At 43.2% G+C, this 40,440-nt stretch carries 31 protein-coding genes and 2 pseudogenes; 12 read left to right on the top strand and 21 right to left on the bottom strand.

Translation table 11 applies throughout. From position 1 onward, the window contains the following. A pseudogene (locus P5674_RS10290) lies at nt 1-767 on the bottom strand (RNA polymerase sigma factor); the annotation flags it as partial. A 729-nt stretch (nt 768-1,496) separates the two neighbouring features. Here P5674_RS10290 and P5674_RS10285 point away from each other — a divergent pair. The 3 genes from P5674_RS10285 to P5674_RS10275 are packed head-to-tail and all read left to right on the top strand — an operon-like array spanning nt 1,497 to nt 2,385. Further along, on the top strand, nt 1,497-1,646 hold the full coding sequence (locus tag P5674_RS10285) for a hypothetical protein (protein WP_231852123.1): 150 nt from the start codon (nt 1,497-1,499) through the stop codon (nt 1,644-1,646). A gap of 35 nt (nt 1,647-1,681) precedes the next feature. Further along, entirely contained in the window at nt 1,682-1,942 is a 261-nt protein-coding gene (locus P5674_RS10280; protein ID WP_006616127.1) for a hypothetical protein, read from the top strand. Continuing rightward, nucleotides 1,942-2,385, top strand: a complete 444-nt coding sequence (locus P5674_RS10275) for a type II toxin-antitoxin system VapC family toxin (protein WP_006616128.1) — start codon at nt 1,942-1,944, stop codon at nt 2,383-2,385. Before P5674_RS10280 ends, P5674_RS10275 begins: the two co-directional genes overlap by 1 nt. Nucleotides 2,386-2,580: 195 nt before the next feature. Here the strand turns inward: P5674_RS10275 and P5674_RS10270 are convergent, their stop codons facing one another. Next, nucleotides 2,581-5,499: a calcium-translocating P-type ATPase, PMCA-type gene (locus P5674_RS10270; RefSeq protein WP_006620054.1), complete on the bottom strand. Its 2,919-nt coding sequence runs from the start codon at nt 5,497-5,499 to the stop codon at nt 2,581-2,583. A 463-nt stretch (nt 5,500-5,962) separates the two neighbouring features. On the opposite strand from P5674_RS10270, the gene P5674_RS10265 reads away from it, so the two are divergent. Then, nucleotides 5,963-6,367, top strand: coding sequence for a YidH family protein (locus tag P5674_RS10265; RefSeq protein WP_315669977.1), 405 nt, complete (start codon nt 5,963-5,965; stop codon nt 6,365-6,367). Nucleotides 6,368-6,505: 138 nt separating this feature from the next. Here P5674_RS10265 and P5674_RS10260 read toward each other — a convergent pair whose 3' ends face one another. From P5674_RS10260 to upp, 3 genes are all read right to left on the bottom strand, one after another. Then, nucleotides 6,506-6,784 (bottom strand): YggT family protein, encoded by a 279-nt coding sequence (locus P5674_RS10260; RefSeq protein WP_315669976.1) that lies wholly within the window; start codon nt 6,782-6,784, stop codon nt 6,506-6,508. 189 nt (nt 6,785-6,973) lie between these two features. Beyond that, complete coding sequence (locus P5674_RS10255; RefSeq protein WP_014274831.1) at nt 6,974-7,297, bottom strand: hypothetical protein; 324 nt, start codon at nt 7,295-7,297, stop codon at nt 6,974-6,976. A 29-nt stretch (nt 7,298-7,326) separates the two neighbouring features. Further along, the gene (upp, locus tag P5674_RS10250) at nt 7,327-7,977 is read right to left on the bottom strand and encodes a uracil phosphoribosyltransferase (RefSeq protein ID WP_014274830.1); all 651 of its coding nucleotides are present in this window, start codon (nt 7,975-7,977) and stop codon (nt 7,327-7,329) included. A gap of 336 nt (nt 7,978-8,313) precedes the next feature. Between upp and crtH the strand changes: the two genes are divergently transcribed. The 3 genes from crtH to P5674_RS10235 all read left to right on the top strand — a co-directional run bounded on the left by crtH (nt 8,314) and on the right by P5674_RS10235 (nt 12,852). Next, the gene (gene crtH, locus P5674_RS10245; protein ID WP_006620059.1) at nt 8,314-9,855 is read left to right on the top strand and encodes a carotenoid isomerase; all 1,542 of its coding nucleotides are present in this window, start codon (nt 8,314-8,316) and stop codon (nt 9,853-9,855) included. An 89-nt stretch (nt 9,856-9,944) separates the two neighbouring features. Beyond that, entirely contained in the window at nt 9,945-11,522 is a 1,578-nt protein-coding gene (locus P5674_RS10240) for an SDR family NAD(P)-dependent oxidoreductase (protein WP_014274829.1), read from the top strand. 109 nt (nt 11,523-11,631) lie between these two features. Then, nucleotides 11,632-12,852 carry a glycosyltransferase gene (locus tag P5674_RS10235; protein ID WP_315669975.1) on the top strand — a complete coding sequence of 407 codons (1,221 nt, stop codon included), beginning with the start codon at nt 11,632-11,634 and terminating at the stop codon, nt 12,850-12,852. A gap of 41 nt (nt 12,853-12,893) precedes the next feature. On the opposite strand, the gene P5674_RS10230 is transcribed toward P5674_RS10235, so the two are convergent. From P5674_RS10230 to P5674_RS10185, 10 genes are all read right to left on the bottom strand, one after another. Then, entirely contained in the window at nt 12,894-14,099 is a 1,206-nt protein-coding gene (locus tag P5674_RS10230) for a glycosyltransferase family 4 protein (protein WP_315669974.1), read from the bottom strand. 112 nt (nt 14,100-14,211) lie between these two features. Further along, nucleotides 14,212-15,045 (bottom strand): glycosyltransferase family 25 protein, encoded by an 834-nt coding sequence (locus P5674_RS10225; protein ID WP_231852122.1) that lies wholly within the window; start codon nt 15,043-15,045, stop codon nt 14,212-14,214. 180 nt (nt 15,046-15,225) lie between these two features. Then, nucleotides 15,226-16,548, bottom strand: coding sequence for a flippase (locus P5674_RS10220; RefSeq protein WP_231852121.1), 1,323 nt, complete (start codon nt 16,546-16,548; stop codon nt 15,226-15,228). Nucleotides 16,549-16,561: 13 nt separating this feature from the next. Next, entirely contained in the window at nt 16,562-17,587 is a 1,026-nt protein-coding gene (locus tag P5674_RS10215; RefSeq protein WP_006620065.1) for an NAD-dependent epimerase/dehydratase family protein, read from the bottom strand. Next, on the bottom strand, nt 17,584-18,654 hold the full coding sequence (locus tag P5674_RS10210; protein WP_006620066.1) for a Gfo/Idh/MocA family protein: 1,071 nt from the start codon (nt 18,652-18,654) through the stop codon (nt 17,584-17,586). Before P5674_RS10210 ends, P5674_RS10215 begins: the two co-directional genes overlap by 4 nt. A gap of 44 nt (nt 18,655-18,698) precedes the next feature. Further along, nucleotides 18,699-19,589, bottom strand: coding sequence for a DUF6492 family protein (locus P5674_RS10205; protein WP_043468131.1), 891 nt, complete (start codon nt 19,587-19,589; stop codon nt 18,699-18,701). A gap of 20 nt (nt 19,590-19,609) precedes the next feature. After that, complete coding sequence (locus P5674_RS10200; RefSeq protein ID WP_014274823.1) at nt 19,610-20,911, bottom strand: O-antigen ligase family protein; 1,302 nt, start codon at nt 20,909-20,911, stop codon at nt 19,610-19,612. Nucleotides 20,912-21,094: 183 nt separating this feature from the next. Next, nucleotides 21,095-23,317: a GumC family protein gene (locus P5674_RS10195; protein ID WP_014274822.1), complete on the bottom strand. Its 2,223-nt coding sequence runs from the start codon at nt 23,315-23,317 to the stop codon at nt 21,095-21,097. Nucleotides 23,318-23,361: 44 nt separating this feature from the next. Beyond that, on the bottom strand, nt 23,362-24,843 hold the full coding sequence (locus tag P5674_RS10190; RefSeq protein ID WP_043468124.1) for an SLBB domain-containing protein: 1,482 nt from the start codon (nt 24,841-24,843) through the stop codon (nt 23,362-23,364). A gap of 90 nt (nt 24,844-24,933) precedes the next feature. Beyond that, a complete protein-coding gene (locus P5674_RS10185) occupies nt 24,934-26,280 on the bottom strand; it encodes a cytosine deaminase (protein ID WP_043468942.1) in 1,347 nt (448 codons plus the stop codon). Between the two features lie 374 nt (nt 26,281-26,654). Between P5674_RS10185 and P5674_RS10180 the strand changes: the two genes are divergently transcribed. The 3 genes from P5674_RS10180 to P5674_RS10170 all read left to right on the top strand — a co-directional run bounded on the left by P5674_RS10180 (nt 26,655) and on the right by P5674_RS10170 (nt 31,256). Beyond that, nucleotides 26,655-27,176, top strand: a complete 522-nt coding sequence (locus P5674_RS10180; RefSeq protein ID WP_014274819.1) for a hypothetical protein — start codon at nt 26,655-26,657, stop codon at nt 27,174-27,176. A 110-nt stretch (nt 27,177-27,286) separates the two neighbouring features. Further along, complete coding sequence (locus tag P5674_RS10175; protein ID WP_014274818.1) at nt 27,287-28,789, top strand: MFS transporter; 1,503 nt, start codon at nt 27,287-27,289, stop codon at nt 28,787-28,789. Nucleotides 28,790-29,045: 256 nt separating this feature from the next. Then, nucleotides 29,046-31,256, top strand: a complete 2,211-nt coding sequence (locus P5674_RS10170; RefSeq protein WP_315669973.1) for a nitrate reductase — start codon at nt 29,046-29,048, stop codon at nt 31,254-31,256. 87 nt (nt 31,257-31,343) lie between these two features. Here the strand turns inward: P5674_RS10170 and P5674_RS10165 are convergent, their stop codons facing one another. The 6 genes from P5674_RS10165 to grpE all read right to left on the bottom strand — a co-directional run bounded on the left by P5674_RS10165 (nt 31,344) and on the right by grpE (nt 37,486). Then, nucleotides 31,344-31,709 (bottom strand): hypothetical protein, encoded by a 366-nt coding sequence (locus P5674_RS10165; RefSeq protein ID WP_006620596.1) that lies wholly within the window; start codon nt 31,707-31,709, stop codon nt 31,344-31,346. Between the two features lie 33 nt (nt 31,710-31,742). Further along, a complete protein-coding gene (gene rsgA / locus P5674_RS10160) occupies nt 31,743-32,963 on the bottom strand; it encodes a ribosome small subunit-dependent GTPase A (RefSeq protein WP_315669972.1) in 1,221 nt (406 codons plus the stop codon). Beyond that, nucleotides 32,960-33,220, bottom strand: coding sequence for a sulfurtransferase TusA family protein (locus P5674_RS10155; protein WP_006620077.1), 261 nt, complete (start codon nt 33,218-33,220; stop codon nt 32,960-32,962). Before P5674_RS10155 ends, rsgA begins: the two co-directional genes overlap by 4 nt. Nucleotides 33,221-33,270: 50 nt before the next feature. After that, nucleotides 33,271-34,401 carry a molecular chaperone DnaJ gene (gene dnaJ, locus P5674_RS10150; RefSeq protein ID WP_006620594.1) on the bottom strand — a complete coding sequence of 377 codons (1,131 nt, stop codon included), beginning with the start codon at nt 34,399-34,401 and terminating at the stop codon, nt 33,271-33,273. 184 nt (nt 34,402-34,585) lie between these two features. Continuing rightward, entirely contained in the window at nt 34,586-36,562 is a 1,977-nt protein-coding gene (gene dnaK / locus P5674_RS10145; protein ID WP_006620593.1) for a molecular chaperone DnaK, read from the bottom strand. Between the two features lie 162 nt (nt 36,563-36,724). Further along, nucleotides 36,725-37,486, bottom strand: coding sequence for a nucleotide exchange factor GrpE (gene grpE / locus P5674_RS10140; protein ID WP_006620592.1), 762 nt, complete (start codon nt 37,484-37,486; stop codon nt 36,725-36,727). 588 nt (nt 37,487-38,074) lie between these two features. Between grpE and P5674_RS10135 the strand changes: the two genes are divergently transcribed. Continuing rightward, nucleotides 38,075-40,087, top strand: coding sequence for a GspE/PulE family protein (locus tag P5674_RS10135; protein ID WP_187758012.1), 2,013 nt, complete (start codon nt 38,075-38,077; stop codon nt 40,085-40,087). A gap of 261 nt (nt 40,088-40,348) precedes the next feature. Then, nucleotides 40,349-40,440: pseudogene (locus P5674_RS10130) on the top strand (zinc ribbon domain-containing protein); the annotation flags it as partial.

Below are 40,440 nucleotides of genomic sequence, written 5' to 3'. Positions count from 1 at the left end.
GAAGTGCAACGGAACCCAACAATGGGTATATGATGGAAGTGAATTTTTTTTCCCCCCAGGTAAATGCGATCGCTTTCCAGTTTTGTAGGTTGGGTGAAGTGCAACGGAACCCAACAATGGGTATATGATGGAAGTGAATTTTTTTTCCCCTTTTTTTTGGGCTTGAGGGGGACGATGGTTTCCGGTTCTAACTGGACCGATCGCCGTTTGCTCCCGCTGCTGCTGTAGTAGTCTACCAGGCGAGCCGCCAAAATCCCCCTGGCTTGGGAAATGCGCTTACGGACGTTGATCGGGGACACGAGAAGTTGCTGGGCGATTTCTAGGTAAGACTGCTGTTCTTTCACATGGAGAATCAAGGTTTCCCGCAACTTCGGCGGTAATTCCTCCATGGCGTGATCGAGAAATTCTTGCATTTCCCAGCCTATACAAATCTGTTCCGGCGTGGGTTCGGGACTTCCCCATTCGGACAAGGAAGCGATCGCATCGACATTCTCAACTTTTAATCGTTGGCGATGTCGCTGTCTGAGGATATCTGTACAATGATTCCAGGTGACTTTAACTAACCAATGCCTCCAATTCCGAATCGGTCGGGTGCATTTTGTCAGTTTTTCTTGGGCTTTCAACAAGGCTTCACTGAGGGCATCTTCGGCTTCAATGGGGTTCCCCATTTGTCTCAGACAACAACGCCAGAGATAGTCTTGATGCTCTAGCCATTGTTGCCAAAACTCTACAGGTAGTTGAGCGCTACTATGATTTTGTCTATTCATTTTCTGATGGTTGATGATGTTTGTTTCCAAAGAAATAAATCCATATCAACACCCTGGTATGGCAATCCTCAATAAATCCATAAATCAGCCATAAGCGCTTTCAGTGCATTGCATCTCCCCATAACGGAGATGGCGGATCAACAGTTGATAAATCATTGAAGATACCTCTATATTTGTCTGTCCACCAAAATCCGCACCCTTTTGTATCAATTTTTCCCATAGAAAACCCCCCCCACATCCGCAAAATATTACCTACTTTGCGATGGGGTTGATCACCATAATTCTTGGGAAAAATATAAATATTAGAGCATATATATTGAACTGGTGGGGGTGATAATTTCACCCTGATGGTTCTGGCTCTGAAACTATCATAACCGACTTTCCTGGAAATTTATATCCGATTTGTGCAACTTTTTTAAATTACTACCCAAAATTTCACCCAAATACCCCAGGACAGAATTTACTCCGTAAAAATACGGAAGTCCCTGGCCAAATGGTGGCCAGCCTTGGGGAGCGATTTTTGGGCTAAAGAAACCCGGTTTGGGCGATCGCTTAGGACGCAACGGTGGCGGCAATTGCTAAATTAGAGGTAGCGAGTTAGGAAAATCTCAGGAGGTTATGGTTATGAGTCGGTTATTAGGGCAAGTGTGACGGGAAATTGAGCAACTGAACCCAGGGGAACAATTGCAGGTGATTAGCCATGCAACGAAGCTGGTAAAACGCGAGACTGTGACTCACAAAAAGCCTCAGCGACAGTGGCTAGATATTGCTGGAAATGCTCCTTATCCAATGCTGGGAGAAAATGCTCAGGAGTGGGTGACGCGCACTAGGGGCGAATCACAACAACATCGCGATCGCTTGGAGACTTTAGCTAACTAGATAAAAAACGGGGTTTCTCAGGGATAGGAGAGTTTATGAATATTAAATTAGTGGAATCTTTAGCCCTAGTGGTTCAATCGCTTTCCCCAGAAGAGCGATCGCTTTTAGCGGAGAAGCTGAAAGCACACCAGGAGGAAACCTCAGCGGCGGGGAAAGATCGTCCTTTTTATGAAACCGCCACTCCAGAAGAAAGGGCGAAAGCGTTTCGGGAATGGGCAGCAAGTCACCCGCGCAACCAGCCCTCTTTATCCGATGAAGCGATTAGCCGAGAAAGCATTTATGGAGAAAGGGGTTAATGTCATTTTTGATTGATACTAATATTCTGTTGCGGAGTGCAGACGCTAACCATTCCATGCACGCCGATGCAGTAACAGCGACAAATATTCTGCTTGCACAAGGGGGAGATGTTTGTATCATTCCCCAAAATTTAATCGAGTTTTGGAATGTTTACACCCGCCCTGTAGATAAGAATGGTTTAGGACATACCCCAAGGGAAGCGGCTGCTGAAGTCAATCGATTAAAAGGGCTTTTTTTGCTATTACCGGATAGGTTAGCCATTTATTCGGAGTGGGAAAGGTTGGTGCTGACTTATGGGGTGAGGGGAGTTAATGTCCATGATGCGCGGTTGGTGGCAGCAATGCTGGTACATGGATTGACTCATATTCTGACTTTTAATATCAGGGATTTTGCCCGCTATGGGGAAGTGACGGCAATGCATCCGATGGATGTGCGATCGTAAATTTTGGGCAGCAAAAGAAAGGGGGTTTGGGCGATCGCTTTGGTCTCTTACAGCCTGTTCAGAAATCATCTGATCACCTCTCAAAGTCCCTCTCCCTCTCTGGGATCCAGATTTAGGGTGAGGGCAATGTATTAAGCGACTGGTGAACAAGCTGTACCTAAGATTGAGATACGAAACGGGGTTTCTCAGAGTTGATTAACTTTTTCTCCACCGGACGATCGCCCGATTTGATTCACCAATCCACAGGACGAGGGAGGTTCCGCCTATAATCCATAACCAGTCTGTCAGACACAGGGGAACAGTTCGGAAAATGCTGCCGCCAAATTGAACAATCAGAATTTGTCCGATGAAAATTACCCCGGCGATCGCCAAAAAACTAGGATTTTGCCAGAGTTGGGATAAGACGGAATCCTTGGAACCGAAGCATTTGGCATTAAATAAATTCCAGAATTGCAGCATCACAAAACTGGTGAAAAATAGTGACAGTTCATAGGCTGTTACCTGATCATCAGATTGGATATACAGTAGAAACCCGACCAGAATAACTAAAAAAGCTGCCCCGACAGTGAAAATTGAGGATGACATGGCTTTGGAGATAATAAAGTCTTGGGGGTTTCTCGGTGGTACTTCCATTACCCTTTCTGTGGGGGGTTCTGTGGCTAAGGCGAGGGCGGCGAAGGTATCCATAATCAGATTAACCCACAAAAGCTGAATTACGGTAAAGGGTAGGTTAATGCCGATAAAAGGTCCTAACAAGGCAATAATGCAGGCGACGACATTAATTGTGAGTTGAAACAAGATGAATTTCTGGATGTTTTGATAGAGCGATCGCCCCCATAAAACTGCCTGTTTGACACTGCGAAAAGAGTCATCTAACAGGATAATATCGCTGGCTTCTTTGGCGACAAAAGTGCCGCTACCCATGGCTAAACCCACTTGGGCTTGATTCAGAGCCGCCGCATCATTGGTTCCGTCTCCGGTAACGGCTACTACCTCCCCTTGAGCCTGTAATAGCTGGACGATGCGCTGTTTATCTTGAGGACGAGCGCGACCTATTACCCGCACTTTTTTCAGGGTTTTACTGGCGAGTTCATCATCCATGTCTCTGAGTTGGCTTCCGGTAATATAAGCCTCGCTGGTGTCGTTTTCATCGATAATCCCAATTTGACTACCAATTTGGGCGGCGGTTAGCAGACTATCCCCGGTAATCATTTTAATATCAATTCCGGCTTGGCGACATTGGCGGACGGCTTCGGGAACTTCTGGACGTACCGGATCGGCGATCGCCACGAATCCTAACCATACCACATCTTGGCGATCTTCTACATTCAAATCATCCCCTTCGAGTTGGGGTTGAGGGATATAAGCAAATCCCAAGGTTCGCATTCCCCCCGCATCACAGTTTTTTAACTCCTGAGAAATCAATCTTCTGGTTTCTTTGGTGAGGGAAATTACCCCATTTTCTGACAAATACGAATAGCAATGACCTAGGACAATATCGGGGGCTCCTTTAATGTGCATGATCTCCTGGTTATCGATAGGGGATCTTCCTAGGGTCGCCATATATTTGCGATCGGGGGTAAAAGCTAGTTGTTGTTTAATCTCAAACCTATTGCGTTCGGAGAGATAATCAATCTGATTTTGTTCTAACCATAACAACAGCGCCGCCTCCGTGGGATTCCCGATCGCCTTAGATTTTTGGTTCTCATGTTGTTCTAAGTTCGCGGTACTGTTGGCGGCTATGGCTTCGGTTAATAAATCACTGGGAATATTGTTGCTGAAACTGGGAAAATTTATCTCTTGTACCTGCATTTTATTCATGGTTAAAGTTCCGGTTTTATCAGAACAAATAACCGTAGCCGCCCCAATGGTTTCGCAGGCGTGCATCCTTCGCACCAGGTTATTTTGTTTGGTCATTTTCCTCATGCTATAGGCGAGGCTGAGGGTGACACTTAGCGCCAGACCTTCGGGGACAGCGACGACAATCACCGCCACCGCAATCATAAAGTAGGTGACAAACTCAGTGGCGGCTGATGCGGGAATCCAATCACTAAGATTTCGGGGAATAAAATTGCCTCCATAACCGATCGCAATTCCCACTCCAAAAATTAACAAACCTATTAAACTTGATTTCACCCAGCCTATGGCGTGATCATCTTCTAACCATTCTGGCACGGTCGCCTGAGAACCTGAGATTTCTAAGCCATCATAAACAATGGGTAACCATACCCTAACTAGGATAATGATTAAACTGCTAACAGCTAGGGCGACTATATACCACTGTCCTAGGCTCAGGTTAAGGTTTCCGGTGACGATACCCCGCACTACTAAGGCTATATCAATTAAAACGGCAATGGCTAACCCTAGGACTCCAATTAAGCGACTGAGGCGATCTAATTGCTGTTTTAGGGGGGTGTCTATATTGGTGATTTCGCACACTAATTTCGCGGTTTGACCGATTTCTGTGCGATCGCCAACAGCGGTTACTTGAAAGGTTCCATGACCGTCTGTAACTACTGTTCCTCGTAATAGGCGATCACGAGGATAGGCGCTATCGGGAAGTTCCGCACTGGCTACTAATTCTGATGATGCTAACTTTTTGACGGCTTCCGATTCTCCGGTTAAGCTGGCTTCATTTACCCGCAGCGAAACCGCTTCAATTAATTGACCATCGGCGGGGATTTCGTCCCCCAATTCGATGATGACCAGATCACCGACTACTATATCTTTTTTGGGAATGGTGGTAAAACTATGATCTCGGATGACTTTGATGGGGACTTCATCATTCATCCGGTTGAGAATATCAAATTCTTGATTGGCTTTATACTCGTTGAGGAAGGCTAGGGTAGTAGCTAAAGCGATCGCCACAATAATACCAATTCCCTCTACATAATTGCCATTAACTATTCCTAAACTAATGGCGATCGCCGCCGCAATAATTAAAATCCGAATCACCGGATCATCAAACTTTCCCAAAAATTGTCGCCAAGCTGGTTCCCTTGGGGGGGGAGTCATGACATTACTACCGTGAGTTTGGCGACTTGTTTCTACCTCTGGGGGAGTTAATCCTTGTAAGTGATGGATGTCTTGGCGGGGGTCATGGGTCATGGTCATCGGCGAGGCTCCTATATTAGCATCTATATTGAGAACAATCAGATTGTGTTATGTTAAAATCACCGTGTTATATTGGCATTAGCCTCGTCAAATATCGGCTTCTGTATTCCGATTTTCACACAGGGAAACTCGGTTAAATTGCGATCGTCTATAAACTTAATCAGCTAAAATACTCAACTGATTACATATATTGACTCAGGCTTAGATTTAACTATAGCACTTTCCCCTGAGATCAGGGAACCATCTCAAGGTTTTTTAGTCGTAACTAGCCTGACCCACGGCGACAAAATCCACTCATTTTAACATAAATTAGTGAGACTTCGCAACTGGTAGCCCCCCATGATTAAATGTTTTAAAAATAGGGCTGATGACTGGCTAAATCTCTCCTGAGCCATTACCCTGGTTAAACACTAGCGGTTAACATAATTAACCGGATATTATCTACCTTGATGTTCTCGGAAGTATGACCTCAATTGACCCTGACCCGCCGCCTAAAAATCTGAATAATGAGTTGGCGAAAGAACGCAACCGCGCCGCTTCTGAAAGGACTTTAATGGCGTGGATTCGTACCTGTTTATCACTGATAGGCTTTGGCTTTGGTATTGACCAAATTGTGACGGTTATCTACGAAGAAACAGGGGATGCTTACCTTAATCCTCTGCGTCTCTCTCGCTTCCTTGGACTCTCATTTATTGCCTTGGGAACTTTAGCACTAATTACAGCTTCTATTGACCACCGCCAAGAACTTAAACGCATCTGTAGAGATGACTATTTATACACTCCTAGAATATCTCAAGCCCTGGCTGTGGCTGTGATTCTGGCGATTTTAGGGGTGGTGGCATTCTTGGGAATTATGCTGAGTTCGTAACCACAATAAACCCATAATTTGAGCAGATATGACCCTGGGTTCAATGATTGATATTGATGACAGAAAACCCTGGGCATTTGTAGTTAATTGGTTAACCACAATACTACAAATGCACCCAGATTGAAGATGTGTGAAACTTTAGGCTAGGCTGTAAAGTAAATTCGGCACAATTTGAGCCACAAACTGAAGCAGGAAAATGGCAATGATGGGGGAAAAGTCAATGCCACCCAAGGGGGGAATAAAGGAACGGAAAAGATTAAGATAAGGGTCAGTTAGTTGGGTAATAATGGATAAAGGACCATCGTATAAATTCACATTGGGGAACCAACTAAGCAGGATTCTAATAAAAATTAGAACCATGTAAATGTTCAGGAATTGTGCAACTGTATTGGCAAGTAGAAATAATGGTGAACTCATGCGATATCTCCGAATAACTGGGAAATGGCTTATGGTGTGACCTCAAGGGTCTGGGAATAGTCAACTAGCTAAAATCTGGGCTGGTTCGACCGTCTCCCTGAGTGATTAGTATGATTGACTTTTAACTGGGGTTTATGAAAATGTAAACTGTAGCAGCTAATTATATCATACTTTGGGCGGTAGTTGATGCTAGATATCTTCGGCTGATGGTGATTCGTGAACCTCAGCAGAGATAGTCCCATTAACTCCCCCAAGTTGATGGCGTACATCATCGATCGCCTGATTGAGTTGAGAAATTTTGTCTTCTAAGTTCAAACGGGCTGTTTCCACATTTTCGGGGGTCAAGCGATCGCCTTTATTGCGGTTGCGCTTATTGTCTCCTAGGGAATTAGCGCTGTCGGAGTTATCCCCAGATAGTCGTGAGGAGAGGACAACCCCCAATACACCACCAACGAGACCTCCTAAAGCAGCCCCTAATACCAGTCCGCTGGTAAAGCCTTCTCGATTAGCCATAGTTTTAGATTCACCTCATCATCAAAAATTTAAGTTCCAAAAGTGCGATCGCCCGCATCTCCCAATCCAGGAACAATAAAACCTCGTTCATCGAGACCTTGATCAATAATAGCCGTATAAACTTGCAGGCTAGGATATTCTTGGCTAAGGGACTGCAAGGCTTGGGGAGCTGCTACCACCGAGATAATTCGCATCAACCCCGGATCAATGCCCCGCTTGGTCAGTTCAGCCATAGTCGCCATAATCGTTCCCCCCGTAGCCAACATCGGTTCGCTAACGATTAACCGGGTTTGAGGGTCAAAACCATCAGGAAGTTTATTGAGATAGCAACTCACTTGTAGGGTTTCCTCGTCGCGGACCATTCCCAGGTGATACACCGACGTTAACGGCACGACGCTTTGGATACCTTCCATCAGAGCTAATCCCGCCCGCAGAATGGGTATAACCACCATAGGCGCTTCTGGGTTGATATAGGTAGCTGGACATTCACAGAGGGGAGTTTGTACCGTAGCTTCCACGGTGGTGAACCAATCGCGAGTCGCTTCGTAGGTTAGCCACCGTCCCAGTTCCGTCATGGCGCTGCGGAATAGGGCGGGCGGAGTTGAGACATCACGGGCGATCGCCAACCAATGCTTAATTAGGGGGTGGGGAGGGACGTAAACGCGCAGTTGCAGAGTCATTAGCGGGATAGTTAACCAAATTCGGCTTTTCCTTTCCATCATACTCCCCCGCCTACCCAGTCAGACTACCCCCGCATAGTTTTAAGAAATGTTACAAACTTATTGACAATTATTTTTAACAAGGTTAAAGTAGATTCTCAGTGTTCTCCTCTCAAATCAAAGGATCGGCAGACGGGGGCGGTTGATAAAAAAACCGTTCCCGCATTTCTTGTTAAAATGGCTGGGGCAGGGCTGATCTCATCATTGTGATCACAGAACTGTCGCTTGTGAACGTTATACAAGTATGGTGAAGCGTTACACTGTAGAGTCAGGAAATTCTGGAAGAGAGTTGATCCGATGCCTGTTATTACCCACCAGTCCTTTGCTGATGAACCCCTACCGACTCAAGACTTTGATGTAATTGTCATCGGTTCCGGTATTGGAGGCTTAGTCACAGCCACTCAACTGGCAGCCAAAGGCGCGAATGTACTTGTCCTAGAAAGTTACATCATCCCCGGTGGTAGTTCTGGTTACTTTGAGCGAGAGGGATATCGATTTGATGTCGGAGCATCAATGATTTTTGGATTTGGTGACCAAGGCACAACTAACCTGCTCACCCGCGCCCTAGAAGCTGTTAACGTCAAATTAGAAACTATCCCCGACCCAGTTCAAATTAACTACCACCTACCTGGGGAACTCCAAGTTAGAGTTCACCGAGATTATGAGAAATTTTTGCAAGAACTAGGGGAAAAGTTCCCCGATGAACGAGAAGGAATTCGTAAGTTTTATGACGAATGTTGGCAGGTCTTTAACTGCTTGAACGCCATGGAACTCCTTTCCCTGGAGGAACCCCGTTATCTGATGCGGGTTTTCTTCCAGAACCCAGGCGCTTGTCTGGGACTGGTTCAATACCTACCCAAAAATGTGGGCGAAGTCGCCAAACGACACATCAGCAACCCGGAATTACTCAAATTTATTGATATTGAGTGTTACTGCTGGTCTGTGGTTCCCGCTGACTTGACTCCCATGATTAACGCTGGGATGGTGTTTTCTGACCGCCACTACGGTGGGATAAACTACCCCAAGGGGGGAGTAGGTCAAATCGCCGAAAAACTGGCTGAAGGCTTACAGAAAGCCGGAGGAACCATTCAATACAAAGCCAGGGCTAAACAGATTTTAATAGAAAATGGGCAAGCTGTGGGGGTTGAACTCACTAACGGTAGGGTTTACCGCGCTCGGCGCATTGTTTCTAATGCTACCCGCTGGGATACCTTTGGTAAACTAATCCCTGAAAAAATGATGCCATCTTCTGAGAAAAAATGGCGCAAACGCTATCAGAAATCGCCCAGTTTTCTGAGCTTACATTTAGGGGTAGAAGCCTCCGTTTTAACACCAGAAACAGATTGTCACCACATCATAGTTGAAGATTGGCAAAAAATGGAGGAGCCAGAGGGGACAATTTTTGTCTCTATTCCTACCCTCCTTGACCCGGATTTAGCCCCGCCCGGCTATCATATCATCCATGCTTTTACCCCTAGTTGGATTGATAATTGGGAAGATTTACCACCGACAGAATATGAACAAAAAAAAGAGGAGGCAGCCTGGGGAATTGTAGACCGTCTGGAGAAGATTTTTCCCGGTTTAGATGCGGGTTTGGATTATATGGAAGTGGGAACAGCGCGATCGCACCGTCGCTTTCTTAACCGGGATGACGGAACCTATGGCCCTATTCCTAGCCGCCAACTGCGGGGACTCCTAGGAATGCCTTTTAATCGCACCGCTATTCCCGGTCTGTATTGCGTTGGAGATAGCACCTTTCCTGGTCAAGGATTAAATGCTGTCGCCTTTTCTGGGTTCGCCTGTGCCCACCGCATTGCCGTAGATTTAAAGTTAGGCTAACACCCCAATTTAATTCGATAATTTAGTGGGAGGAAATCGCTCCCCTCCCCTATTTTTATCTGCTCATCTTAACTAAAAATTATAAATTTATGCAAGTCTGTATTGTCACAGGTGGCAACTCCGGTGTCGGGTTAATGACATCGGTGGGTTTAGCTAAATTAGGCTATCATGTCTTTATTGCTTGTCGTTCCCACACCAAAGCTAGAAAAGCTATTGCTTATATCTCTAAAAAAACTGGCAACCCTAACATCGAATATTTGCCCTTAAATCTGGCTTCCCTGGAGTCTGTTCGTCAATGCGTTGAACTGTTTTTAGCCAAAAACTTACCCCTAAATATTTTAATCAATAACGCCGGAATATTCAGCGATCGCGGTGTCACCCCAGAAGGATTTGAGGTGATTTGGGGTACTAACTATTTGGGGCATTTTTTGCTGACTTATTTACTCTGGGAGAAATTACAAACATCTGCCCCTAGTCGAGTGGTTATGGTGTCTTCAGACCTCGCCTTAAAACCCACGACAATTAAATGGGATTTATTTGTGAAATCTACCCCCTTCAACTTTATCGAACTATATAATCAATCTAAACTCTGTTTATTACTGTTAACCCGACAACTTTCTCAACAATCAAGCCATGTCACTGTTAACGCGGTGCATCCCGGTTTTGTCCAATCTAATATTACCATCGGTCATCGTTTGAGTAAGTTTTTGGGTATCGGAATTAGCCCCCAAAAAGGCTGTTATAGTAGCTTATTCTGTGCTACTTTTCCCGAATGTGAATTAATCACTGGTAAGTTTTTTGACCCCAAAGGCAAGGAAATTCCTTTGCCTCCCTTAGCTTTAAATAATCAGTTATGTCAACAATTGTGGGAACAAAGTTTAGATTGGACTGGTGGCAATAAACCTGTGGGAACCCAGACCATTAATTATGATGGTAGTGATGAAGTTTGGGGGCCCTATAGCTTAAAATTAACCCCGGAAGAAATCGCTACAATTCGCCAACATATTTTTAAGGAAGTCTTACCTAAGCCACCGATTAAAGTTTTATTGGTTTCGGCATTAACTGCGTTATTAAAACTACAATTTGGCTCGATTATGTTGTTGTTCGTGCAATGTTATAAGCGACAGTTTTACATGGAAAGACATTTAGATTCGCCTGAATTATTAAAGTTGTGTAAGGACGAGAACTTATTGGCGATTCTCAGAAAACATCTGGGGGATAATTTGCGCCTATGGCGTTCGGAATTATGGGTTAATTATCCCTCCCGTCAATTAATCCCATTTTGGCATCGAGATATTTACCCTAAATTATTGGCTGGGGAAGGCAAAACTATTAATATCTATATTGCTTTAACTGAAGTTACTGACAGGAATGGCTTTGAATATATCCCCAAAACTGAAGCGGAAAATTGTCCCAAGCAAATTACGGACCCTTTCAGTGGTAATCATTTCTACAAGGTTCCTAATTCTGTGAAAAACCAAGTTATCCCGGTGGTTTTGAAGGCGGGGGAATTTGTTTTATTTACTGACCAAGTTATCCATCGTTCGGTTTACAATAGCAGTGGGAAGGTGCGTCTGTCTTTGACTTTAAGAGTGGCTCAAGATACGGTCAAAATTTTGCCGGGATATAGCCCGATTTATCATCAGCCACTATCTTTATCTAATTAATTAAGGCTATCTGATTCTATTTGATGTTGGGCGGGTCTTACAAACTAGAGGTTTCGGTTAGAATATGCTACAATTATTTGATGGGTTAATTATGGGTTGAGGAGACAAAATGAAAATTACTATTGTAGCGATGGAAATTCCCTATCCTCCTATTCATGGCGGCCGAGTTGATGTCTGGCGACGGCTGAAAATGTTGGCGGAATTGGGAACGGAAATACAGTTAATCTGTTGGTCTGGTACGCCTGTAGATGGCGATAGCTTGCAGGTTATTAATCAATATGTGAAAGACTTTCATCTGATTATTTATGAGCGTGGTATGGGTTCTTATCTCCGGCGGGCGATCGCTTTATTATCATACCCTTTAGAAGTGACATCGAGAATCGTTAGAGGTGAGAAATGGAAGCAGATTTTGGCATCTGTTGGGTCTTTTCAGCCTGATGTGATTCTCTGCGATCAGATTCACAGTGGTTGGGTGGCATCTAAATTGAGTGACTCTCTGGATATTCCCATGATTGTGCGATCGCATGATATTGAACATTTACATTATCGCTATTATTTTCAATGTGCAAAAGGCACTAAAAAACTGGTGAGATTATTATCTATTAATCACTTAGAAAAATTCGAGAAATCATTACTAAAAAAAAGTTTGGCATTTTATGATATTTCCCGAGATGATTTACAATTTTGGCAACAACAAGGATTTGATAATGGCTACTTTTTGCCTCCCTTAATCGAATTTAGTGACTACCATAATCAAGAGGATAACTTAACTGATTCTGAGTCAGAAAAACCTGCCTATGATGTGGTGTTTCTGGGGAATTTGAACTCGGAAAATAATGTGGCGGGTGTGACTTGGTTTGTGGAGGAAGTCTGGCCAATGTTAAAACAGCGATCGCCTAGTATTAAAGTTCTGATTTCCGGTTCCAACCCCGTGCAAAAAATCAAAGATATTTGTCAAAATAAACCCGGATTAGAATTAATAATTAACCCGCCATCTGCTGCCAAAATTTACCGTTCTGGTCGAGTATTAATCGACCCTGTAGCTACTGGAAGTGGTGTTAGTATCAAATCTATTGATATGTTGGCGATCGGTAAACCCATTGTTTCTCGACCCAAAGGATTGTCAGGTTTACCAGAAGCAGCGAAACCATATTTCCGGGTAGCATCTGATGCGTCATCATACACTAATGAAATTCTAAATTTTCTGGCTGAACAGCAACCCAACATCCCAGATCGCCTTTTACTAGAGTCAATGTTTGGATCTCCCGTCATTGAGAATTTCCTCTCTCAAATTGACTCTCTGCTTACCTCCAATCAAACCCCCAAATAGTAACCCATTGAAACTTGACCATTAAAAAAGACCCACAATCATTAATGTTGATCGTATTGATTAATCGTTCTCAATAAGACCATCTCCATCTGATCAATCATAACTTTAGGGCTAAAATTATCCAGTACATGATCACGACAACGCCGGCCCAGTTCCGGGTCATCATCTCGCCAATTAGTAACCTGGTTAAGAACTTCTGCTAATTGTTCAGGAGAACCAGGTTCAACCAAATAACGGGTTAATTCACCTGTCATCATTTCAGGTATTCCCCCGACTCTACTACCGACCACAGGCGTACCAGTTGATAAAGATTCTAAAACCACCCTCGGACAAGGATCAGGCCAAATACTAGGAACAATGGTAACATCACTAACCCGATAAAGATCCGGTGTATTGGGAACATGACCTATAAACTGGACTAATTCTTTAATCCCTAGGTCATCCACCATATCTTTTAAAAATTTAAGGTAGTGAATACGCGCTGCTGGTGAATCTTCTGTAGGTTCCAAAATCACATTTCCAGCAATTAATAAACAAATATCTGGTTGGTGATTTGCCAGTAACGCAAAGGCTTTAATTAGGACTTCTATTCCTTTATTAGGGTTGAGTCTCCCCAGAAACGAAAAAACTCGCCTGTTTCCTAAGATATTAAAATCACGACGGAGGGATAATTGCTGATACTCATCAACGGAGTAGGGACTAAATTTTTCCGGGTCAATGCAATTATAAACTATATCAATTTTATTAGCATCAATACCACACAAATTAACCCATGTGTCTTTATTAGCTTGAGAAACCGTCATAAATTGATTCACCCCTGACAACCCAGGTCGCCACTTGAACTTAAATGGAGTTCCGGGTAATTGTAAATAACAGACTAAAGGGACTTTGTGGATATTGGATAAAGCATAGCCCCAAAATATTGACCTAGACTCATTAGAAAAAATAATAGAGTCAGACGTTTTTTTTATAGGGGAAATATCATTAAAAAACTCTACAGCAAATTTGACCATATCGAGGGGATTTTTGCGGTTGGCTTGGTAGCGCTTAACCGGAATTAAATCTTGGCAAAATTTGCCATAGGTTTCTAGGAGGTCTCCTTCTTTGGTGTAAACCAAACTAACCTGATGTCCACAATTAGCAAGACCTTCACAAATGCCTAGTAGATTTAACTCCTGACCGCCAAGGGTTGATGAGGGTTCATTTTCTAAAGCAATTAAGTGCATAGATGATGATTTTAAAGTCATTTTTTGATATACAAAATATGTGGTAGTTAACTAATACAGTTTATTGGAAAAAATTGACTGAATATAAACGATTAATTTACTTTTAGTCTGAGTCACCATTATTTCGCACCAATTAAATATCCCACCAATCAAATAACTCGGGCTTTAGATAATCTAAAGTCTTCTTTAATTTTAATTTGATTAACTTTAGAAAACTTACCAATGGCTTGAGAAATACAACTTGATCTAAATAACTGCTGATCATCCTAGGACTAATATCACTGGGGCTACTCCGTTGCCACCCAAGAGACGGACATACAATTAAAGATACAATTTCAGGATTTTGCTTTCGGAATAGATAATATGCAGTATCAATATAGGCTCCATCCAGGTCATCAAAATTAGGATCTTTTTCAAAAAAACAAGTTTGAGAACGTTTTTTCAACAGTTCTTCTAAAAAGAATATCAAAGGATCATAAGCTGTATGATTAACAGCATAAAAATGTGTACCTAATGTTGGATAATTAGTTTTTTTTAAGTGAGTCCAAGTTGTTGATATCTCGGGGTCGTAAAAATTATAATAGTCTGATAGCTTTAATTTATGATAAGCAAAATATCCTAGAAATAATAGATCCCAATTTACTTGACTAAGTTCATCAAGTAATTGTGTTTGTACAGAACAAAATCTACTAGAAATAGCCAGATCATCTTCCATGACTAATATATTACTGAGTTGGTCTCTTTTGGCAATTTTAATAATCTCTAAATGACTCAGGTAACACCCTAACATACCAATGCTCGAAAAAGCTAATTTTTCCGTGGGTCTGATAGCGGGAAAAATGTTTACTTTTTCAGAATCAAAATTTAAGCCTATACTCTTTATTTCTTTCTCCATTTCACGTCTTCTATCAACCCTCTCAGGTAAGTTAATAACATAAATTTTATCAAAAAAATCTGAGATTTTCATATCAAAAATTACTCCCATGTAAGATTTTACTTTTGAGTAATATAGTACATCATTTTTATATTAATGTCAATCAAGTTTTGATTAATAAAAGTTAACTTAAAGTGTTGAAAAAATTAAGTAGCAAACACTATAAGGATTGCCAGTTTATGGTACTTATAAATATGCACCAGCTTAAATAAGTTAACTAGAATTTTTGAGATTTTGATAATTTAGTCGCCAGATTGCACCCCAGTAGCACAGGAGAATTAAAGAATCTGTAGTTAAGGTCGCCCAAGCTGCACCCCTCCATGAAAAGATGGGGATTAAAAAATAATTTAAACTAATATTAATTAAAGCTGCACTAATTTGAACCAACCCTCGTAACTTTTGATATCCAGATCCGGTAAGGGTATCTGCTGCCACTAATTGCATACCAATAATTAGTGGCATGGGAGCTAACCAGTATAATACTGGCACTGAATCTATATAGCTTTCTCCCAAAATATAAGGTATAAAAGGCGCAAAAAATATACAACCTATAAAAACAAAAATACCATATATAGAGATAAGCGGAATCAAACGTTTGGCAAATTTAAAAGCATTACTAATACCCAAAGCACCTTCTTCAAAAAATTTTGTGTATGTGGAACTAAATACTACTAAAATTGGTATATAGCCAACTTCTATCAATCTATAAGCAGCAGAATATATACCAGTTATACTTAGAGTTGAAAGACTGCTTAACATGGTTCTATCAATACTGGAATTGATATTGGCAGCTGATCGGTCTAGAGAGAAGTATATACCTTGAAAAATGTTGTGATTGATATGGGATAATTCTAATTCAGGAAAACCCAGAGAAAAACAAACAAAAAAGAATGAAAAAATTGCCGTTATTGTTGTACCAAAAACATATAAAATAGACCAATTGATAGCATTAGGATCATCAAAAAATATAACTAAAGCTATAGCAGATAAGACTTTCACAAAATTATAAAAAATCTGTAATTTAGCCGTGTTTTTATGCTGATTAAGTCCTAAAAAAGCGCCACAACATATATTCCAAATAGACAATCCTAAAATATCAGAAATAAGTATGGATAAAATCAAGACGTTAGGAATAAATTTTGGCAAAATAAATTTGCCTATTAAAAATGATAAACAAATTACAAAAAAACTACAAAAAAAAGTTGTTACAAGAGCATCACCCAAATATTTTTTAAATAAAATTTTATTTCTTGAAACATTTCTAATTAAAATATCTGTACTACCTAATGTTCCAAATGGAACAGCGATCGAGGCTAGTGCTGTTACTCCCATAAACATACCAAAATTTTCAGAACCCAGATGTCTAGCAATCAATATAAAGTATGTAGCTTGCATGAAAATACTGATGACTTTACCCAAAAACATCCATAAAGTATTTCGGACTAATGACTTTTGCGTGATTTTCTTAATTTGTTCTTGCAAATTAGTAAAATATGACATATATTTTTCGTGATTTACGTCTTGAATGGCTACCAAATTTAACTTTAGACTAACTTGATTTTGGTACAGAAACTGCTAATAAATATTCGGTGCTAGAGGAACGTTCAAAGGCTTGATCTAGGGAATAGGTGGGCTGCCAGTTTAGAATCTTTTTAGCCTTTTGATTGCTATATCGCAGTGGTTTAAAACGAGCTTGTAGTTTGGCGGGGACTAAAATACCTGGTAAACGAGCTTTACCCTCAAGAAATACGCGGTTAAATAGCCAAGCCATATTGGCAATTAATCCCATAAAAAACCAGTTTATAAAATATATTTTGGGGACTTTATCCATGGTTTCTATGAGTTTTTGGGCATAGACATTTTGAGCAGGTAAATTATCATCGATAATATTTAAGGTTTGTCCAAAGGCTGCCTCTTTATCGGCGGCGATGACAATGGCTTCGGCACAGTTTTCGACATAGGTTAAAGGCATAATTGCATTACCTCCGATTCTTAACCAGGCACTATCCCCTATTTCGGCACCTAAGCAAGCATTCCAAAGATAATCTCGACCGTAAATCATCCCCGGACGAATAATGGCAACTTGTCCACCATCTCGCTCAAAATCTCGATAAAGTTGTTCTTGAATTAGCTTGGTTTGAGCGTATTCGTCACGATTTAAGGGGTCAGCTTCAATGGGAGAATCTTCGTCTAAAATTTGATGCGATCGCATTTTTACATAATCATAAACTGAAAAGGTACTAATGGCTATGAGCTTAGAAATCCCGGCTTTTTGCATAGCAATTAAGACATTTTCTGTAGATATGACTGTACCAGCAAACTGGGTGTAAAAATCCCCGGACTTGGAGGCGGCTAAATGAATGACAGCATCCACAGATTGCAGACTTTCTACCAAGCCTGATGATTGCCTTAAATCTATGCGGACAATTTCTACATTAGGATGATTAAACCAAGAGAATTTGGTCTCATCAGTTTGGGGACGAAGTACGGCTTTTACTTGGTGTCCCCGTCGCAAGGCTTCCGTGACAATATACTGTCCTAAAAATCCAGATGCGCCAGTGATAAACAATTTCATAGATGATTCTCCTCGGCAATTAATGCGTTAACTAAACGGCTGGTTTTATCCATATCTTCAAAGCTAATTGGTAGCGGCTTATCTTCTTGTAAGGCTTGATAAGTCTGCTCTAATAAACTATGTAAACCTTCATAGGGAGTCTTTTGTAAAAGTTTCCGACGAAAGTTAGTAAAGCTGGCATTCATGAAAGTCCAACCGTTAGCAAACTGATTAGCCAAAGGGGAAAGCTGTTTACCAACGGCACGAGGGACTACACAGCGAATATAGGGTTGAAATAAATCAACTTCTGCATAACCCAAGGAACCGCGAACTGTCACGGAAAAACAATCGGGTTGAGTGTAAGCACTAAACCGTATGCGAGTATGTTGATGACCGGAAAAAATCAGTGCATCTAAATCGTCATACTTAAATAAATTGCCGCCACCATGATTATTCCATCCGGCTTTGACGTAATCAAAAGTTGGTATAAATAATAAGGCAAGATAACACAAGTGGGTAATAAAGTCATGAATTACACCCCCTGGCAGTTTATGGACTGGACTGGGTAGATTTTGGTCTGCGTATCGTCCACCACTGCGGATGTCTAATGCCATGCGGACTTCTACTTCGCCGATTGTTCCTAGGGTTCCATCTTCAACTAGCTTTTGCAATGCTAGAATGGGCTGATTGAAGCGATAATTTTGGTTTTCGATTAAATGGCGATCGCATTTTTTAGCAAAATCCCATAGTTCTTTAAACTCATCATAAGTGGGAGTTATCGGCTTTTCACAAATCACATGAGCCCCAGCACTCAGACAATCCATAGACATTTTTTTATGGATTTGAGGCGGTGTTAAAATATGCACAACATCCGGCTGGGCTTGCTCTAGCATTTGATGATAATCTGTATAAGCAGTTTCAGCACCGAATCTTTTAACCGCATAGTTAGCAGCAGCTTGGGAAATATCACAAACTCCTACTAAATCAGCCCTTTCCGAGGTAGACAAAAAACTGAGATGTTCCTTAGAAATCAACCCGGTACCAATAACGGCTGCTTTTAACTTAGGTTTTTGAGTGTCTGTATCCATTACAATTAATTTAATCCTAGAAAAATAGTTTACTTGATTTCACACTAATTAATGTTTTCCAGTAATTTTTGATAGCGTTTAATCGGAATACCAGCTTTGGCTGAAATCATAACTGTGACATAATCTGGCTCAATTTCAGACAAAAAATCCTTGATTTGTTGTTCTGATAAATTTTCTGTCCCAAAATAGCGTAAGCCGGGGTAGGTTTCATCAATATAATGATTTGCTTCATGGGCTAGAATATAATCACAAAACATTCCATAGAGGATATACTCAGATAAATTCCAAGTATTAGAGATGGTTTCCACCCAATAACGTCCAGACACTTTCTCTAGGTGTTCATATAATTTGAAAATATTATCTCTTTTCCAGGTAATCAAGTCACCAATATAGTTAGGAGCCGGAAAATCCATCATGGGAGTAATCAGTAATTGACTAGCAGTTTTATACCAACTATAATGAGACTCCCAAAGGCGAGGAATTGAGTTAGGCTCTCGATAAAAGCGAATTTTTCCATCCTTAACAAATCGTTCCTGTGGATTTAAAGGACGCACAAAGGCAACATCTGAGTCTACAAACATCAAAACATCTTCAGACACAAATTTAGCCGCTGACAGCTTAATAATTTGCTGAAGCAGCCAGTTACTAATGGGAGGACTTTTGAAGCTAAACCAACCATTTTTGACAAAAGGTATCCTTTTTATCCACCTAGGAATCACTTCTTCAACAACTAGAATTTCTGTGCGATTATTTTGGAGTGATTGAAACATTGATAAATCTTTTCGAGCAACAATAATATAATGCTTTGTTGATGAAGGTATGAATTTATCAACTGTATAACACAAAAATTGGCATCTCTCAAAGTCCGGTGCATAACTCGGTGTAATCAAACAAAAGCTGTATTCTGAGCCAGGAGGTTGAGACGTGATCTTCATAATTTTAATTGAGATTTAAATCAATTCAAGTCAGGGAGTAGTTTTGATGATCTTGATGCATCAAATTGAGGATGAGATGGTTTTGGTTTTTCAATGGGTGCCATAATTGAAATTGATAAAGCTGTATATAATACCCAGAATATACTGTTTTGAGAAATTATACCTCCTTCAGTTGCATTAGTTAATAGTAAATAAGTTAGAAATATTAAGGGCCAAAAGTATTCTATTCCGACACTAAATCGGGCCATAAAAACTGCCCTTAACAAGTTAATTGTAAACCCTAAAAAGTAAGTTATAACACCTAATAAGCCGATGTCTAACCACATATCGAGTATTCCATTATGGGAATAAGGAACCGGCCATCTTGCAGATCTAATAATATAGGCTGATGCACTATCTAATCCCTGCCAAAAAGCGGTATAACCGTATCCCAAATAGGGACGTTTTTCAATCATTTCTCTAGCCCAAACCCACAGTTCAGTACGACCGGTAAGGGTTGGGTCTTTACCAATTAATCCCAGTATTTCATCAATATTTTCAGTATAGATATAAAAAATAGTACCCCCTAAAGTGACAATGGCTAAAAATGAAGGAATCAGTAAAATATAGCGAAATCGCAGCACCCGATAGGCTATGATACTGGTAAATAAAACTGTAAAATTAATCAGGGAACTTGATGATTTTGCCATGACCAATAGCAAACAAGCAATGACGATCGCCCCATGAGCCATCCAGCGTTTTCCTTTCTCAAAAAGACCGGGTGATAAAATTAATACTATACCACCTAATGTCATGCCTCTTCCTAAAAGATTTTTATGGTTATATATGCCTCGCCAAGCCCCATAGTGAACGGCTTGTTCAATGCCATAACGCGGTAATGCGATCGCAAAAACCACACTGAGGACGGCAATAATTCCATAGGAAATAGCCAAAAGTTTCAGTTGTTCTCTGAGGGTATAACGACTACCTAAGTAAATACCAAATAGTGTAGTTCCAATTAAGCCAATACAACTTTTGAGGGTACGAGCCGGAAAATCTGACCAGAAATAGGAGGCGATCGCAATCAAAATCATCACCCAGATAACCGGCCCTCTTTTAGCAGCAATTAAAAACTTTTTCCACCGCAGCAGGAGTAAAGCGACAGAAACTAAATAAGTCAGCAGAAACAGCAGAACATTTAATCTAAAATCAAAGGAATTGATATCTGTACCATCACCCTCGCTTGCGCCGCCAGATAAAATCAGAGGCAACCAGTTGGCGCTATAGTGAATAATGGCAAAAACCGTAAAACTCGATTCCACATATTTTAAGTATTTTTCCATTAAAATATTGATGTTTTTTGTCTAAATCAACACCCTGTTACCTGCTGTGCATCATAGCATTTTGATTAGTGAAAGTCAGATAGAAATGTAAAAATTAATGTAGATTATGTAAAGTTTTGGTAAAGTTGTTGATTTGAGGGAGTCCCCAGACTTAATTAACCGGGTATCGGGGTGGTCTGATATCTAAGAAGAATTCTTAGAAGATATTTTCTGTGGGGACCCAGAGCGATCGCGCCGATGGGATTTTTGGAGAGGGAAATAGCGTTGAGCATGATAGAAATACTTAGTGGACTCATTCTTGCTAATCCCATTGATCACTGTCCCCAAGATCCGCTGACCCGATCGCCCTAATATTTCCTTAGCCGATTTAGCACTATCGCGGTCAAGAATTCGGGGTCTAGCAACCATTAACACCCCACTAGCCATATTAGCTAAAGTTAAAGCATCGGCGGCTAATACCAATGGTGGTGTATCAATAATTACAAAATCATACTCCTCCGAAAAATTCCGAATTAAGGAAGTCATGCGTCGAGAATCCAAAAGTGCTAACGGATTGGGTGGTGTCACCCCAGCGGTCAAAATATCGAGTTGGTCAATTCCCGGCTTCACGGCTTCGGAAAGAGTCGCCTCTTCCACGAGTACATCACTTAATCCCACCGCATTAGTTAAACCCCAGATATGATGTTGAATCGGTTGTCGCATATCCCCATCAATGAGTATCACCCGATGTCCAAGCTGGGCGATCGCCGCCGCCAAATTAGCGGAAACCGTTGATTTTCCCTCCTGTGGTACGGAACTGGTGACCACAATTACCCGCACCTTGCGATCGGAGCCCAAAAACTTCAAATTAGCCTGAATCATCCGATAAATTTCGCTAATTAAGGAACCGGGTGTATCCACTACTGGAACCTGTACAGAAGAGCGATCGCCTCCGGTAAAATAGCGGTAAAAAGGCGGATCTGCAAAAGAAGGAATAATACCCAACAAAGTATATCCCAATAAATCCCTAGTTTCCGCCACCGTCCTCAGAGATTTATCGCCCATTTCCATCAACAGCAATAAAGTAGTTGAGGCGACCAATCCCCCCATGACCCCCAAAGCCAACAACTGTATTTTTGCCGTTCTTCCCTCGTCTGGAACGTTAGCTGTTTCGATAATTCTGGCATTATTGGTAATCTTATTGGCTGCCACTTGCGCTTCCTCAAGATTTTGTAGTAAAGTCCGATAAGTCAGACGAGCCACCTCAGCCTTGCGCTCAAGTTCCTGCTGTTGTTGTTCTAATTGTGGCAAGATACTAGCTCTTCTTTCCAAACCATCACGCGCCTCATAGAGAGAGTCAAGCTGCTTAGTCAAATCCATTCGCCTAATTTCCGCATTAACAAACTCTTCAATCTTGTTATTTTTGACATCCATAACCCTGAGCAACCCGCGAGAAAAGGCTCTGCCACTACCCAAATAAACTTGAATTTCTCTCTGTAACAAACTCTCCAGATTATCTCGCTTTCCCTTTAAAGAAATAATCCGGGGATTTTCATCTCGAAAACGTCTTTGTTCCTGAGCCAACTCACCCTCCACGTTCTCCAATTCTTGTAAAGCAGATCGCACCACCGGAGACTGACTTAAAGTATTTACCGCTATAGCCTCTTCCAGATTCAAGCCCACTTGATTTCCCAAGGAATTAACCAAAGATTGCACCGCATTCAATTCAGCTTCTAAGGTAGTAATATTGCGATTTAACTGCGCCATTTCCTGTACTGATATAGCAAACTCCGTTCCCAGGTCTACTATCTCATTTCTTTCCTTAAAATTTTGAATAGATTTTTCCGCCAGAAACAACTCCTGTTGTACCCTAGGTAGTTGTTCCTGAATAAACTCTTTTGCCCCCGAGGCTTCTTGTCGAATACCAGACACATTCGCCTCAATATAAACCTCCATAATGGTATTAATCACATCAGCAACTTCTTGAGGATTTTTGCTTTGATAGGTTAACAGAACAATATCCGTCCCGCCGATAATTCTAATATCTAAATTGCGTCTAATATCCTCTGGATAAATTGGATCACCATCTTCATTAGTTAAATTCAAGCGCTCAATCACAGTTTCTAGCAAAGGATTAGAATGCATTAATTCTATCTGGGTACTCAAAGGAGTCTGATCCGCCAATAGTGCTTTCAATTCCCCCAACCCTTCACCAATACCAGCTAAAGAAGAAGTGCGGTCTACCTTAAATAAAATTTTGCCTGAGTTTTGATAAGTTGGGCTCAAGAATTGGGTAGCATATACAGCCCCAGATACAGTTAGCACAAAAACCCCCAGCAGCCAAAACCATCGGCGTTTCAATGTTTGTAAATATCTGCCCAAATCTAAATCAATAGATTCTCGGTGTTCAATATTACTAAAATCCATAACCATTACCTCTTATAGACAAGAACACAATCTGATCAATAAATTTAATTATTATTATCTCTATCCTCTGTTAAAATATGAATGATATTCAGTAAAGCCGAGACCCCAATTAGACCACCCACAGGTCTTAACACCTCTTCAAAAGTATCAGCCGCCTCAGTTAAAGCTGAACGATTCACCACCACCACATCATCTCGTTGTAAAACGGGATTATTGGGTGCATTTAGTCCGGCTTGAAAATCAATAGAAATTTGACGACGGGAAACCGTACCATCAGGACGCAAACGCAGAAGTTCCACGGAGCCAGTATTCGCCCGCCGCCGATTAAACCCCCCCGCCACCAAGATAGCTTGATTAAGGGTTGTATTAATTGGTACTTGAAGCGCCCCCGGTTGTGTCACTTCTCCCACCACATTAACCATCATAGTTCTCGGGGAGAAACTAGCACTTGCTAGGGAAATAATCTCATCGGGAGGCACTGCACTAGCGGTAGGAATTATAATAGAATCTCCCGGCTGTAAACTAATATCCTGAGTAGCATCACCTGTGGTCAGTAATTGCCACAAATCGACAGTTATAGTCTTTAATTCACCCGCCTGAGTAAGTCTTTGTAATTGAATGCGACGCAGGTTAGCTTGAGGCTTAATACCTCCCGCCCTTTGTATAGCTTGAGTAATGGTCGGTAATTCGGGTAAATTGGCCATTCCTTCCCCCATAATATAGGTTCCCGGATTAAATACTTCCCCGACGATAACTACCTGAAAAGGGGCGACCTCTTCCGGCGCAAAATTAGCAGAATTAATCTGTCGAATAGCGACAGGATCAAGATTTTCGGCGGTAGGTACTACAATTGTATCGCGATCGCGCAAAACCAGATCTTGGCTTAAATCTCCATTTTCCAGCAATTCCTTGAGGTTGACGACAATATTTAACCTAATGGGGTCTTGTCGCTGCACCTTAACCTGAGTAATATCTGCTGATTGAGTAATCCCACCCGCCTGCTGGAGAAGCTGAGTTACTGTATAGAACTGAAATTGTCGCTCAACGGTGTTAGAGGTAGAAAGGGGTAGAATGTATGTTCCTGGTCGTTGCACCTCCCCCCCAACGGCAATGCTAATGGGACGGGGTGTAATAATTCTCACGCTGGGGAATGGTTGCTGTACAAAGGGAGTATAGGCGGCGGAAATTTTCTCAGTCAGTTGAGAAACTGATAGCCCAGCTACGCTAATTTGACCGATTAGGGGCAGATTGAGTGTGCCATCAGTCAAAATTAGGTATTCGCCACTGTATTCAGGAACATCGAGAATATCTACCCTTAGCAAATCTCCTGGACCGAGGGTATAGGCATCAGGAACACGAATTGAGGCGGGGGTAATGGTGGGGATAGAAGGTTGAGTTTGGGCTAGGCTGATAGGTGTGCTGGTATGCCATATCAATAGGGACATTAACCCCCAACTCATCACTGTTGTAGCCTGGGAAGATTTGACAGGATTAGTTGTATTAGCTTGAAATGATGGCTCAGTCATAGGTGAGAGTCAATACATTGGCAGTATCAAACATAAAATATACAGTTGACAATGAGTTAAAGGCTGAGGCTTTCTTCCTCATGGTAACGGCTATTCTCTGAAGTGGCTAGTTATTAAGTTGTCTAACTCAGAATAGTCGGGAATAGAGGCTGATACTGATGCACCATTTCTGATGATAACCCGATCATGCTGCGATCGCGATAGTAATTCACTGAAATTTCTGCCTTTAAAAGCGATGAGATTGGCGGAAATGCCTACCCCAAGCCGAACTCGATTTGATAATCCCATTAAGTCGGCGGCGGTTTTGGTGACGATTTGGGGCCAGTCACCATAGGGATGATCTAAATGACCGATTCTGACTGACATTTTGAAGACTTCTAAAACATCATGATCTCCAAAGGCATAAAATGGATCACGACAGTTATCACTGGCTACTGTTACGGGGATTCCTGCCTGTTTTAATTCATGCAGAAGTGTCACACCTCGCCATTTCGGAGTTTGGGGTGTATGTGAATGGTTATCATATTGTCTATCTTGCAGATATAAATTGCACATGGGCAAGCTGACAATCCCTATATTAGATGCTTTGAGGAGATTAATGGTCTGGTTAATTACTTCGGGATTCTGGACGGATAAACTGCAACAATGTCCGCAAATTATCGGATTCTCAAATTGAGATTTGACTGCATATTCGGCGATTTTATATAAGGTGTTAGAATCAGGGTCGCCATTTTCATCTACATGGAAATCTAAGGATAAATTCCGGTCTTTGGCTAGGTCAAATACTCGCTTAATTTGTTGATCAAGGTCACGGTTAATATAAGCGACACCCCCTAAAATACCACCCATTTCTGCTACTCTATCGGCTAGTTTTTCTCCCTGGGGGGTTAAGTAATAATCCAGAGATACGAGGGATACAGCTTGCAAAAATATGCGATCGCACCATTTTTTCCGCAGACTGTTAAATACTTCCCAGCTAATTTCTGTGAGTTTTCCGGCTGAGTCTAAATGGGTGCGGAGAGCCTGGGTCCCATGGGCATAACTACATTTTAAACCAAATTCCATCCGCTGATAGATGTCTTCAGCACTCCAGTATTTTTCACTGTCAGAAATCGCGGTATTTAGCGCCCCGGTAAAAGTCCCGTCGGGATTAGGCGATCGCTGCCAAATATGGCCCTTATCTAAATGGGTGTGTAAGTCCACAAAACAGGGCCAAAGCTGTCCCCCCCGCAGGTCTACCCAGGGGATATCAGCCACCTCCCTATTTCCAGCCGGTCGCAGTTGGCTGATTTTCCCCGATGCAATTTCCACATCCATTAATATTAGCCCCTCCCGCGTCTGCTGGCTTAACCAGTCCGGTTGGCTTACTTCCAATAAACAGCAGGGAATATGGGCATTTTTTAGCCAGTAGCGATCGCTTTTGGGAATACTAATCATGACCACCATTTACCCCATCATGCAAAAATAACATTGTTAATATGCAAAAAGTTCATCAAACTTAGGATTTTGTAATATTAGCTACACTTTAACTGATTTTTCAGCTTTAACCTACTGATTAATTCTTAAAGTCATCGCTCAAATTTTCGGCGGCTTTAGGAGTAGTTAAATTTGCGGATCTCATTCCCCCAATCACCTATATATAGGTTGCTGTTTATACAGTTATCCTAAATTTATGGCTAGTTTTGATGTGCTTATCCTAGTTTTTGATATAGCCCAAGCCATAAAAGTTATTATCAAATCAAGAGGCGATCGCTCATAAACCTAGGGAAATGTAGCCCCGTGCTAGTCAACTTTACTATCAGAAAATCCCCATGACATCCATTCAAACCACCCCCAACTCATTAACCTCTTCTGTCGGTCTCAAAATCGGATCAGTAATTGGTTTAATTGCCTTTTCAGGATTTTACATCAACAGTTGGCAGCAACTACTATCCAACCATTACGCACAACAGCAACCCCAAGCCGAAACCATTGTAACTGCTGTCGAAGTTGTCCCAGAAACCGTAGAAACCCCAACAGTAGCCGCCACCGTAACCCCCATAACCGATCCGAATGCGATCGCCCAGCTAACCAGCCAATTATACACCCAAATTGACCAAAACTGGCAACAGTACCCCACCTTTACCGAGAACCTAGTTTATCAGGTCTCAGTCAATCAAACAGGTGCGATCGCCCAATACAAAACCATCAACCCCGCCGCCGCCAAATATCTTAATCAGACCCCCATTCCCCAATTAAGTCAAGCCACCACCTCCGACCAACCCCAGGCTGAATTTCTCGTAGTCATGGCCCCCAGTGGCAGTCTACAAGTTAACCCTTGGGTTGCCGAATAATATTCCCTCATCAATTACCTGGATTTAGGATTGAGTAATTAGGCCCAACTTATTCAGTCATCACTCAAGCTAATTCCCCCTGTTGTTTAACCCACCACCATTTAATCAAAATGCTAACCGAATTATGGTCTTTAAAAGGCCGATACAAAATCCTACACCTAACCTGGTTCGCCTTCTTTCTCTCCTTTGTAGTCTGGTTCAATTTCGCGCCTTTAGCCACAGCAATTCAAGAGGATATGGGCTTAGAAATAAGTCAAATTCGTACCCTCGCCATTTGTAATGTCGCCCTCACAGTTCCCGCCCGGATTATTATTGGGATGCTGCTAGACAAATACGGCCCCAGAATCACCTACTCATTACTGCTAATTTATGCAGCAATTCCCTGTACAGCATTTGCCTTAGCCCAAAACTTTAATCAATTAGTAATTTCCCGTTTAGCCCTCAGCATAGTTGGTGCAGGATTTGTAATTGGTATCCGCATGGTAGCCGAATGGTTCCCCCCCAAAGAAATCGGTTTAGCCGAGGGAATTTATGGCGGTTGGGGTAATTTTGGTTCCGCCGCTGCCGCCTTTAGCTTACCCACTCTAGCAGCCATTTTAACCTTCGGTTCTGGCGGCGTAATTAACTGGCGAGTAGCCGTAGCATTAACAGGAATTATCGCCGCTGTGTATGGTGCTTTCTACTTCTTTAATGTCCAAGATACCCCCCCCGGAAAAGTCTATCACAAACCCCAACGCGCCAGAGGCTTAGAAGTTACCACCCCCAAAGACTTCTGGTTTTTGATGATTATGAATATTCCCCTAGTTGGTGTTTTGGGTATCCTAGCTTGGCGTTTAAGTAAAGTGGGTTTCTTGACCCAACCTCAACTTTATATCGTCTGGGTAGCCTTATTCGGTTTATACCTTTTCCAAGGTTATAACTGCTGGGAAGCTAATAAAGAATTAATCCTTGGTCAAAAACACTATCCCCCCGCAGACCGTTACAATTTTTCCCAAGTTGCTATTTTGGAATTGACCTATTTTGTCAACTTTGGCTCAGAATTAGCTGTGGTGTCAATGCTTCCCGCTTTCTTTGAGGGGACTTTCGGACTCAGTAAACCAGCCGCTGGAATGATAGCTGCTAGTTATGCTTTCATGAACCTAATGTCTCGCCCTGGTGGAGGTCTAATTTCTGATAAATTAGGTAGCCGTAAAAATACCATGGCAGCTCTGACAGCGGGAATGGCATTTGCTTATTTAATTATGGGTCGAGTTCATGGTGGTTGGTTGCTACCTGTCGCCGTACTTTTAACCATGACTTGTTCATTCTTTGTACAAGCCGGGGAAGGTTCAAGTTTTGCGATCGTTCCCCTCATTAAACGTCGTGTCACTGGACAAATTGCCGGAAATGTCGGCGCTTATGGAAATGTCGGCGCAGTCGTTTATCTAACACTATTTAGCCTATTTCCACAAGGTGATATTGGCAACCGAATTTTCTTCGAGATGTTAGGAGTAACTAGCATGATTGTCGCTTTCATCTGTTGGTTTTTCCTCAAAGAACCTCAAGGATCTTTTGCCGAACATCATGAAGGAGAATTACAAACCAACGAAGACCTGATCCCTGTCGCTAAATAACTCCCAAATAGGGGCGGGTTATTCACTAGCATTAAATTAGCTACTCGCCCCTGAACCGACAATAATTCCCTATCCTTCCCAGATGACTATCCTCCGTGGTTACGGTGATTAACTTCCGGTTGGGGTGGATTGATTAATTAATTGGCTGATTTTAGCAGACAATTAATCACAGTCAACTCCCCCCCGCAATTGCCAGCCAATAGGTGGCTGATCTCCTATAATAAAAACTGCCACAATTACCACCCATTAATCTAAAATGACTCAATCGACAAAAACTCTCTGTCCTTACTGCGGTGTTGGTTGCGGCTTAGAAGTTTTACCCCCCGCCCAACCAGGAAAAGCCACAAATAGAGACTCACTCGGAAATCCAATTTGGCAAGTTAGAGGCGATCGCACTCACCCCTCCAGCCTCGGTAAAGTTTGCGTCAAAGGCGCAACAATTGCCGAAGCCATAGACAAAAACCGCCTGAAATATCCCATGATCCGAGAGACCCTCGATCAACCTTTTCGTCGCGCCACCTGGGATGAAGCCTATAACCTTATTGTCAACCGCATTCAAACCGTCCGCCACACCATGGGGGCTGATGCTATCTGTATGTATGGTTCAGGTCAATTCCAAACCGAAGACTATTACATCGCCCAAAAGCTAATTAAAGGCTGTTTGGGAACCAATAATTTTGATGCCAATTCCCGCCTGTGTATGTCTTCAGCCGTCTCCGGTTATATCAAAAGTTTCGGTTCAGACGGTCCCCCCTGTTGTTATGACGACCTAGAAAAAACCGACTGTGCCTTTTTAATTGGCACTAATACCGCTGAATGTCACCCCATAGTTTTTAATCGTTTGCGGGTTCACCATAAGAAAAATCGCCAAGTCAAAATGATTGTGGTGGACCCTCGCCGCACCCAAACCGCTGAAGCCGCAGACCTACATTTAGCCATCCGTCCCGGAACCGATATTGACCTACTTAATGGTATAGCAAACCTCTTAATGCGTTGGGGTTTTATAGATTCTTTATTTATTGATGAATGTACCAAAGGATTCCCTGATTATATGCAGGTAATCCAATCTTATCCCCCGGAATTAGTAGCCAGAACCTGTGGTATTCGTCTGGATGATATTGAACAAGCTGCTAGGTGGTGGGGTGAGTCTCAACGAGTTTTATCTATGTGGTCAATGGGGATAAATCAGTCTTCCGAAGGGACTGCGAAAGTGCGGACTCTGATTAACCTTCATTTGATGACTGGAAATATTGGTAAACCTGGGGCGGGTCCTTTTTCTTTAACAGGTCAACCTAATGCTATGGGAGGTAGAGAAGCGGGAGGACTTGCCCATATTTTACCCGGTTATCGAGTTGTCACAAATCCCCAACACCGGAGAGAGGTTGAGCAATTTTGGGAACTAGAACCCGGTCAGATTTCTGACCAAGTGGGTTTGAATGCTTGGGAAATGATTACCGGATTAGAAACTGGTAAAGTGGGGTTATTATGGGTGGCGGCGACTAATCCAGCAGTCAGTATGCCGGATTTAGAAAGGACTAAAGCGGCTTTAATGCGATCGCCTTTTACCATTTATCAGGACGCTTATTATCCTACAGAAACCGCTGAATATGCCCATATTTTACTACCCGCCGCCCAGTGGGGAGAAAAAACCGGGACTATGACTAATTCTGAACGGGTCGTCACTTTATGTCAGGCTTTTCGTCAACCCCTAGGAGAAGCTAAAGCCGACTGGGAAATTTTCGCCGAAGTAGGGCGGAGGTTAGGTTTTCCAAAACCATTTAATTTCGCTAATTCCGCTCAAGTTTACCAAGAATTTGTCCGCTTAACTCGTAACCGTCCCTGCGATTTATCTGGGTTGAGTCATCATCGTTTAATGGTTTCTGGTCCTATTCAATGGCCTTGTCCTGAGACGGAAACCGAAATTAATCGCACCCCTAAACGTTTATATACTGATTTACGATTTAATACCCCTGACGGTCGCGCACAATTTGCGGCTTATTACTCCAAAGGATTAGCTGAACCCCCAGATCCAGATTATCCTTTAGTGTTGACAACGGGGAGATTATACGGCCATTGGCACACTCAAACACGAACCGGGAGAATTGAGAAAATCCGCAAAATGCACCCCACTCCTTTTATGGAAATTCACCCCAAAGATGCCCAGAAATTAGGCATTGAATCCGGCAATTTAGTGCAAGTGCGATCGCGCCGTGGAAAGGCTTATTTTCCCGCTCAAATTACTAAAGCGATCGCACCGGGAACTGTATTTGTACCCATGCACTGGGGCGCTTTATGGGGAGATAATACCGAAGCCAACGCCATGACTCACCCTGAATGTTGTCCTGAGTCTAAACAACCAGAATTAAAAGCCTGTGCCGTACAATTATCAATAGTTAACCCCGAATTATTACCAACTTCACAAACCCAACCTAACCAACAAAAAATCAATCCAACTATTCCCGTCTAAATACCTCCGCTGGGAGGGTACATGATGAATTATTAAAACCGGGTTTTTCCTGCCATAGCAACCCCAAAACCCGGTTTCTCCTGATGATTAATTATCTGTATTGCGTTTGGAATGTTCTTTTAAAACCCATCCCATCAGAGACACAGGACCTTTAGAAACTGGCTCATGGGCAAGTTTTTTTGATTGTTTATTATACTGAGATTTAAACAAAAATTTATGAATCGACTTGTACACCTTGCCAACTTCTGGGTTCGAGGAATTAGACTCCTCAATCTTTGGCAGAGAGTCTATATGCCACCAAGTTATTAATTGATAAGCAGATACACCACCCAAAAAGCTACACAGCAGACTAAATGGCAGCGAATAGCCTACCCAAAAAAAGCCCCCCATAAACAATAAACCAATCACTAATCCGGTGGTTATTGCGCCTGTAGTAGTTGGAGAATCTGACATGGCTCGGCTACTCCATTTAATAGATAAGTTGTTTTAGACCTCATCCAAATCTTCACAAAGTTGTTGTAAATTTTGGTGTTCTAAGCGACGGGAAGATCGGCGATATTTTTTAGACTGCAATTTAGGTTCATATTGTTTTCCCCCTCCAGATTTACTTTTAGATTTGAGGCGATCCTCCTCTAGTGGTTGATGTTGAGACGTTTCCCAAGCCTCGATCGCCTCCTCAAGAAAATGGAGATATTGGGGGTATCTTTCCCAGTCTCCACGCACCACACATGATGGTTCTTCGCGGTGCAAACAATCATCAAATTGACACTTACCCTTAGTTAAGCGATCGCGAATTTCCGGGAAATAATTACCCAACTGGTGAGGGTCGCATTGCAATTCCGGTTGATTAAACCCCGGAGTATCAGCCAGGAAACCCCCGTTATGTAATTCAAACAATTCCACATGGCGGGTAGTATGCCGTCCTCGCCCCAATTTTCCCGACACTTCCCCCACCCGCAAATGACTATTAGGAATCAGTTTATTAATCAAACTAGACTTCCCCACACCAGACGGACCAGAGATAGCCGTAGTTTTCAGGCGCAAGCGATCCAGCAGAGAATTAGCAGTGCCAGAAACCTGGTTTCTATCACCATCTCTAGTGAGGGAAGGCGAACTTTCCCCGAAACCGGGTTTGTCCAACCCAGCCGAATTTGATGATAAATTCAGAGTCGGCGAAGTTTCCATGCGATCGCCCTCAAAGCGATATTCAACCCCATGATAGACACTAATCATCAAAGGGTCATATCCCCAGCCTCTCATGCGATCGTACCATTGTCGGAGGCTATCAGGGGGCAGTAAATCGCACTTATTAAAGCACAAACTCACCTCCAACCCAGTAGACTCCGCCTTGAGTAGAAAGCGGCTGAGAGTCACCGGATCTGGGTCGGGTTCAGCCACTGCAAACACCAATAATAAATGGTCTGCATTAGCAATACTAGGGCGCGCCAGCTCAGTTTTACGGGGTAAAATCTCAGAAATCACCCCTGTACCCCCCTGCCAGTCTGGACAGGAGACCACCACGCGATCGCCCACCATCACCTTCTGACCAATTTTCTTTAAACGAGCGCGACAGGTACAAAGCAAAGTCATCCGTTTAGCTTCCCCCCCGGCCCCATTCCCAGACGGAGACTGGTCAGGACTCAGACAAACCTGATAAAAATTAGCCTGACCAGCAACTACCGTTCCCATTATGCGATCAGCCGTCATAAACTCTTCACAGGCGGACAACGAACCATAATCGCAAAAAACTCTCCGCGATCGCAAACCTCCTCAATAGCATATCCTTCCATCACCAAGCTATCAGGAACCTGTTCAATAGGTTCGCCGCCATCTAACCACACCTCCAGCAAAGTCCCCGGTGTCATTTGTTGCAGACGCAACTTAGTCCGCACAAAATTAATCGGACAGGGGGTGCCGCGCAAATCAAGTTTAGCATCAGCCGAATAAGTATCTGAACCAGTCATAGACTCTTCACACAAAAGGAACAATCAATCCAAGCCATCAATCGAATGTTTTACTTTTGGAACAAATTACCAAGGAACCCTTCCAGGCCTCCTTTTCCGGTACGTTCTCCCTTAATTTGGGCCAACTGTTCCAAAAGTTCTCGCTCCTCATTAGTAATCCGGGTAGGAATATCAATCAAAATTGTAATCAAGTGATCTCCCCGACTCACCGGATTTCCCAAACGAGGGACACCCTGATTTTCCAGAGTTAGCACCGTATTCGGTTGTGTCCCCGCCGGAATAGTTAAAGAAGTCGTACCCTGAACCGTTTCCACCTCCAAAGTACAGCCTAAAATCGCTTGCAGGTAAGAGATTTTCACCTCCGACAGGATATTAATACCATCACGTTTAAAATTCGGTGTCGAGTCCACCGACAGAAATACATACAAATCCCCCGCCGGGCCACCTCGTTTTCCCGAATCTCCCTCATTAGATACCCGCAACCGCGTGCCATTATCTACCCCAGCCGGAATTGTAATTTTCAGCTTTTTAGTTACCTCTTTCAGGCCTTCTCCACCACAACTGACGCATTTTTCCTCAATCATCTGTCCAGTACCATTACAGGTAGGACAAACCGAAACCTGAGTAAAGCTACCAAAGGGAGTACGAGTCGCCCGCCGCACTTGACCACTACCCCCACAGGTAGAACAAGTTTTAGGAGAAGTTCCCGGCTTCGCCCCCGTCCCATTACAAGTCTCACAGGTTTCTAAGTGACGGATACGGATTTCCTTTTCCCCGCCAAAAATAGCCTCTTTAAACTCCAAGCGCAAATCTAAGCGCAGGTCATCCCCTCGCGTAGGTCCCGTGCGTCGTCTGGCTGCCGTAGGGCCGCCCATACCCCCACCAAAACCACTGAAAAAACTTTCAAAGATATCAGCAAAACTATCGCCAAAGTCCTGACCATAGCCCCCTGCACCAGCACCAGATACCCCAGCTTCCCCAAAGCGATCATAACGGGCGCGGATTTCCGGTTCCGAAAGCACCTCATAGGCGCGGTTGATTTCCTTAAACCTTTCTTCAGCCCCCGGCTCCTTATTTACATCCGGGTGATATTTACGAGCCAGACGACGGTAAGCTCGTTTAATTTCTTCCTTGTCTGCGTCGCGGGAGACACCGAGGACATCATAGTAATCGCCTGCCATAAAGCTTTTTTCTAAAAATTAATTACTAAAACTACAGAACAAACCTAGAGTTAGGTCTTTCCTTAACTAGGGGTTGGATTAAGCATAAACTACCAACCCCACCGTTTAGGGAAACCCCTATTTTACATCATCCCACATCCCAACCTTTAATGGGACCATTTAACCGTTAGCGGTCAACTTATCTCTATGAACCACCCAGACTTTGGCTCTCAGAGCCCTCTAATTCTTTAGATTCTGTCTCGTCACTATTGCCGATTTCAGAGTCCATGTCAGAGTCTGTGCTTTCATCTTCTTCTGAGTCTAGCATCTGGGGTTCTTCAGTCGCTGACCCATTCCCCCTATCTCCCTGCTCATGTGCTGCATAAACCGCAGAACCTAGCTCATAGAGCAAATTTTGGAAACTCTCAACTTGTCGTTGCATATCCCCTAAAGAGATTTTGGGGTCGTTAACTGCTTTCTTTAAAGCGGCTGCTTCGGTTCGGGTTCGCTCTTTAAGTTCATTACTAATTGCTTTGGCATTGTTCTTTAATGTCACCTTACAATTATAGAACAGGGTCTGGGATTGATTTTTCAACTCGGCAATCAGTCTGTGGGCTTCGTCTTCCTCGGCGTAAAGCTCTGCCTCCTGTCGCATTCGCTCAATTTCCGTCTCGCTCAGTCCTCCGGTATTGGTGATTTGAATACTTTGCTCTCGGCCTGTGCCACGATCTATAGCAGATACTTTCAATATCCCATTAGCATCAATATCAAAAGATACCTCAATTTGTGGCACACCCCGTTTAGCGGGAGGAATGCCAGTCAGTAGGAACTTACCCAGGCTTTTGTTATCTTTAACCATGGCTCGTTCCCCTTGCAGCACATGAATTTCCACAGAGGTTTGTCCGTCGGTGGCGGTGGAGAACATTTGGGAACGACTGGTGGGAATGGTAGTATTGCGTTCGATGATTTTGGTGAACACTTCCCCTAGGGTTTCTAAACCCAGGGACAAAGGGGTGACATCCAAAAGCAGTAGGTCTTTGACTTCTCCTCCCAAAATCCCGGCTTGGATTGCTGCTCCTAGGGCTACCGCTTCATCGGGGTTAACAGAGCGATCGGGACTGCGATCGCCAAAATGTTTACTAATTGCTTGCTGTACTGCGGGAATTCTGGTTGAACCTCCCACCAAAATGATTTTATCAATATCCTGGGGTTCTAAACTGGCATCTTTGAGGGCTTGGGTTACTGGTTCGAGGGTACTTTTTACCAGGTCTCCCACTAAAGTTTCAAATTCCGAGCGACTCAGTTCTAGTTCTAGGTGCTTTGGTCCTGAGTCATCAGCACTGATGAATGGCAAGTTAATCGAGGTTTTGGTGCGATTAGAAAGTTCGATCTTCGCTTTTTCCGCTGCTTCGCGCATCCGTTGCAGAGCCATTTTGTCCGATGTTAGATCAATCCCTTCTTGTTTTTTAAAGGTTTCTACCATCCACATCACCAGACAGTTATCAAAGTCATCCCCTCCCAGGTGGTTATTCCCAGATGTGGATCTTACCTCGTAAATTCCATCTCCCAACTGGAGGATAGATACATCAAAAGTGCCTCCCCCTAGGTCAAAAACCAGAATGGTTTGGTCTTGGTCTTGTTTATCCAAACCATAAGATAGGGCTGCTGCTGTGGGTTCGTTGATGATACGCAACACATTTAAACCCGCAATAGTCCCCGCATCCTTGGTGGCCTGGCGTTGAGCATCTGTGAAGTAAGCCGGAACCGTAATCACCGCTTGATCAACAGTTTCCCCTAAATAGGCTTCGGCATCTTCTTTGAGTTTTTGCAACACCATCGCCGATATTTCTTGCGGCGTGTAGACCTGATCACGAATTTTGACATCTACTGTATTATCTTTACCAGAGACGCACTTATAGGGAACTCGCGATCGCTCCACTTCCGTATCTTCCCAGCGTCTGCCAATAAATCGCTTAATACTAAATATGGTATTCTCAGCATTAGTCACCGCTTGTCGTTTACCAAGCTGACCAATTAAGCGATCGCCATATTTACCAAAACCCACAATACTCGGTGTAGTCCGTCCCCCTTCTGAACTGGAAATAACTACAGGTTTACCCCCCTCCAGAACCGCCACACAACTATTAGTCGTACCTAAGTCGATGCCAATGACCTTTCCCATAGCTCCTCATCGATAAATTTGTGCAATGAATGGTAGAGCCATCCCCGTTCTAACATAAGAGCCTAGAAGCTAGACCCACTTACTACATAAGTCTACCCCCCTTTCCCTGGCTGTATAACACTTAGGGCGCAGTAGTTGCGCCCATTGAGTTGATTTAGGCGATTAATCCTCAGAACCTTCTGCTGGTGGCTCCTCTGTGGTATCTGAGAGTTCTGGTTCTGTAGCTACTTTCACCATGGCATGACGTAAGACGCGATCGCCTAGTATATACCCCCGCATCAGTTCTTCAATCACTGTTCCCTCTGGATACTCACTCGTCGGTTGGCGCATCACCGCCTCATGGAGATTAGGATCAAACTGTTCACCCTCTGGGCGCATGGGGGATACTCCAATTTGTTTGAGACACTCCACCATCTGTTTATAAACCCCCTGATAGCTTTTGTGAATGTTCATTTCACCATCATTTTGGGGTTTAATATGGGCTCTGGCTCGCTCAAAGTTATCGATCACTGGCAAAAGCTGCGCGATCGTGGAACACTTGATATTGAGTTCGAGGTCTTCTTTTTCCTTCTGTGTGCGCTTACGGAAGTTCTCAAAATCAGCAGCCAGTCGCTGATATTGACTGGTCATATCCATCAGTTGAGTCTGAAGGGACTCTCGCGCTTGAGCTATGGTCTGCAACTGCTCATTAAGCTGTTCATTGGCAATATAAATCGGATCGGAACTCATTTCCGCGTCCTTCGCTTCCTCACCATCATCAGCGATCGTTGCTTGCTCCAATGTTAAATCAGATTCAGTATCCGTTTGTTGGTCAATCTGTTCAGGATCAACAGACCCAGGATCTGATGCTACAGGTTCTGTAGTCTCATCTATTTTGTCACTTGTCGAATTAGGAACCATGTCTTCCTGCTTGTTATCGTCCATAATAGAAAATTGAGCGACGGCATCCCTGAGCCTACAGCCTAGGGAAAACTCCGCTCTCCGTTAACGTGCTTTCGTGATCTTGATCCATTTTAATACTACAGGCGCGATTCGTTCAGGCATCCAATAGGCTTCAAATACCTAAAATCATCCCATAGTAACACTTTCATGCCCTCGGCTGCATATAATCAACTTAATTCGGCGATCGGTTACCTTACCAAAGAAATTGTCTTGAGTACCACGGGGCAGGTGGGAACTTGGATAATAAATCCAAACCCTTGGGGAGATTTGACCTCTACTCTGGTTTGAGTAATCCTGCTAGATCAAGTTAAGTCTATGAACGAAGAATCCTCGACCCTTTAGGGCGAGAAGTGTCAAAATAAACCTATCACCCACGGCGACAGGAAAACATATTCACCCGTTGGTAAGTTGAGCTTTAGCACCAGGTAAATAGGGCTAATGTCCTCAGTCCCTAGTTGTGGATATAGCACCAGCGGTTAAACTGTAAATTAACAGTGAGACTTCCATACTCACCCAAGAAACTTTCCCAACTTTTTGGGGAAGCCTAGACATAAGGACCTGACTCCAGCTATGACCAATACATCATCCCCCCGGCGAACTGCTCTTGTTGCTCAAAGTGCAACTCCCTTTGGTAATAAACTTATTCAGTCAGGATATATTGACCCTGAGCGACTACAGCAGGCTATTCAGGACTCTCGTGGCGGAAAACCTCTCACCGAAGTTCTCGAATCCATTACCGGTCAGCCTCTACCCCCGGAATTAGCCCGTCACTATAAAAAACAACAGCTATTTGAGTTAAAAATTGTCTATGGGGTTGAGGCCTTTGACCTAGAAATAGATCAGATTTCGGTGGCTGAACTAGAAGAAATCATCAAAAAGCTGGAAACTTCTATTGAGACCTGCAAACGACATCGTTTTGTGCCTTGGAAAATCATCGAGTCGGAGCCAACTCCTAGCGTGATGATGGCAATGGTTGACCCAGATAACCTGAGTGCTTTGGATGAGTTGAGAAACCAAATCCTGCGTCCGGTAGGATGGAAACTACAGCGGCGGGTTATTACTCAAGAAGATTATGACAAACTGATTACAGCCTACGGTGAGGAGGAAGTTAAGCGCAAGCAAGTAGAAGCGGCTCGGGAGGAAGAGAGAAAACTCCAGTTTGGCGAGGGTGAGTTTGAGGATGTAGAACTGGTAGAAGCCTCTGAGGACATGGGAGACATGAACCTCGATGCACAGCTCCAAGAGGCGGAAACTGCACCAGTTATTAAGGCTGTGAATGTGATTCTGGCGAGAGCTCTGTCCGAGGGTGTTTCTGATATCCATGTGGAACCCCAAGAGCATGATATGCGGATTCGGATGCGTAAAGATGGGGTTTTGCAGGAATATTTTAGTTTCCCGAAAAAGGTGATTTCTGCTATTACCTCCCGCTTTAAAATTATTGCCGATCTTGATATCGCTGAACGTCGCCAAGCTCAGGATGGCCGGATTCGTCGGATTTATCAGGGCCGGACGGTGGATTTTCGGGTCAATAGCCTGCCGAGTCGCTATGGGGAAAAGATTGTTCTGCGGATTCTTGATAGTTCTTCGACTCAATTGGGTTTGGATAAGTTGATCTCTGACCAGGAAACTTTGGAAATGGTCCGAGAAACTGCTAGTCGTCCTTTTGGGTTGATTTTGGTAACAGGACCTACGGGTTCTGGTAAATCTACATCCTTGTATTCGGTTTTGGCAGAGCGCAATGATCCGGGTATTAATATTAGTACGGCGGAAGACCCGATTGAGTATGCTCTACCTGGTATTACCCAATGTCAGGTGATTCGGGAAAAAGATTTGACTTTTGCTAATATCCTGCGGGCATTCTTACGACAAGACCCTGATGTTTTGCTAGTGGGGGAAACGCGGGACTTGGAAACGGCGAAAACTGCTATTGAAGCGGCTCTGACGGGACACTTGGTTTTAACTACTCTTCACACTAATGATGCGGCGGGGGCGATCGCTCGTTTGGATGAGATGGGAGTTGAACCTTTCATGGTCTCTGCCGCTCTGTTGGGTATCCTGGCTCAACGTTTGATGCGGCGGGTATGTACTGAATGTCGTATACCCTATACCCCAACTCCCCAAGAATTTGGTCGTTATGGTCTTTCTGCTTCTGGGGAGGTGGATATTACTTTCTATAAGGCAAATACTGTTCCGGCAGATCAACGCCGGGGACTAGCCGATCGCGACGAGTTATGTAAAAAATGTGGTGGTCTAGGCTATAAGGGCCGGGTTGGGGTTTATGAATTCCTTAAAGTAACCGAGCGGATGCAAATTCTGATTACTAAGGGAGCGCCCACTGAACAAATTAAGGAGGCTGCTGTTGAGGAAGGGATGAAAACTCTCTTAGCCTACAGTTTGCAGTTGGTGCGTGAAGGCCATACAACTTTTGAGGAGGTGGAACGGGTAACCTTTACAGATTCGGCTCTGGAATCGGAGTTGAAGGCTAAACGGAAGCAGGGTTTGACCTGTAAAGGATGTGCGGCGGAATTAAAGCCGGAATGGTTGGACTGTCCCTATTGTTTGACTCCTCGGTTTACTATGTAAACAGCCTTTGAGTAGTCTTGGGCTGGGAACTTGAGATCACGTTATGAACCCACCCGGACAAAAAATCATTCACAATAGAAGGAGCATGATTTAATCTCAAATTAGGTTAACATTTTACGGCAATACGGTATAATACCAAGTATGGTGCGAGACCTTCGGGTATGAAATCGAGCTGAAATGGGCGTGGGGACTACCCGGTGAGGACTTCAACCCCTTGGTTGATTGGGTCGCATCCCTGGCCATCCCATAACACAGCCTGATTTTTTGCCCCCCTTCGAGACTTCCAATATGGTTGCCAAGGTGAAGCGTCTAATCAGGTCTAAGACTGCCCGCGCCATGCTGACATGGGCGCA

Origin of the sequence: Limnospira sp. PMC 289.06, from assembly GCF_032350395.1 — a bacterium.
GTDB classification, from domain to species: Bacteria; Cyanobacteriota; Cyanobacteriia; order Cyanobacteriales; family Microcoleaceae; genus Limnospira; species Limnospira platensis.
This window is presented reverse-complemented; position numbering and strand designations above follow the sequence as displayed.

Bases quoted from the DNA above. Each gene is read 5' to 3' on its own strand.
- P5674_RS10280 (WP_006616127.1), top strand. From the start codon at position 1,682: ATGAATATTAAATTAGTGGAATCTTTAGCCCTAGTGGTTCAATCGCTT.
- P5674_RS10275 (WP_006616128.1), top strand. From the start codon at position 1,942: ATGTCATTTTTGATTGATACTAATATTCTGTTGCGGAGTGCAGACGCT.
- P5674_RS10270 (WP_006620054.1), bottom strand. From the start codon at position 5,499: ATGACCATGACCCATGACCCCCGCCAAGACATCCATCACTTACAAGGA.
- P5674_RS10265 (WP_315669977.1), top strand. From the start codon at position 5,963: ATGACCTCAATTGACCCTGACCCGCCGCCTAAAAATCTGAATAATGAG.
- P5674_RS10260 (WP_315669976.1), bottom strand. From the start codon at position 6,784: ATGAGTTCACCATTATTTCTACTTGCCAATACAGTTGCACAATTCCTG.
- P5674_RS10255 (WP_014274831.1), bottom strand. From the start codon at position 7,297: ATGGCTAATCGAGAAGGCTTTACCAGCGGACTGGTATTAGGGGCTGCT.
- upp (WP_014274830.1), bottom strand. From the start codon at position 7,977: ATGACTCTGCAACTGCGCGTTTACGTCCCTCCCCACCCCCTAATTAAG.
- crtH (WP_006620059.1), top strand. From the start codon at position 8,314: ATGCCTGTTATTACCCACCAGTCCTTTGCTGATGAACCCCTACCGACT.
- P5674_RS10240 (WP_014274829.1), top strand. From the start codon at position 9,945: ATGCAAGTCTGTATTGTCACAGGTGGCAACTCCGGTGTCGGGTTAATG.
- P5674_RS10235 (WP_315669975.1), top strand. From the start codon at position 11,632: ATGAAAATTACTATTGTAGCGATGGAAATTCCCTATCCTCCTATTCAT.
- P5674_RS10230 (WP_315669974.1), bottom strand. From the start codon at position 14,099: ATGACTTTAAAATCATCATCTATGCACTTAATTGCTTTAGAAAATGAA.
- P5674_RS10225 (WP_231852122.1), bottom strand. From the start codon at position 15,045: ATGAAAATCTCAGATTTTTTTGATAAAATTTATGTTATTAACTTACCT.
- P5674_RS10215 (WP_006620065.1), bottom strand. From the start codon at position 17,587: ATGAAATTGTTTATCACTGGCGCATCTGGATTTTTAGGACAGTATATT.
- P5674_RS10210 (WP_006620066.1), bottom strand. From the start codon at position 18,654: ATGGATACAGACACTCAAAAACCTAAGTTAAAAGCAGCCGTTATTGGT.
- P5674_RS10205 (WP_043468131.1), bottom strand. From the start codon at position 19,589: ATGAAGATCACGTCTCAACCTCCTGGCTCAGAATACAGCTTTTGTTTG.
- P5674_RS10200 (WP_014274823.1), bottom strand. From the start codon at position 20,911: ATGGAAAAATACTTAAAATATGTGGAATCGAGTTTTACGGTTTTTGCC.
- P5674_RS10195 (WP_014274822.1), bottom strand. From the start codon at position 23,317: ATGGATTTTAGTAATATTGAACACCGAGAATCTATTGATTTAGATTTG.
- P5674_RS10190 (WP_043468124.1), bottom strand. From the start codon at position 24,843: ATGACTGAGCCATCATTTCAAGCTAATACAACTAATCCTGTCAAATCT.
- P5674_RS10185 (WP_043468942.1), bottom strand. From the start codon at position 26,280: ATGATTAGTATTCCCAAAAGCGATCGCTACTGGCTAAAAAATGCCCAT.
- P5674_RS10180 (WP_014274819.1), top strand. From the start codon at position 26,655: ATGACATCCATTCAAACCACCCCCAACTCATTAACCTCTTCTGTCGGT.
- P5674_RS10175 (WP_014274818.1), top strand. From the start codon at position 27,287: ATGCTAACCGAATTATGGTCTTTAAAAGGCCGATACAAAATCCTACAC.
- P5674_RS10170 (WP_315669973.1), top strand. From the start codon at position 29,046: ATGACTCAATCGACAAAAACTCTCTGTCCTTACTGCGGTGTTGGTTGC.
- P5674_RS10165 (WP_006620596.1), bottom strand. From the start codon at position 31,709: ATGTCAGATTCTCCAACTACTACAGGCGCAATAACCACCGGATTAGTG.
- rsgA (WP_315669972.1), bottom strand. From the start codon at position 32,963: ATGACGGCTGATCGCATAATGGGAACGGTAGTTGCTGGTCAGGCTAAT.
- P5674_RS10155 (WP_006620077.1), bottom strand. From the start codon at position 33,220: ATGACTGGTTCAGATACTTATTCGGCTGATGCTAAACTTGATTTGCGC.
- dnaJ (WP_006620594.1), bottom strand. From the start codon at position 34,401: ATGGCAGGCGATTACTATGATGTCCTCGGTGTCTCCCGCGACGCAGAC.
- dnaK (WP_006620593.1), bottom strand. From the start codon at position 36,562: ATGGGAAAGGTCATTGGCATCGACTTAGGTACGACTAATAGTTGTGTG.
- grpE (WP_006620592.1), bottom strand. From the start codon at position 37,486: ATGGACGATAACAAGCAGGAAGACATGGTTCCTAATTCGACAAGTGAC.
- P5674_RS10135 (WP_187758012.1), top strand. From the start codon at position 38,075: ATGACCAATACATCATCCCCCCGGCGAACTGCTCTTGTTGCTCAAAGT.